General features: G+C 63.4%; 54 protein-coding genes (2 of these 54 running past the window's edge). 32 read left to right on the top strand and 22 right to left on the bottom strand.

All coding sequences use genetic code 11. From position 1 onward, the window contains the following. Together M1D51_RS21475 and M1D51_RS21470 are read right to left on the bottom strand one after the other, a co-directional pair. Positions 1–1,115, bottom strand: partial view of an asparagine synthase-related protein gene (locus tag M1D51_RS21475; RefSeq protein WP_458107968.1) — the 5' portion only. Its footprint begins 547 nt before the window's first position; the window shows 1,115 of its 1,662 coding nt (coding positions 1–1,115); it begins with the start codon at positions 1,113–1,115; its stop codon lies off the left edge, out of view. Positions 1,116–1,217: 102 nt separating this feature from the next. Continuing rightward, entirely contained in the window at positions 1,218–1,349 is a 132-nt protein-coding gene (locus tag M1D51_RS21470; RefSeq protein WP_235036171.1) for a lasso RiPP family leader peptide-containing protein, read from the bottom strand. Between the two features lie 301 nt (positions 1,350–1,650). On the opposite strand from M1D51_RS21470, the gene M1D51_RS21465 reads away from it, so the two are divergent. After that, positions 1,651–2,238: a recombinase family protein gene (locus tag M1D51_RS21465; protein ID WP_458107967.1), complete on the top strand. Its 588-nt coding sequence runs from the start codon at positions 1,651–1,653 to the stop codon at positions 2,236–2,238. A gap of 19 nt (positions 2,239–2,257) precedes the next feature. Here M1D51_RS21465 and M1D51_RS21460 read toward each other — a convergent pair whose 3' ends face one another. Then, positions 2,258–3,106 (bottom strand): MurR/RpiR family transcriptional regulator, encoded by an 849-nt coding sequence (locus M1D51_RS21460; RefSeq protein WP_458107966.1) that lies wholly within the window; start codon positions 3,104–3,106, stop codon positions 2,258–2,260. Between the two features lie 149 nt (positions 3,107–3,255). On the opposite strand from M1D51_RS21460, the gene M1D51_RS21455 reads away from it, so the two are divergent. The 6 genes from M1D51_RS21455 to M1D51_RS21430 are packed head-to-tail and all read left to right on the top strand — an operon-like array spanning position 3,256 to position 9,542. Beyond that, positions 3,256–4,443, top strand: a complete 1,188-nt coding sequence (locus tag M1D51_RS21455) for a C45 family autoproteolytic acyltransferase/hydolase (protein ID WP_458107965.1) — start codon at positions 3,256–3,258, stop codon at positions 4,441–4,443. Continuing rightward, positions 4,440–6,092, top strand: a complete 1,653-nt coding sequence (locus M1D51_RS21450; RefSeq protein WP_458107964.1) for an ABC transporter substrate-binding protein — start codon at positions 4,440–4,442, stop codon at positions 6,090–6,092. Before M1D51_RS21455 ends, M1D51_RS21450 begins: the two co-directional genes overlap by 4 nt. 4 nt (positions 6,093–6,096) lie before the next feature. Further along, entirely contained in the window at positions 6,097–7,047 is a 951-nt protein-coding gene (locus M1D51_RS21445) for an ABC transporter permease (RefSeq protein WP_458107963.1), read from the top strand. Next, positions 7,044–7,907 (top strand): ABC transporter permease, encoded by an 864-nt coding sequence (locus tag M1D51_RS21440; RefSeq protein ID WP_458107962.1) that lies wholly within the window; start codon positions 7,044–7,046, stop codon positions 7,905–7,907. The genes M1D51_RS21445 and M1D51_RS21440 overlap by 4 nt, the downstream gene beginning before the upstream one ends. Before the next feature lie 4 nt (positions 7,908–7,911). Next, on the top strand, positions 7,912–8,721 hold the full coding sequence (locus M1D51_RS21435; protein WP_458107961.1) for an ABC transporter ATP-binding protein: 810 nt from the start codon (positions 7,912–7,914) through the stop codon (positions 8,719–8,721). After that, positions 8,718–9,542 (top strand): ABC transporter ATP-binding protein, encoded by an 825-nt coding sequence (locus M1D51_RS21430; protein WP_458107960.1) that lies wholly within the window; start codon positions 8,718–8,720, stop codon positions 9,540–9,542. The genes M1D51_RS21435 and M1D51_RS21430 overlap by 4 nt, the downstream gene beginning before the upstream one ends. Before the next feature lie 380 nt (positions 9,543–9,922). On the opposite strand, the gene M1D51_RS21425 is transcribed toward M1D51_RS21430, so the two are convergent. Continuing rightward, the gene (locus tag M1D51_RS21425; RefSeq protein ID WP_458107959.1) at positions 9,923–11,203 is read right to left on the bottom strand and encodes a pentapeptide repeat-containing protein; all 1,281 of its coding nucleotides are present in this window, start codon (positions 11,201–11,203) and stop codon (positions 9,923–9,925) included. Between the two features lie 375 nt (positions 11,204–11,578). Continuing rightward, the gene (locus M1D51_RS21420; protein WP_311212601.1) at positions 11,579–12,934 is read right to left on the bottom strand and encodes a uracil-xanthine permease family protein; all 1,356 of its coding nucleotides are present in this window, start codon (positions 12,932–12,934) and stop codon (positions 11,579–11,581) included. Positions 12,935–13,188: 254 nt separating this feature from the next. Between M1D51_RS21420 and M1D51_RS21415 the strand changes: the two genes are divergently transcribed. From M1D51_RS21415 to M1D51_RS21405, 3 genes are all read left to right on the top strand, one after another. Then, positions 13,189–13,794: a malonic semialdehyde reductase gene (locus M1D51_RS21415; protein ID WP_458107958.1), complete on the top strand. Its 606-nt coding sequence runs from the start codon at positions 13,189–13,191 to the stop codon at positions 13,792–13,794. A gap of 534 nt (positions 13,795–14,328) precedes the next feature. After that, positions 14,329–14,727, top strand: coding sequence for a helix-turn-helix domain-containing protein (locus M1D51_RS21410; protein ID WP_458107041.1), 399 nt, complete (start codon positions 14,329–14,331; stop codon positions 14,725–14,727). Then, a complete protein-coding gene (locus tag M1D51_RS21405; RefSeq protein ID WP_458107040.1) occupies positions 14,724–15,578 on the top strand; it encodes an IS3 family transposase in 855 nt (284 codons plus the stop codon). The genes M1D51_RS21410 and M1D51_RS21405 overlap by 4 nt, the downstream gene beginning before the upstream one ends. A 122-nt stretch (positions 15,579–15,700) precedes the next feature. Here M1D51_RS21405 and pgm read toward each other — a convergent pair whose 3' ends face one another. After that, on the bottom strand, positions 15,701–17,374 hold the full coding sequence (gene pgm / locus M1D51_RS21400) for a phosphoglucomutase (alpha-D-glucose-1,6-bisphosphate-dependent) (RefSeq protein WP_458107957.1): 1,674 nt from the start codon (positions 17,372–17,374) through the stop codon (positions 15,701–15,703). A 286-nt stretch (positions 17,375–17,660) separates the two neighbouring features. Continuing rightward, entirely contained in the window at positions 17,661–18,416 is a 756-nt protein-coding gene (locus tag M1D51_RS21395; RefSeq protein ID WP_458107956.1) for an SDR family NAD(P)-dependent oxidoreductase, read from the bottom strand. A 217-nt stretch (positions 18,417–18,633) separates the two neighbouring features. Here M1D51_RS21395 and M1D51_RS21390 point away from each other — a divergent pair, with 217 nt between their 5' ends. Further along, the gene (locus M1D51_RS21390) at positions 18,634–19,338 is read left to right on the top strand and encodes a DUF4190 domain-containing protein (RefSeq protein WP_458107955.1); all 705 of its coding nucleotides are present in this window, start codon (positions 18,634–18,636) and stop codon (positions 19,336–19,338) included. 94 nt (positions 19,339–19,432) lie between these two features. Here M1D51_RS21390 and M1D51_RS21385 read toward each other — a convergent pair whose 3' ends face one another. Genes M1D51_RS21385 through M1D51_RS21375 form a run of 3 tightly spaced genes read right to left on the bottom strand, consistent with a single transcriptional unit; the run spans position 19,433 to position 23,159 of the window. Next, positions 19,433–20,932, bottom strand: a complete 1,500-nt coding sequence (locus M1D51_RS21385) for a peptide MFS transporter (protein ID WP_216659729.1) — start codon at positions 20,930–20,932, stop codon at positions 19,433–19,435. 54 nt (positions 20,933–20,986) lie between these two features. Beyond that, complete coding sequence (locus M1D51_RS21380) at positions 20,987–22,408, bottom strand: amidase (RefSeq protein ID WP_458109631.1); 1,422 nt, start codon at positions 22,406–22,408, stop codon at positions 20,987–20,989. Between the two features lie 7 nt (positions 22,409–22,415). Further along, on the bottom strand, positions 22,416–23,159 hold the full coding sequence (locus M1D51_RS21375) for a Type 1 glutamine amidotransferase-like domain-containing protein (RefSeq protein WP_458107954.1): 744 nt from the start codon (positions 23,157–23,159) through the stop codon (positions 22,416–22,418). 157 nt (positions 23,160–23,316) lie between these two features. Between M1D51_RS21375 and M1D51_RS21370 the strand changes: the two genes are divergently transcribed. From M1D51_RS21370 to M1D51_RS21360, 3 genes are all read left to right on the top strand, one after another. Next, positions 23,317–23,643: a rhodanese-like domain-containing protein gene (locus M1D51_RS21370; protein ID WP_458107953.1), complete on the top strand. Its 327-nt coding sequence runs from the start codon at positions 23,317–23,319 to the stop codon at positions 23,641–23,643. Positions 23,644–23,675: 32 nt separating this feature from the next. Next, positions 23,676–24,608 (top strand): prephenate dehydratase, encoded by a 933-nt coding sequence (pheA, locus tag M1D51_RS21365; RefSeq protein WP_458107952.1) that lies wholly within the window; start codon positions 23,676–23,678, stop codon positions 24,606–24,608. A 105-nt stretch (positions 24,609–24,713) separates the two neighbouring features. Continuing rightward, entirely contained in the window at positions 24,714–24,944 is a 231-nt protein-coding gene (locus M1D51_RS21360) for a hypothetical protein (protein WP_172322698.1), read from the top strand. On the opposite strand, the gene M1D51_RS21355 is transcribed toward M1D51_RS21360, so the two are convergent. Then, complete coding sequence (locus M1D51_RS21355) at positions 24,941–26,002, bottom strand: diacylglycerol/lipid kinase family protein (RefSeq protein WP_458107951.1); 1,062 nt, start codon at positions 26,000–26,002, stop codon at positions 24,941–24,943. The two genes, M1D51_RS21360 and M1D51_RS21355, sit on opposite strands and share 4 nt — an antisense overlap. A 112-nt stretch (positions 26,003–26,114) precedes the next feature. On the opposite strand from M1D51_RS21355, the gene serS reads away from it, so the two are divergent. Beyond that, complete coding sequence (serS, locus tag M1D51_RS21350; protein ID WP_172322700.1) at positions 26,115–27,395, top strand: serine--tRNA ligase; 1,281 nt, start codon at positions 26,115–26,117, stop codon at positions 27,393–27,395. 164 nt (positions 27,396–27,559) lie between these two features. Next, entirely contained in the window at positions 27,560–28,609 is a 1,050-nt protein-coding gene (locus M1D51_RS21345) for a hypothetical protein (RefSeq protein WP_458107950.1), read from the top strand. A 68-nt stretch (positions 28,610–28,677) separates the two neighbouring features. On the opposite strand, the gene M1D51_RS21340 is transcribed toward M1D51_RS21345, so the two are convergent. Next, positions 28,678–29,418 (bottom strand): class I SAM-dependent methyltransferase, encoded by a 741-nt coding sequence (locus M1D51_RS21340; protein ID WP_458107949.1) that lies wholly within the window; start codon positions 29,416–29,418, stop codon positions 28,678–28,680. A 221-nt stretch (positions 29,419–29,639) separates the two neighbouring features. Between M1D51_RS21340 and helR the strand changes: the two genes are divergently transcribed. After that, positions 29,640–31,898, top strand: coding sequence for an RNA polymerase recycling motor ATPase HelR (helR, locus tag M1D51_RS21335; RefSeq protein WP_458107948.1), 2,259 nt, complete (start codon positions 29,640–29,642; stop codon positions 31,896–31,898). A 33-nt stretch (positions 31,899–31,931) separates the two neighbouring features. After that, positions 31,932–32,777 carry an HAD family hydrolase gene (locus M1D51_RS21330; protein ID WP_172322702.1) on the top strand — a complete coding sequence of 282 codons (846 nt, stop codon included), beginning with the start codon at positions 31,932–31,934 and terminating at the stop codon, positions 32,775–32,777. Positions 32,778–32,897: 120 nt separating this feature from the next. Here M1D51_RS21330 and M1D51_RS21325 read toward each other — a convergent pair whose 3' ends face one another. Continuing rightward, on the bottom strand, positions 32,898–33,638 hold the full coding sequence (locus M1D51_RS21325) for a GAF and ANTAR domain-containing protein (protein WP_458107947.1): 741 nt from the start codon (positions 33,636–33,638) through the stop codon (positions 32,898–32,900). Positions 33,639–33,779: 141 nt separating this feature from the next. On the opposite strand from M1D51_RS21325, the gene M1D51_RS21320 reads away from it, so the two are divergent. Continuing rightward, positions 33,780–34,556 carry a sigma-70 family RNA polymerase sigma factor gene (locus tag M1D51_RS21320; RefSeq protein WP_172322704.1) on the top strand — a complete coding sequence of 259 codons (777 nt, stop codon included), beginning with the start codon at positions 33,780–33,782 and terminating at the stop codon, positions 34,554–34,556. A 6-nt stretch (positions 34,557–34,562) separates the two neighbouring features. Here the strand turns inward: M1D51_RS21320 and M1D51_RS21315 are convergent, their stop codons facing one another. Beyond that, positions 34,563–35,525, bottom strand: a complete 963-nt coding sequence (locus M1D51_RS21315) for a glycosyltransferase family 9 protein (RefSeq protein WP_458107946.1) — start codon at positions 35,523–35,525, stop codon at positions 34,563–34,565. A gap of 86 nt (positions 35,526–35,611) precedes the next feature. Between M1D51_RS21315 and M1D51_RS21310 the strand changes: the two genes are divergently transcribed. The 7 genes from M1D51_RS21310 (at position 35,612) to M1D51_RS21280 (ending at position 42,498) form a co-directional block, all read left to right on the top strand. Further along, positions 35,612–36,166: a D-glycero-alpha-D-manno-heptose-1,7-bisphosphate 7-phosphatase gene (locus M1D51_RS21310; protein WP_458107945.1), complete on the top strand. Its 555-nt coding sequence runs from the start codon at positions 35,612–35,614 to the stop codon at positions 36,164–36,166. Beyond that, on the top strand, positions 36,163–37,251 hold the full coding sequence (locus M1D51_RS21305) for a glycosyltransferase family 9 protein (RefSeq protein ID WP_458107944.1): 1,089 nt from the start codon (positions 36,163–36,165) through the stop codon (positions 37,249–37,251). Before M1D51_RS21310 ends, M1D51_RS21305 begins: the two co-directional genes overlap by 4 nt. After that, positions 37,248–38,351 carry a glycosyltransferase gene (locus M1D51_RS21300; protein ID WP_458107943.1) on the top strand — a complete coding sequence of 368 codons (1,104 nt, stop codon included), beginning with the start codon at positions 37,248–37,250 and terminating at the stop codon, positions 38,349–38,351. Before M1D51_RS21305 ends, M1D51_RS21300 begins: the two co-directional genes overlap by 4 nt. Continuing rightward, positions 38,348–39,613 (top strand): glycosyltransferase, encoded by a 1,266-nt coding sequence (locus M1D51_RS21295; protein WP_458107942.1) that lies wholly within the window; start codon positions 38,348–38,350, stop codon positions 39,611–39,613. Before M1D51_RS21300 ends, M1D51_RS21295 begins: the two co-directional genes overlap by 4 nt. 68 nt (positions 39,614–39,681) lie before the next feature. Further along, positions 39,682–40,329 carry a D-sedoheptulose-7-phosphate isomerase gene (locus tag M1D51_RS21290; protein ID WP_458109630.1) on the top strand — a complete coding sequence of 216 codons (648 nt, stop codon included), beginning with the start codon at positions 39,682–39,684 and terminating at the stop codon, positions 40,327–40,329. Then, positions 40,326–41,771, top strand: coding sequence for a PfkB family carbohydrate kinase (locus M1D51_RS21285; RefSeq protein WP_458107941.1), 1,446 nt, complete (start codon positions 40,326–40,328; stop codon positions 41,769–41,771). Before M1D51_RS21290 ends, M1D51_RS21285 begins: the two co-directional genes overlap by 4 nt. A gap of 31 nt (positions 41,772–41,802) precedes the next feature. After that, positions 41,803–42,498 (top strand): SDR family oxidoreductase, encoded by a 696-nt coding sequence (locus M1D51_RS21280; RefSeq protein ID WP_172322711.1) that lies wholly within the window; start codon positions 41,803–41,805, stop codon positions 42,496–42,498. Here the strand turns inward: M1D51_RS21280 and M1D51_RS21275 are convergent. Beyond that, a complete protein-coding gene (locus M1D51_RS21275) occupies positions 42,464–43,639 on the bottom strand; it encodes a glycosyltransferase family 9 protein (protein WP_458107940.1) in 1,176 nt (391 codons plus the stop codon). The genes M1D51_RS21280 and M1D51_RS21275 overlap by 35 nt on opposite strands. Positions 43,640–43,797: 158 nt before the next feature. On the opposite strand from M1D51_RS21275, the gene rfaE2 reads away from it, so the two are divergent. Both rfaE2 and M1D51_RS21265 read left to right on the top strand, forming a co-directional pair. Beyond that, positions 43,798–45,474 (top strand): D-glycero-beta-D-manno-heptose 1-phosphate adenylyltransferase, encoded by a 1,677-nt coding sequence (rfaE2, locus tag M1D51_RS21270; protein ID WP_458107939.1) that lies wholly within the window; start codon positions 43,798–43,800, stop codon positions 45,472–45,474. Positions 45,475–45,484: 10 nt separating this feature from the next. Continuing rightward, entirely contained in the window at positions 45,485–46,519 is a 1,035-nt protein-coding gene (locus M1D51_RS21265; protein WP_458107938.1) for an NAD-dependent epimerase/dehydratase family protein, read from the top strand. A gap of 3 nt (positions 46,520–46,522) precedes the next feature. Here the strand turns inward: M1D51_RS21265 and M1D51_RS21260 are convergent, their stop codons facing one another. Beyond that, positions 46,523–47,605 carry an FUSC family protein gene (locus M1D51_RS21260; protein ID WP_458107937.1) on the bottom strand — a complete coding sequence of 361 codons (1,083 nt, stop codon included), beginning with the start codon at positions 47,603–47,605 and terminating at the stop codon, positions 46,523–46,525. Positions 47,606–47,788: 183 nt separating this feature from the next. Here M1D51_RS21260 and M1D51_RS21255 point away from each other — a divergent pair, with 183 nt between their 5' ends. From M1D51_RS21255 to M1D51_RS21245, 3 genes are read left to right on the top strand one after another with little or no spacing between them, the layout of a single operon-like run. Continuing rightward, a complete protein-coding gene (locus tag M1D51_RS21255; RefSeq protein WP_458107936.1) occupies positions 47,789–48,769 on the top strand; it encodes a hypothetical protein in 981 nt (326 codons plus the stop codon). After that, a complete protein-coding gene (locus M1D51_RS21250) occupies positions 48,766–49,197 on the top strand; it encodes a phage holin family protein (protein ID WP_172326493.1) in 432 nt (143 codons plus the stop codon). Before M1D51_RS21255 ends, M1D51_RS21250 begins: the two co-directional genes overlap by 4 nt. Further along, positions 49,194–49,769 (top strand): DUF3618 domain-containing protein, encoded by a 576-nt coding sequence (locus tag M1D51_RS21245; protein ID WP_458107935.1) that lies wholly within the window; start codon positions 49,194–49,196, stop codon positions 49,767–49,769. Before M1D51_RS21250 ends, M1D51_RS21245 begins: the two co-directional genes overlap by 4 nt. Before the next feature lie 99 nt (positions 49,770–49,868). Here M1D51_RS21245 and M1D51_RS21240 read toward each other — a convergent pair whose 3' ends face one another. The 6 genes from M1D51_RS21240 to M1D51_RS21215 all read right to left on the bottom strand — a co-directional run bounded on the left by M1D51_RS21240 (position 49,869) and on the right by M1D51_RS21215 (position 54,295). After that, positions 49,869–50,468 (bottom strand): hypothetical protein, encoded by a 600-nt coding sequence (locus M1D51_RS21240; RefSeq protein WP_172326326.1) that lies wholly within the window; start codon positions 50,466–50,468, stop codon positions 49,869–49,871. Between the two features lie 72 nt (positions 50,469–50,540). Continuing rightward, positions 50,541–51,191 carry a hypothetical protein gene (locus M1D51_RS21235; protein ID WP_458107934.1) on the bottom strand — a complete coding sequence of 217 codons (651 nt, stop codon included), beginning with the start codon at positions 51,189–51,191 and terminating at the stop codon, positions 50,541–50,543. After that, the gene (locus tag M1D51_RS21230; RefSeq protein WP_458107933.1) at positions 51,163–51,798 is read right to left on the bottom strand and encodes a hypothetical protein; all 636 of its coding nucleotides are present in this window, start codon (positions 51,796–51,798) and stop codon (positions 51,163–51,165) included. Before M1D51_RS21230 ends, M1D51_RS21235 begins: the two co-directional genes overlap by 29 nt. Positions 51,799–51,853: 55 nt before the next feature. Further along, on the bottom strand, positions 51,854–52,657 hold the full coding sequence (locus M1D51_RS21225; protein WP_458107932.1) for a hypothetical protein: 804 nt from the start codon (positions 52,655–52,657) through the stop codon (positions 51,854–51,856). After that, a complete protein-coding gene (locus M1D51_RS21220) occupies positions 52,654–53,634 on the bottom strand; it encodes a hypothetical protein (RefSeq protein ID WP_458107931.1) in 981 nt (326 codons plus the stop codon). Before M1D51_RS21220 ends, M1D51_RS21225 begins: the two co-directional genes overlap by 4 nt. 172 nt (positions 53,635–53,806) lie before the next feature. Continuing rightward, positions 53,807–54,295 (bottom strand): inorganic diphosphatase, encoded by a 489-nt coding sequence (locus M1D51_RS21215; RefSeq protein WP_024818962.1) that lies wholly within the window; start codon positions 54,293–54,295, stop codon positions 53,807–53,809. Between the two features lie 212 nt (positions 54,296–54,507). Between M1D51_RS21215 and dacB the strand changes: the two genes are divergently transcribed. After that, positions 54,508–55,601: the 5' portion of a D-alanyl-D-alanine carboxypeptidase/D-alanyl-D-alanine endopeptidase gene (gene dacB, locus M1D51_RS21210; protein WP_458109629.1), read on the top strand. It continues 349 nt past the right edge of the window; the window shows 1,094 of its 1,443 coding nt (coding positions 1–1,094); it begins with the start codon at positions 54,508–54,510; its stop codon lies off the right edge, out of view.

Genomic DNA, 55,601 nt, shown 5'->3' with positions numbered 1-55,601 from the left:
AATCCGGGTGCCCACGAGAAAGCTTCAGCGGGCCCCACGATGTTCCCCGCCGGGGCCTCAACGCGCCTCAGCATTTCAGTTTCAAAGTTGACGTTGGACCCCACCGCTCGGGCTACAGCCAGCGTGGACCACCGCTGCATTTTCCTTAGCCGGCGAATTATACGAAGACCTGCTTTCCATGATGACGTCGTGAGGAGGTCGAGGGCCGTCACGGGAAGTGGATCAAACAATTCGTCGCCGCCAACGCCCGTCACGTGAGCCTTGACCCCACGTTGGGAGGCATCAATTAGCAGTAACCCAAGGTGCTTGGAATTCCCGGCCCATGCCAGCGGGCCGTCATCGATGCCCTGGATGTTCTGATCGAAGTCGCTGAACGCGCCTGCTGTGGCGGTCAGCGACTCTAACTCAGTGAAATCCCCGCGTAATTCCGATGCTGCTCGGCGTGCGTACTGGCTATCCCGGTTATGAGGATCGTCCGTACCCGCATGGTAGTAAATGCTGTCTTCCTGAAGTGAATTCAGTATGTAGGCCAGGCTGGTGGAGTCCATGCCGCCCGACACATCAGCGCTCAATGTCCCGTAGGACAGAATGCGGCGTTCCATAGACCGTGTCAGCTCAGCGAGCAGCAGTTCAGCCGCTTCGGGTAGATCTAGGTTGGGGTGGCCCGCCGCAACTGCCTGATCCAGCACCTGGGGACGCCCATTGCGGTAGGTGAGCGTGGAACCTGGTTTGACTGTATTGATTCCTTCCCAGAAGGGAAGGTGGCGCAGGAAGCCAGGCAAATTTGTGCACAGGGCCAGACGGACCCGGCTGTCATCTAGCTTGCTGTGGGCAATCCGCCGCAGTGCTCCCTGGGATGTCGAGGCAATGGGTGCTCCGCCGATGTCAGTCCAGTACAGAGTCTGTGCAGTTGAGATTGATCCGGTGGTGGCGCGGGCGAATCTCGGCGTTGCGCCATCGTCATCACGTGAATGATGGGGGACCGCGGAATCCCTCACTTGCCGCTCGCTGAGCTTGGAATCGAGGATGATGACATCGGCGCTGGGCGGCAAGGCCGTGGATTCGTCGATCAATCCCGCGGCACTGCGTCTGCTGGCTAAGAAGAGTTGTGGCATTGTGTCCTGGCACCTGACGTGTGATGGAGCGGATGAAAGCCTGATGCAGAACGGGAGCCTCGTCGCGATGACGAGGCTCCCGCTCGTACCTCTGTACTGCTATCAGCCGATGTCGACCTTAACGAATGCCCGACCGCCGAAGATGTCGCGCCAGCGTCCGAACCAAACACCGTTTGTCACTTCACGGAACGAACCCACCCGCGCTACACGCGGAGCAGAATAGTTGCTTTTCATCATCATCCCTCCTCCCTAGGTGATAATTACACGGCCACTTTGCCGGTTGTAACTCGAGTATCACTTCTGGTCGATAATGTGACAAGAGACATCAAGGACTTTCTTAAAATTGTTTTAGTTTCTAATTTTGCTGTGTCATACTGGCGAGGCAGATCCTGTGGTTCCAGTCATGGCAGGGCCGCGGATGCGCTTTCCAGAAGTCATTATCGGGCACTTGTGAGCGCCGCGTATCTCTTGGGCATATTTACGGATACGCATGTGTCAAAACTCAATACGGTATTCAAATAGTTTCAACTCAAAAATGGGGGTTTTTGGGAAATTGGAAAGACTCAATATTTCTATTGGTTACGCCAGGGAAAGCAACTTTGGTCCGTCCCTTGCGGATCAGGTCCAGGTGCTCAAAGCGGCCGGCGCCGTGGATGTCTATGAGGAGCGTGCAACCGGGGCAACTGAGCTCAGGGAGCAATGGAGGGCCTGCTTCGAGGCACTCAAGCCAGGGGACTCGCTGCTGGTGAGTGACCTGACGAGGCTGGGACGCAGTACCTCGGACTTGGTGGGCATCATTGCGCTGCTGGCCGAGCGGAGCGTGACTTTCCGGGTAGTGGCGGAACCTTGGTTGGATACCGGAGGCCAGCACGGTCGGGTGATCCTCGGGTTGTTCGAATCCATAGCGAACTATGAACGCAGCAGGTTGTCCGAGCGAACCACAGTGGGGCTCGCGGCCGCCCGGGCCCGCGGGCGCCTTGGTGGGCGGCCACCGGCGATGACCCCGCACAAATTGGAAGCGGCGCGGAACCTCAGGAGTAAGAAGATGACTCTCAGCGAGATTGCTGACACGTTGGGAGTCAGTACGTCCACAGTCGCAAGGGCCTTGAGTGGTCCACTGTAGGCCGTGGTGATCGGCGGGCTTAGTACCCCAGCTGCTCGCGCAATGCCGTGAGCTGGTGCGACGATTCCACGGCCTGCTCGTGATCCACGGAAACCAGCGCCTGAACCAGGACGTCACTCAGCACGATCGACGGCAACGCCTCCGTAGTCATGCCTGTCGGCGTGTGTGGGGCGAGGATTACGGCATCGGCCAGGTCATGCAAAGCCGACTCGGGCTCATCCGTCAGTAAGACGACGGACGCACCAACCGAGCGTGCCCGCTTAAGCAGCACTTCGACGTCGACCGTTACCCGTCCCGGCGCGAAGACGACCACCACATCCTGGCTTCCAAGCTGGAGCAAATCATCCGCGAGCCGGAATCCGTCGCTGGAAATGCATCGTGCGCGCCTGCCGATTCTGTTACAGCGCAGTGCCAGGTTCAGTGCTGCGATTCCGGACGCGCCCACGCCGTAACTGACAATCGTGGAACCTCTCATGAGAAGTTCGACGGCGGGAGCGATCGCCTCCGCCGGGTCGGCACTGGAGGCGAGTTCCAGCCTGTCCTTGGCCTCGGACCATACATTGTACCAGATGTCTTCGATGCTGGCACCCATGTGGTCGATGCGCTGTTGCATGCGGACTTCCGGCGCCACCGTTGAAGTGAAGGGCGTTGCGATGTCCCTTTTGAGTTCCTGCAATCCGGAGTATTCCAGGGACTGAACCGTGCGGACCACCGTGGCGCTGCTGGTCCCACTCTCGGCGCCGAGCTCCTGCGCGCTCGCGTAGAGAAGACGCTCGGGAGAGCTGTTGGTGAGGAATGTGCTCACTGTCCGCTCGGCCTTGGAGAGCTTGTCCCAATGCTCGCGGACACGACCACGCAGATTAATCATGCCCCGATTTTTCGTAACGTCTGTTACAGAAGTCACATTGGATGTATTGTTCATTCTAAAGAAGCCCTCACTTGTAACGGTTGTTCCAAAGATACCCCTTCCAACACCGGATCACAGTGAGACCCAACCGAATGAAAGGCCCTACGGATATGAACAACACATCCTTGAGGATCGTGGAGATCTCCGGACCTCCGCTGGAACGGGGGCGTCAGTACGGCAGTGCTGCTGCAGACCTGATTACGAAAGCCATCGATTTCTACACCGAGGCTTTCCAGCAGCAGACGGGACTCACTTGGGATCAGCTGCGCGGACGGGCCGGACGCTGGATGGGACTGTGCACGGAAACGGCCCCGGATCTGGTCACAGAAATGCGCGGCATCGCTGAAGGCAGCGGCAGGGACGTCCTGGACATCATGGTGCTGAACCTCCGCGGCGAAATCATCTACGACGCCGGTTTCGCGAAGGCGCCCGAGCCTGAAGAGCGCGACGACGTGGACGGGTGCACCTCGTTCGTTTTGACTGACGGGGCTTCCGGCGACGGCCACATGTACGTCGGCCAGAACTGGGACTGGCGTTTCGGCGCGCAGGAAACTGTGATGATCCTACGGGTGGTCCAAGACCCCAAGCCCACGCTGATCATGCAGGTTGAGGCTGGCCAGATCGGCCGCCACGGAGCAAACTCCGCAGGTATCGCCCTCAATGCCAACGGATTGGGAGGCAGGTTCAATGACGAACTCGGCATGCCGCAGACATTCATACGGCGCATGGTCCTGGATCAGGCTGAACTACCGGATGCGCTGAATACGCTCTTCCGCCAGAAACCGCACATCGCCAGCAACGCGGTGTTGTCCCACCGTTCCGGATTCTCCATTGACGTAGAGACCACACCGGGAAGCAACGGCTGGATGTACCCGGAGAAATCCGGAGTACTGGTCCACGGCAATCACTATGAAGCGTTTATGCCGGTACAACTGGCGGCCACCTACCGGCCGGTCTCCGTGGACTCCCTCTTCAGGGTTCCCCAAGCGAGGCGCGGGCTGGAACGGGTCAGCACTGCCACAAGCACAGGGCAATCCCGGGAACTCATCAAGTCAGCCATGTCAGACCACCTGGGTTACCCCGAATCCGTGTGCACCCACCCGGACGAGCGACGCCCGCGTGTCCGCCAGTGGGCCACATTGCTCTCCAGCTGCGTGGACCTCACAACCGGCGAATACCTGGTCACCAACGGACCACCGTGCGACCACCACTACGAACAAATGCCCTGGAACCTCTACGACGGGCCTGGTTCCGCCCACGACTCCTTCAACCCCACCATTGCAGAGGTATCACTGTGAAACTCAACGACAGATTCAAGCCCTTTGCCCGAACCGGCGTGATCGCCGGCGCGGCCGTCTTCACTCTGGCTCTCAGTGCCTGCAACGCAGCAGGTCCGCAGGCCCAGAGCACCCCCACCGATGTTTCCTTCGGTCCTACAACATCGGAAGCCGCCGGCAAGATCGACTCCTTCACTTGGATGATCACCCAGGAGCCCGCAACGTTCGACTTGGATATCGACAGCGCAACAGCTGAAAACACGGTCATGTCCAACGTCTGCGAACGGCTGATGCAGCTCCAGCCGGATCTCACCACCACGCCCCATTTGGCCGAGAAAGCTGAATGGACCTCGGACACCACAGTGGTCTTTACACTCCGCAACGACGTGACCTTCCACGACGGCACCCCAATGACCGCCGACGACGTGCTCTGGAGCATGCAACGCCACGCAGCCAAGGGCGCCGACGAGTCCGACGAATACGCCAACGTCACCGACATGGCAAAGACAGGTGACAACCAAATCACTGTCACCCTGAAGCAACGGGACGCTATTTTCCTCCAAGCCATGGCCGGCAACGGCGGAATCGTGCTGAACCGAAAAGTGGTGGAGGCACAAGGCGCAAACTACGGGTCGCCGTCGGCCCCTGATGCTTGTTCTGGTCCCCTCAAACTGGACAAGTGGTCAGCCGGTTCCAGCATCACGCTCACTAAGTCCGCCGATTACTGGGATGCCGACAACGCTTCCTTGGCGGACACCATCACCTTCCGCTGGGCTGATGACAACGCGATCGTGAACGCCCTGACCAGCGGTGAAGCCCAAGGCTCGTATCTGGACAGCCCGGCGACGGCGGGACCGCTGCAGAAGAGCGACAAAGTCCAGATCGCCCAGGGGCCTTCCACCAACGTCTGGTCTCTCATAGCTACAGAGCGCGGCACATTGAAGGATGAACGGATCCGTCAGGCACTGTCCCTGGCTTTGAACCGGCAAGGCGTGGCTCAGGCCGCATTCGGAGGACTGGCCAAACCTTGGAAGGCGCCTGTCGGGCCGGGTGCTTGGGGTTACGAAGAACCAACCTTCAGCGCAGCATACGAAGCCCTGGCAGGGGCGCCTGCCCAGCCGTCCAACGAGGATCTGGAAAAGGCAAAGAAGCTGGTGCAGGAAGCGGGCGTGCCTGCGGAACCGATCGTGGTGGCGAACAGCGGCGACTCCATCCGCAACGTCATCTCCAGCGCCCTGGTTGAAGCGGCGCACAAGATCGGCCTCAAGGCTGAAATCGTCACGATCCCGCGCCAGCAGTACGGGGACTTCTACTCGGACGCCTCCTTGCGAGCTCAAGCAGATCTCTTCTCCGACGAGTACTACATCTCCAAGAATGACCCCGTTGGCTTCTACAAGAACGGTGCCTCCATAGCGAAGGTGAACTTCGTGAAATTCGCCAGCGAGAGTTACGACAACACGGTCAAGGAAGCCCAGGCCACCACCGACGACGCGGCCCGGGCAAAGCTTGCCATCGATCTGGAGAAGCAGTGGACGGACGCCGTCGTCTGGATTCCTGTGGCTCACACACCAGCAACCATCGCGATGTCGAAGGACATCAGCGGGGCACCGTCGTCGGCGTCGTTCCTTTACTACCCGTGGGCCGCGGACGTCGGCAGCAGCAAGAAGTAATGCCATGATCCGTGCAGCAACCCGCATCGCGGGAATGATCCTGACCTTGGTGGTGAGCTCGATTGTCATCTTCGCCGCTATGTATGCGGCGCCGGGGGATCCGGTCACATTCCTGATTGGCAATCCGGAGAACATCACCCCCGAGCGGGTCGCTGAAGTGAAGGCACAGTACAACCTGGATCAGCCCCTGGTGGTCCAGTACTGGCTGTGGGCATCCCAGGCTTTCATCGGTGACCTCGGCACGTCTTTCCAGTATCATCAGCCGGTGGCCGAGCTGATGGCCACGCGACTTCCCGCAACCCTGGCGTTGGTAGCCATCGCATCAATGCTGTTCATCGTGGCCGGCGTCGGCCTGGGCATCCTGTCCGCGCTGCGCCAAGGCAAGCGGACCGACTCCACCATCACGGCAGCCACGACGCTGGCGGCCTCCGTTCCTTCGTTCGTCATTGGACTGCTGCTGGTGTCCGTCTTCTCCGTGCAACTGGGATGGTTCCCCGTTTCCGGTGCCGGCGAAGGATTCTTGGACCGGCTGCACCACCTTGCGCTGCCTGCAGTGGCCCTGGCCGTTGGCGCCGTCGCCATTGTCAGCAGGGTGACCCGGCAATCCATGGTGGAGCAGTTGTCCATGGATCACGTGGAAGCGGCCCGGAGTTTCGGGCTGGCTCCGTCCAAGCTGATCCGACGGCATGTCCTGCGCAACGCCTGGGGCCCGATCCTGACCATGGTGGCGCTTGTGGTGGCCAGCATGCTGGCCGGAACCGTCGTCGTCGAAAGCGTCTTTGGCATCAGCGGTGTGGGCAAGCTGCTGGTGGACGCCATCAACACCCACGACTTCCCCGTGGTGCAGGCCGTGCTCCTCTACATGGTGATCACGTACATGGTGGTCACCACGCTGGTGGACTTGGTGCACCCGCTGCTTGATCCGCGCATCAAGGCAAAGGACAAGAAATCATGAGCTCCCTTTCGACGTCCACGTTGGCGTCCACCCCGGTTATTGGCAGGAAGAAGCGCGACGTTGCGTATCTTCTGAGCCTTGGCTTCCTGATCGTTGTGGTTGCGGCCGCACTGCTGGCACCTTGGGTGGCCCCCTACGCCGCCAATGCGGTGGACTTCACCGCGATCTGGCAGGCGCCGGGTGGCGTCCACGTACTCGGCACCGACCAAGTGGGCCAGGACTTGTTCTCCCGGCTCGTCCACGGCGCCCGGGAGTCACTGCTCGGACCGCTCGCCTTGCTGGCGTTGGCCACGGTTTTCGGCGTGACGATTGGAACCGTTGCCGCGTGGAACGGCGGCTGGATAGACGTGGTGCTGGCCCGCATTACCGACGTCATGTTCGCCTTCCCGGGCCTCCTGTTCGTGGTGCTGGTGATCGCCGTGTTCGGCAAAGGACCGGCGACGGCGATCGTCGCCCTAGCGCTGGCTTACGCCCCCGTCATCGCCAAGTTCACCCGATCCCTGGCGCTCGCGGAGATGGCTCGTCCATATGTGGATGCGTATCGCGTTCAGGGCGTAGGCGGCTTCTTCCTCTGCGTCCGGTACATCATCCCCAACCTGACTCCGCCGCTCCTCGGGTACCTCGTGGTGCTGTTCGGTGAAGGACTCATGAGCCTCGCAACTCTCAGCTTCCTGGGCTTCGGCGCCCAACCGCCCAGCTCCGAATGGGGGCTCATGGTCCAGGAAGGCCAGTCCGGCATCATCCAGGGCCACATCTGGCCGACGCTGGTTCCCGGTGCCGCCATCGCCGCCGTCGTGGTGGCCGTCAACGTGGTGGGTGTGCGGCTGTCCGACCGCCTGAACTCACGGTTTGAGAGGTAGGAAAATGCTGCTCAATATAGAAAATCTCAGCCTGACCATCACTGCGAACGGCCTGGTGAACCCGATCCTCGACGACGTGAGTCTCTCCGTTGACGCCGGCGAAGTGGTGGGACTTGTAGGCGAGTCCGGGTCGGGGAAGTCCACCACAGCGCGAGCCGTGCTGAGGCTGTACCCGGAAACGGCCGCCGTCGACGGTTCCATAACGGTGGGCGGGACGGAGGTTCTTGCCGCAACCCGGGCGGAGCTCCACGGGGTTCGATCCTCGGAAGTTGCCATGATCCATCAGGATCCCCGCGCTGCGCTCAATCCGGTCCGAAGGATTGGTGACTCTCTGACGGAGCGGCTGGTTCATGTGCTGGGCGTTAGCCGCTCCGAGGCCGCGGCCACTGGGGTGGAGCTCCTTTCCGCTGTGGGCATCCGGCAGCCGGAAGAACGGATGCGCCAGTATCCTCACGAGCTTTCCGGCGGCATGCTCCAGCGTGTTGTAATAGCTGCCGCGCTCACCGGACAGCCGAAGCTGCTGCTGGCGGACGAGGCCACCAGTGCTCTGGACGTTACAACGCAGGCGGAAGTACTGGCAATTCTGCGTGACCTTCAGACGCAGCGCGGCTTGGGAGTTTTGCTCATTACCCATGATCTCCATCTGGCCGCCGCCTACTGCGACCGGGTGTACGTGATGTACCGGGGGCGGATCGTGGAAGAACTGCGTGGAGCTGACCTCTTCCACGGGGCCCAACACGAATACACCCGGCAACTGCTGGCGGCCGTCCCGGCCATCGGCCATCTTCCGAATTCAGAAAGCAGGGCATCATGAGCGGGCACGTCCTGGAGGTCGCGGGTCTGCAGAAGGCCTTCCGAGTGGGTGCGGGCAACGTTGTGGCCTGCAACAACGTCAGCTTCACCATCCCGCCGGGTGGTTCCATGGGGCTGGTGGGTGAGTCGGGCTCGGGTAAGAGCACTATCGCCCGTATGTTGGTGGGCCTTGAGACGCCCGACGCCGGCACTATCCACGTGCGGGGACGGCAGCTTGGGACTCGGGAACGAGGACGCGCGGCCCGCCTGCGGCGTGCCAAGGAGATCCAGATGGTGTTTCAGGATCCGTACGGTTCGCTGGATCGCCGGCTCACTGTGGCGCAGTGTTTGGATCAGGCGATGAAGCTGCATGGTCTTGATTCCGGTTCATCGCGGGTTGCTGCGCTTCTGGATCAGGTGGGTCTGTTGGTCAAGCACGGTGAGTCCAAGCCCCACCAGCTCAGTGGTGGTCAGCGGCAGCGGGTGGCGATCGCCCGGTGCTTGGCGATTGAGCCGTCCGTGATGGTGTTGGACGAGGCGGTGTCAGCTTTGGATGTGTCTGTCCAGGCGCAGATTCTTGCTTTGCTGAACGAGATCCGTTCTTCGTCCGGAATCGCTCTGTTGTTCGTCAGCCACGACCTTGCAGTGGTCTCCGAGGTCACCGACGATGTGCTGGTCATGTATCGGGGCTCGATCATGGAGCAGGGGCCAACGGGACGAGTGCTGAATGCGCCGGAGCACAGTTACACAAAGCTGCTGATCTCCTCGATGCCCGGGCCGGGATGGGACCCTGCGGATGTCCTGCAGCGGCGCGCGGCGTTCATGGCGGAGGTGGGGGTGTGAGGTTGGCGCCTTTGCCGGATCCGTGTCCGGAGTCGGGGGAGGCCTGACTGTCCGTAGTGCTCGGGCCGGAGACAGCTTGACGTTTCAGCACTGTGTTGGCTTTGACGCCGCCTGCGTCTTGACTGAAAATCTCGTCATCCGCCGCGGGAGAGTCCTTGAATGAACACCCCCAATTCGCAGTACTCAAGAATGAGTGGGCGAACGCCTCGCGGTTTACTGTGCGAGTCGGTGACTGTTGAGAGCATCGGCTCAACCATGGACATAGGGGACGGTCGCGGCGGCTGCAAGTGCCGGGCAACGCCGGAATGATGAATGCCTATATCATGTCCGTTCGGCAAGAACAGATGAGATTGGATCGCAACTGATCGTTGCTTTAGTGCTCAGTGCCGTGGTGATATCAAGGTTTGCGGCTGGCTCGCTAACTCTGTGGCGGCGTGCTCGTCCCCACACTCACAGATTACTGTGTAGCTGGGGTCTATCCATTCGAACCTCTCCCATAGCAGACGGTCGCCGGTGTCTGGACATGCCGAGATGAAGCCCTCCCCATCCTCCGACTCAGACGGCGATTCAGACTCGATGATCATCCCGTCGAATGTTGCGAAAGGTATTTCGTGGTCCGCGTCTGCCAATCCGAGGTAATTGTCATTGAAATAGGGAACAAGGCTGAAATTTGTGAAGCTGAACATCGTGCCAGATTGGAACTTTGTACCTCCGCACCGGACCTCTTTGAGGAATTCGGATGCACGAAACCAAGCATTTCCCTGAAAAGTAACCTTAGAAAGCCATGTTCGCCCCATGAAGAGACAACCATCGAACTGCGCATTGGCACCGAAAGTTGCTTCACGCAAATTGGTGTTCCCGTGGAAGATGCTTGCGTTAAAGTCAACTTTTTTTTGAAAAATGCAGTTGGAGAAGTCTAAAGCTTCAATGAAGCATCGACTCAAATCGAAGCTCATGTTGGACCAGGTGCGAGGGTCATCTAGGCTACGCCTTGTTCCTCGGGCAATTGAGGCAAGAATGGCTCTCCGGACCTCGACTTCGTCGGAGCGGGCGTGCAAATCATATTCATCACCAACCCTTTGCCGTTCAGCCCGGTACGACGCCCGGTCGTGCTTTGAAGGGTGAGCAACAATTTCGGGACGGCTCAGGAGTGATCGCTGAGCTAGTTTCGGCGCTGTTACGTATGGAGTCTTCTCAGTAGAATTCGTGGGAACGGGGCTCCGCATGTATCCGCACAGTAGGTCCACGCACTGTTGTCGATTCTCACTCCATTCATCACCCAATGCGGCAAGTGCGTAGACCCCTCCAAGTCTCGTTGCCGCATTCTCTGCCCCTAGCATCTCTGCAGCCTTTGCAAATCGCTCGTCATAGTGCTCGGTGGAACGTAATTTTGCTTCAGCCTTTTCCAAGTCTAGCTTTTGTTCGGACTGTGTGTGACTTCGATATTTGAGAACTGTGAAGGCGACGAACAAGAATCCGCCGAACAAGGTGATTGCAATTGTGATAGTTGGAACTCGAATTCCCTGCGAACCGCCTGACATGTTGCTCTCCATCGGAGTACCGCACTTTTGGCTTGGGGTTCCATAAAAAGTGGATTCTTGAAAGGCCAGCCCGTAGAAAAGCAGGAAAAGTGTTGAGCACGCCGCTGCAACGAAGATCATTAAGGGCAGCGTCGCGAATTGCGACAGGGGCCTCGTTCGCCATGCTCCGTTACGTCCTTTCGCCAAGAGCCTCGACCCTACGATGAAGGAAGCAGCTGTCACAGCAGCCGTGACGTAGGCCGACAACGCTACAGGCGACAGCAGGTCAAGGCGGCAGTCCATATTTGCGCTTCTCTCGGCAAGTGGGTTCTCAAACCTAATGAGCATACTCGCTGGGGTCTGGCAGTCGGGCCGTCGGTTGAGAATCTGAAACAAGGTGGACTTGAGTTCTGAGATGCGGTGGAGTTGTTGATTCGACCACCCCGCAGGGCATGGCGGTTTTGTGCCGGGCGGTTCGCCCAAGATGCCGGGTGGCTTGGCTCACAAGGCCAACCCCTACTTCCCCTTCTTCCCGCCCCGCTTAGCCGCAGCGTTCATCGCCGACTTCACCGCAGGCGGCAGCCCCGCCGTCTCGGTCTCCGGCTCAGCGACGGTCCCGCGCCAGCGAGCCAGCCCCTTCATGCCGTGGTATATCACCAGGGCAGCAGCGGAACCAAGGGCAATGCCCGTGAACTTCAGCTCGCCAATGGTCCAGGTGTAGTCCGCGATGCCGATAATCAGGGCAACAGCAGCCGTGGTCAGGTTGATCGGGTTGGAGAAGTTGACCTTGTTCTGCACCCAGATCTTCACGCCAAGCACGCCGATCATGCCGTACAGCATGGTCGCAGCACCACCCAGGACGCCGGCCGGGACGGTCGCGATCAGTTCGCCGAATTTCGGGGAGAAGCTCAGCAGGATGGCGAAGATACCGGCCACCCAGTAGGCCGCCGTCGAGTAAACCTTGGTGGCGGCCATGACGCCGATGTTCTCCGCGTATGTCGTGGTACCGGAGCCGCCGCCGAACCCGGCAAGTACGGTCGCGGCGCCGTCGGCCATCAGCGCGCGGCCGGAGACGCCGTCGAGGTTCTGGCCTGTCATCGCGGCCACCGACTTCACGTGCCCCACGTTCTCAGCAACCAGCACCAGCACCACCGGAACAAACAGGCCCACCACGCCGATGTGGAACTCGGGCGTTTGGAACAGCGGCAGGCCAATCCACGCGGCGGCGTCCATCTTTTCGTAGGACACCTCGCCCCGCATCATTGCCACGAGATAACCCACTACGACGCCCACCAGGATGCTCAGGCGACCCAGAATCCCGCGGAACAGAACAGAAACCAAGATGATCGTCACCAGTGTGATGAGCGCGGTAACGGGTGCGAGGTCGAAGTTCGCCTTTGCAGCCGGCGCCAGGTTGAGGCCGATCAGCGCCACAATGGCGCCCGTGACGATCGGCGGCATCAGCCGGTTGATCCATTCCGCGCCAAATTTCTGCACCACCGCACCAATAAGCGCCAGTACGACGCCGGCAAGCACCACGCCGCCCAAGGCGCCACTGACGCCGTACTGCTGCTGGGACGCCATGATCGGGGCGATGAAAGCGAAGCTCGAACCCAGGTAACTGGGCACCCGGCCCTTGGTAATCACCAGGAACAGCAGGGTGCCGATACCGGAGAAGAGCAGGGTGGTGGCGGGCGGCATGCCCGTGATGATGGGGACCAGGAAGGTCGCGCCGAACATGGCCACCACGTGTTGCATGCCGATGCCGATGGTCAGGGGCCATGCGAGCCGCTCATCGGGTGCCACCACGTGGCCGGGGCGAATGGACTTGCCGTTGCCGTGGAGCTTCCATTTGATGCCGAGCATGCTCATGGCGGGCCTTCCTCAGAAGAGTGTTGGGATTCGGTGCAACATTACCGCCATTGCGGGGCCCGCTCTACGCGCCCCGCGCGCTGGGGAGCGCGCAAAGCGGGCCTCACAACGCAAGGAAACGACACGCGGAGTCACGCTGTGTGCCCAACGTCACGGGCCGTCATGGGAAGAGGACAACGGAACTTGAAGTTGCAACCATGGAAAGCAGAAGTGCCCGGCCGGCTCAGGGTCAGGCCCAGCGAAAGGTTCACGAAATGACGATCGCCCACGAAGAAGCAGTCATTGACGCCGCAGCAGTCGACGCCATTTTTGCCGAAGCCCGTACCGCCAACAGCTTCGCCGGTGAGGTCACCGAGGAGCAGGCCCGCGCCATCTACGAGCTCACCAAGTTTGGCCCCACAGCCTTCAACTCCCAGCCGCTCCGCGTGACATATGTCCGCTCCGATGAGGCCCGCGCCAAGCTGGTGGACACCCTTTCCAACGGCAACAAGGCCAAGACCGCCTCCGCTCCGCTGGTCGCCATCCTCTCTTACGACACCGACTGGCAGGGTCAGTGGGACAAGTTCCTGCCCGCCTACGGCGCGCCCAAGGCCATGTACGACGCCGATCCCGCTTTCGCCGCTGCTACGGGCAACAACAACGCTCATTTGCAGGCAGGCTACTTCATCCTGGCCGTGCGCTCGCTCGGTTTCGCTGCCGGCCCCATGACCGGTGCGGACTTCTCCGCGATCGACGCCGAATTCTTCCCGGCCGGCGACCAGAAGAGCTTCCTCGTGGTCAACATTGGCCAGCCCCGCCCGGATGCCTGGGGTGAAGCCAAGCCGAAGTTCGCTTACGAGGACGTTGTTCGCACCGTCTAAGTTTCGCGCCGTATAAGTTCCCACTGTCTAAGTGCGGACGGCCCAAGTTCTCCGCAGCAAAAACGCCCGCTCACTGTCCTGTGAGCGGGCGTTTTGCGTTGCCGGCACCCTCGACCCTCTACCAGATCCCTCGGGCTTAAGGTCGGCGCGCTCTCACATCCCTCGGGCTTGAGACCAACCCTCTATCACCCGCGTTCAGAACCGTGGGTTCGAACCTTCCCTCACGCCGCTCGGGTGCGCCCCCAGCTGTTCGAATCCGGCTTGGTCCGACCCGTGGGTTGTGGGAGAGGGTTCGCTTGAGGCCCGCGGGATGAACTGCTCCCCTGAAGTTGGACTGAGAATTTCAGTTCCGATTTGAGGGGAGCAGTTTTTATGTGTTCGCGTAGTTCTTTGTCTGTGGTGCAGCGGGTCTCGGCTGTAGCGTGTTTTGAAAGGGGTCTGGGGTATCGGGCGGCGGCCCGGTACTTGGATGCGCCGCCTGTGCCGGTCAGGGGACTGTATGGGTTATGGAGGATTCATGGGCGAGGAGTGTTGGTGACCAAGGCGCCGAAGTCATACTCTTTCGAGGTCAAGCTGGCGCTGGTGCAGCGGTTCCTGGCGGGCGAAACCGGGCCGGACTTGGCTGTTGAAGCGGGCCTGTCTTCACGTCAACTGCTGCAGAAATGGGTCAGGGCTTATCGATTGGCGGGTGAGGATGGGTTGCGGCCAAAACGCAACGGCACGCCAGCGAAGCCGAAGGTCGCACCTTCTCGGGAACCCGGGGCCGTGCCCTCGCGGAAGCCTGGTGCCGTGCCGTCCGTGAAGTCCGGGGCAGCTCCGCGGTCTGCGGAGGTTTCGGAGCTTGAGCAACTGCGTCGGGAGAACGAACTGTTGCGGGCTGAGGTGGCCTACTTGGGAAAATTGCGGGCCTTGAGGGCTCAGGAACGACGGTGAAGGTTCAAGCCCTCGTTGCTCTCAAGGCTGATTACCCGCTCCCGGTTCTGCTGCGGGTCGCGGGGCTGGCCCGCTCGACGTTCTTCTACCATCAGGCCCGGCTCCTGTCCCCGGACCCGAAGGAAGCTCTCAAGAGCGCCATCACAACGATCTTCACGACCAACCACGGCCGTTACGGACATCGCCGCATCCACACCGAGCTGGTGAAGCACGGCTGGACGGTGGCGAAGAAGACCGTGCTGAAACTGATGCGCGCCCTGGCCCTGCGCTGCAAGGTTCGGCAGCGGAAACGCTATAACTCCTACCAAGGCGAACAGGGCGTGATTGCACCGAACCTGCTGAACCGGGAATTCGACGCCGATGCTCCGAACCAGAAGTGGGTCACCGACGTCACCGAGTTCCGCGTCGGGGACCGGAAGCTCTACCTTTCACCCGTCATGGACCTTTTCGACCGGCAAATCATCTCCTATTCCATCGGTAACTCCCCGAACCTGGAACTGGCCAACACCTCGCTGCGTCAGGCCATCACCTGCCTGGAACCGGGTCAAAAACCGTTGGTGCACTCGGACCAAGGTTTCCAATACCAGCACGTGTTCTGGCGGCAACTGCTCAGCGAAGCCGGCGCCACCCAGTCAATGTCCCGCAAGGGCAACTGCTACGACAACGCGGTCATGGAGAACTTCTTCGGACATCTCAAGGAAGAACTCTTCCACCACGTCCGGTTTCTCAGCACCGACGCCCTGGCAACAGCACTGCACGAGTACATCCGCTGGTACAACAACGAAAGGATCTCCACCAAACTCGAAGGCCAGAGCCCGGTCCAATACCGGGCCCAGACCCTCGCAGCCTAAAATCCCAATAGCCAGTCCAACAATCGGGGACCAGTTCAGGAGGTGGGAGAGGGTTCGCTTGAGGCCGGCGGGAGGTGCGAGAGGGTTCACTTGTGACCCGCGGGAGGTGCGAGAGCGTGGAGCTAGGCGATGACCCCGTCCACCAGCGCCTTGGCCTCTTCCTGAACCTGCTTCAAGTGGTCTGCACCCTTAAAGGACTCGGCATAGATCTTGTAGACGTCCTCGGTGCCGGAGGGGCGGGCCGCGAACCAGGCGTTCTCGGTGACCACTTTCAGGCCGCCGATCGAGGCACCGTTGCCGGGGGCCTCGGTGAGCTTGGCCGTGATCTCCTCGCCCGCAAGGGACGTGGCGGTGACGTCGGAGGCGGACAGCTTGCCCAGCTTGGATTTCTGTTCGCGGGTAGCCGCGGCGTCAATGCGGGCGTAAACGGGTGCGCCGAACTGATCGGTGAGGCCCTTGTAGAGCTGTGACGGAGAGGACCCCGTGACGGCCGTGATTTCCGAGGCCAGAAGGGCCAGCAGGATGCCGTCCTTGTCCGTGGTCCACACGCTGCCGTCGAGTTTGTTGAAGGATGCGCCGGCCGATTCCTCGCCACCGAAGGCACCTTCGCCAGAGAGGAGCCCGGGCACGAACCACTTGAAGCCCACGGGGACCTCAACCAGCTTGCGGCCAAGTCCACCGGCAACGCGGTCGATGATCGAGGAGGAAACCAGGGTCTTGCCCACAACGGACTCCGGGTTCCAGCCGCTGCGGTTCCGGTACAGGTAATCGATGGCGACGGCGAGGTAGTGGTTCGGGTTCATCAGCCCGCCCACTCCATCAACAAGAGGTGTCACAATGCCGTGGCGGTCGGCGTCGGCGTCGTTACCTGTGGCGACATCGTAAGCGGCGGTGCCATCGGCACCAGCGGCCATGCGCTGAATAAGGGACGCCATGGCCGACGGCGACGAGCAGTCCATGCGGATCTTCTCGTCCCAGTCGAGGGTCATGAAGGCCCACTGCGGATCGACGGTGGGGTTCACCACTGTGAGGTTGAGCTGGTGGCGCTCGCCGATTTCACCCCAGTAGTCAACGGAGGCGCCGCCCATGGGATCGGCCCCGATCCGGACACCGGCGTTCCGGATCGCCTCGAGGTTCAGCACCGACGGGAGGTCATCCACGTAGCTGCTGAGGAAGTCGAACTTGCCCGTGGTGTCGGCAGCAAGGGCATCGTTCAGCGGCATGCGCTTGACGCCACGGAGGCCGTTCTCCAGGAGCTGGTTGGCTCGGTCGGCAATCCATCCGGTGGCATCAGTATCGGCCGGGCCGCCATGGGGAGGGTTGTATTTGAAGCCGCCGTCGCCGGGTGGGTTGTGGCTGGGGGTGACCACGATGCCGTCGGCCTGGGGGGTGCCCGGCGCGGCTTCGCGGTTGTACTTGAGGATGGCGTGGCTCAAGGCCGGTGTTGGAGTGTAGCCGTGGCGGGCGTCTACCAGGACGGTCACGCCGTTGGCGGCCAGTACTTCGAGAGCGGAATTCTGGGCCGGCTCACTGAGGGCGTGGGTGTCTCGGCCGATGAACAGCGGCCCGGTAATGCCCTGGCGGCCGCGGTATTCAACGATTGCCTGGGTGATCGCAAGAATATGGGGCTCGTTGAACGATGCCTTCAAACTGGATCCACGGTGTCCCGACGTTCCAAATGCCACGCGTTGCGTGGGATCGTCCAAGTCCGGAGCTACGTCGAAATACGCGTCCAGCAGGGCTGTGATGTCAACAAGGTCCTGGGGAAGGGCAACTGTGCCCGCTCGGCTAGCCATGGGGTCCAGCATGCCAGACCTTGGCGTCCGCTGACACGAAATGTCCGGGATCCGGCCCCTGTGACGCCGAAAGGCGGTGATACGTCAGGACAAAAACCGCCAAGCCGGCAAAGATTCATTCCCCGTTAAGACCGCACCGGGTGCACCTGTTCCCGCCTGGCGCGCCACCCGTAGCCCAAGGGCGCACCTGTTCGCGCGATTCGCTCCAGAGGTTACGGGTGCGATCGGGGGTAACGGTGGCGAGCAACCCACCCTTACCCCCGGCCGGCGCACCTTAAAAGCACTGCTAGACGGCGGTGTACCCGCCGTCGACCAGTACGTAGGAGCCGGTCATGAAACTCGCCTTGTCAGAGAGCAGGAACGTGGTGACGTTCGCGACTTCCTCGGCCGTGCCCAAGCGGCCAAGCGGGTGCTTCGCTTCAAGTCCGCTCACAACTTCCTTCGGAGCAGCAGCCAGCAACGGGGTGTCGATGTAGCCGGGGCCGATGGCGTTGACGCGGAGACCCTGCGCGCCGTATTCAGCTGCGGCGTTCTTGGTCAGGCCCACCACGGCGTGCTTGGCGGCGGTGTAGGCGGCGTTGCCCGGAGCAGCGACCGCGCCGTGAATGGAGGCCATGTTCACAATGGCACCTTCAGAGGCGCCGGCGGCAAGGATGACGGGGATCTGATAGCGCATGCCGTACAGGACGCCGCTCAGGTTGATGGCGATGACCCTGTCCCAGTCTTCGATGTCGACGTCGCCTACAGGGGCACTGGCGCCACCGATCCCGGCGTTGTTCACGGCATAGTTGAGGGCGCCGTAGGTTTCCACGGCGAAGTCGACTGCCTTTTTGCTGTCCTCGGCCACCGCGGTGTTGCCTTGGAACGGAGCTGCGGTGCCGCCGTCGGCCGTGATCTCGTTGGCCACCCGGGTGGCGGCGTCGAGGTTCACGTCAGCTACTACAACCTTGACGCCGTTCTTTGCGAGGTCTTTGCTGATCGCTTCCCCGAGCCCTGAACCGCCGCCGGTGACGAGTGCGGTCTTGCCTTCGAAGTTACCCATGATTCCTCCTTCGCGGGAATGATCCCGCCGATTTCCTTGGTGAGCGCTGCTTAAGTCGCTACTTCCATAAACCGAGTCGGACTCGAAAAAATTCCATGCTTTTGCATGAATTCTTTCCGATGGGCTGTTGTGCCCATGTCTAAGGTGCGCTTTTCCTTATGCGGGACCCCGGACGGCGGTAGTGTTGGGATCAAAGACCACTTTCAGGGGGATTCCTATGTCAGATCAGCCATCCAAGGGCAACGAAGACAAGCCGGCGGGATACGAACCGCCGCAGTACGTCCCGCCCGCACAGTTCAGCGCGCCCGAGTCCAGCGTTGCAGACCAGGGCGTTGCGGGCCAGGGTGCTGCAGAGCACGGCGTGCCGGGCGAGGGCGCCAACGCCACGCAGCCCCTCCCGCCCTACGAGCAGAGCGCGCACGGGCAGGGCGCATATACACAGAACGCCCAAGGCCAGGACGACTTCTACACCCAGCCGCAGCCGCCCGCCAGCGCCTACACGCCCGGTGAATACACGCCCGGTGACTACAGCCAGCAGCCGCCGTCACCGTATGGCCAGCCGCCCAGCCCGTACCAGCAGCAGCAGCCCTATGGACAGCAGCCCTATGGCCAGCAACCCTACGGCCAGCCGCAGTCACCGTACGGTCAGCCCGCGTACTATGCCATGCAGGCCGAGCCCAAGGGCCTGAGCATTGCCAGCATGTGCTGCGGTATCGCCATTTTTGTTGGCTTCGGGTTCTTCATCTTGCCGCAGATCGCCGCCGTGATCCTGGGCCACCTCGGCCTCAAGCGCGAGCCCGCCGGCAAGGGCATGGCGATCGCCGGCCTGGTGATGGGGTACATCGGCATTGCATTGACGGTGATCTTCGGCATCATCTTCTTTGCTGCGATCGGTGCCTCAACCAGCAGGTACGACTACTAAGCAAAAACGTACGACGGCGACCCTTGCCTCTGGTGGGAATCCCACCGGACGCGGGGGTCGCCGTCGTTGGTTGACGTCAGGCGAGGGCGGGCTGTTACCGCACGCCGCCCATCAGCTTCTTGATGGCAGGTGATGCGGCCGCCAGGCCCACGGCCAGCACTACTGCAACGCTTCCGATCCCCAGGAAGTACGGGAGTTCGTCCTCGGGGTTGTAGAGGCCCGCGAGGATGCCGGCCAAGGTGGTGCCGAGTGAGACGGACAGGAAGAACAGCGCCACCATCTGGGTGTGGAAGGCCTGCGGGGCGAGCTTGGTGCTCACGGACAGGCCGATGGGGGAGAGGAACAGTTCCGCCAGGGTGAACATGAACAGGATGCCCACCAGTGCCAGCAGCGGAGTCTTGCCTTCGCCGGCCAGCGGAATGAACGCCAGGAAAGCCAGGCCCATGATGAACAGGCCTGCGGAGAACTTCAGCGGCGAGCTCGGCTGCTTGGAGCCCAGTTTCGTCCACAGGGCAGCCATGACACCGGCGAAGATGATGATGAACACCGGGTTGATGGACTGGACCCAGGCGGCCGGCATTTCCCAGCCGAAGAGGTTGCGGTCCAGCTTCTCCTGCGAATACACAGCGATGAATGTGAACTGCTGCTGGAACAGTGCCCAGAACCCGGCCGATGCGATGAACAGGGGGATGAAGGCGATCACGCGCTTGCGCTCCACGCCGGTGACCAGCGGGCTGCGGAAGATCAGGAACAGGTAGACCACTGCGGCCCCGATGGCCGCGTAGGCCATACTGCTGGCCAGGTTGTTGGCGTTGACGAGTCCAGTGCCGAGCAGGACGCCAATGACAACCAGGATGGCCAGGAAGATCAGGCCGTACTTGGTGCGGTCCTTCGCCGGAAGGGGGTTGGGAACGCGGTGGGCTTCCTCAGGAAGGCGTTTGCGGCCCAGGGAGTAGATGACCAGGCCGATCGCCATGCCCACGGCCGCGGCGCCGAAGCCCACGTGGAAGCCGTAGCTCGTCTGCAGCCAACCGGTAACCAGCGGGCCAATGAGGCCGCCGATGTTGATGCCCATGTAGAAGATGGAGAAGCCGGCATCGCGGCGCTCGTCCTTCTCGCCGTACAAGCTGCCTACCAGGGCAGTGGCGTTGGCCTTCAGCCCGCCCGAGCCGATGCCTACCAACACCAAGCCCGCGATCAGGCCCGGAATGCCCGGCAGGAGTGCCAGCGCAATGTGGCCGGCCATGATCATGATGGCCGAGCCGAACAGGACCTTTTCGGAGCCGAAGAGACGGTCGGCGAGCCATGCACCGAGGATCGTCGACAGGTAAACGCCACCACCGTACGCGCCCACCAAACCAGCGGCGAGGCCCTGGTCGATGGAAAGACCGCCCTGCTCGGCGGTGAAGTACATGTAGTAGAGCAGGATTCCCTGCATGCCGTAGAAGGAGAATCGCTCCCACATTTCCACGGAGAAGAGGCTGGCCAACATCTTTGGGTGGCCGAAGAATGACGTATCGCCCGCTGGCTTTGCGGACTCAGCCGTGGTTTGAGGTGTGCTCATTTTCTTAATGCTGGCACTGACTGCGGGCATTGTCACATCGATATATGCCCGGGGCAACCACTTTCCATATGCTAGACGCCGATCTCAGCTGCTCTCGAGGGCGGCTGCCAGCTGGAGAAGCAGCAGCTCGGATCCCGGCCTGCCGATCAGCTGGATCCCCATCGGCAGGCCGCCCGGCGTCATGTGTACGGGAATGCTGATGGCCGGCAGTCCGCACACGTTCACCATGGAGGACCACGGCGCATATTGGCATTGCCGTTTGTAATCCTCATCGGCGTCGCCCGCCCACTCGCTCGGCCAAGGCTCACCACTGTGTCCGCCCCCGGTAAACCATCCGATCGGCCGCGGTGTCTGCGCCAAAGTGGGCATGAGGATCATGTCCCAGTCCGAGTACTGCGTGATGGTGTCGTGCTCGAACTGCCGCAGGAAACTCAGGGCTTCGTTGACCTTCGACGCGCTCCGCTGTTGCGCACGACGCCGGAATGTCCGGGTCAGCGGGGTCAGCAACGCCTCGCGCCGGGGTGCTATCCGGGCACTCCCGACGCCGGCAGTCCAGGCTGTTGTGAACGCTTCGGGATAGCGGTTGTCATAGCGGATTTCGGCTTCACCGACCCTGTGCCCGGCCTTTTCCAGCAGTTTGATCCCCAAAGCCAAGGCGTCCATCGCTTCTTCTTCGATCTGGAACGGGTAAATTCCAGCCCAGGGGCTGTCCAGGCTCAGGCCGATTTTCAGGGGCTCCGGCGCCCGCCCCACGTCGGCGAGGTATCCGCCGTCGGGCGCTTGGTCCCGGGGAACCAGCGCGTCCATCAGAAGCGCTGCATCCCCAGCCGTTCTTGCCAGCGGGCCGGCAACAACGAGCTTGGCAGCATCGCCCGCGCCGGCACCCGAGGGCACCACTCCGCGGCCAGGCTTCAATCCCACCAGCCCGCAGGCTCCTGCCGGGATCCGGATGGAGCCGCCGCCGTCGGTCCCGGGCGCAAAGGGAACAAATCCGGCAGCCACCGCAGCAGCGCTTCCGCCCGACGATCCGCCGGAACTGCGTCCCATGGCGTGTGGATTGCGCGACGGCGGTGCGACGCGATTTTCGCTGTAGGCCGTCAGTCCGAATTCCGGAACCTGGGTCTTGCCCAGTGAGATGACACCCCGCATCTTCAGGCCTGCCGCGAGGGCGCCGTCCTCCGGCGCCGCCTTGTGCTCCAGGGCTGCGCTGCCGTGCGTAGTGGGAACACCGGCAACATCGGTGAGGTCCTTGAATGCCGTGGGCATGCCGTGAAGGAGGGGGAGCTCATCCAAGCGTCCCTCCTTCACCAGCGCGGCGTGCAGCCGATCCGCAGCTGCGGCGTCGACCAGTGCCCGGTCAGCCGTGACGGTGACGAAGGCGCCCAGCTGCTTGTTCCGCGATTCAATGGCCCCGAGGTAATGCCCGGTGGCCTCCCGGGCGGAGACTTCACCCGAGGCCAGGGCATCGCGCAGCTCAACAGCGGACATTCGCGAAAGGTCACGCATGGAAGGATCAGCCAAGGAAACGCGACTCCAACCGTTCCTCCACAGCAACAGCATCCACGCTCTCGCCCGCCCCGGCGGTCACCCGGAAGGCAGCCTTGTTCTTCACCTCGGACACCACCTCCACAAGTTCGGTGCCCCGGTAAACCAGCCCCACGCCGTCGTCCGTGCAGTGCGTTTCACCCAACGTGCCGTTGGCCACCAGCTGGTGGATTGCCGGTGCGCGCCGCAGTTCCGAGTCATAGTGGACGCCGTTGCCGTAGGGGAGGAAGCCCAAAGCATTGGTGACGGGCTTGAGCTCGGGGCCAAAGGAATCGGTGACACCACCTTGGTACCAGCAGATGGACCCGGCTGAGACCCCGGCAAGCACAACTCCACTTTCCCAGGCCTTCCGGAGAGTGCCGTCCAGTCCGTGGGCACGCCAGACCGCCAGCAGATTCACTACTGAGCCGCCGTGGACCCACACCACATCCTGCTCCAGCAGATGGGCTTCGGGGTCCTCGATGTTGGGCATGGCGAAGAGGTTGAGGTGGCTGAAATTGAATCCAGCAATGCGTGCGGCCTGGTCCATCTCGGCAGCCCACCAGCGCTGGTCACCCGATGCCGTGCCGATATGTGTGACGCGCGGGGCCCGGCCGGTGACACCGGACAGCTCCACGGCGTAATGCATCAAGTGGTTGAACTCGATCCGGGTGCGCTCGCCGGGCTTGTACCCGCCGGACGTCGCCAAAATGGTCGGTTGCCCGGTAGCCATGGGTACTCCTAACGCGCCGGCGGTGGGGGAGAGCTTGGATCCCAGTCTTAGCGTCCGTGCGTCGGGAAGCAAGCGCGGGCCACCTGTGAAGTTACAGCGCCACGCGGCGGGGACTAGGCTGGATGCTGGACTTAATCGATGGGAAGGGACCACCGCCATGAGCGAATTCGATACCGTGCCTGTAGGCGACATTCCGGCCAACGCCAGCATTCTGGACGTCCGCGAAGACTACGAATGGGTGGCCGGCCATGCCGAAGGTGCCCGTCACATCCCCATGGACCAGCTGCCGGCACGCCTGGACGAACTCGATCCGGACGACGACCTCTTTGTCATCTGCCGCACCGGAGGACGCTCCTTCCGCGCAGTGCAGTGGCTGGTGGGCCAGGGCTACTCCGCGGTGAATGTTGCCGGTGGCATGGACATGTGGTTTGAGGCCGGCAAGCCGATGGTTTCGGACAACGGGCTGAAGCCGGTTGTCCTCTAAACCCCTTATATAACCAGCAAGGAATATCTCTAATGTCGGCACTGACCTACGCATTCCTCGGCCCCCAGGGCACCTTCACCGAGGCTGCCCTCCTGCAGGTACCGGGTGCTGCCGACGCTACGCGTATTCCATGCAGCAACGTCAATACGGCGTTGGGCCAGGTCCGTTCCGGCGAAGTTGATGCGGCCATGGTCCCCATCGAAAACTCGGTGGAGGGCGGGGTCACTGCCACCCTGGATGCGATTGCCACAGGCCAGGAGCTCCGGATCATTCGTGAGGCCCTGGTTCCCATCACCTTCGTGCTGGTGGCGAGGCCCGGCGTCGAACTTTCCGACGTCAAACGGATCTCGACGCACGGCCACGCCTGGGCGCAGTGCCGGCTATGGGTCGATGAGCACGTTCCTGACGCCGACTATGTTCCGGGATCGTCGACGGCGGCATCCGCCATGGGCCTGCTGGACGACGACGCACCCTACGACGCCGCCATTTGTGCGCCGTTGGTTGCTGCCGAACAACCCGGGCTCAACGTCCTGGCAGAGGACATCGGCGACAACCCCGAAGCAGTGACCCGGTTCATCCTGGTCAGCAAACCCGGTCTCCTTCCAGGCCGCACGGGCGCGGATAAGACCACGGTGGTGGTTCCGCTGCCCGAGGATCACCCCGGAGCGCTCATGGAGATCCTGGACCAGTTCGCTTCCCGCGGGGTAAACCTGAGCCGCATCGAATCCCGGCCAACCGGACAGTACCTGGGCCACTACTTCTTCAGCATCGACGCCGACGGCCATGCCACGGATTCACGGGTAGCCGACGCCCTCGCAGGCCTCCACCGCATCAGCCCGGCCACGCGGTTCCTGGGCTCCTACGCCCGTGCCGACAAACAACCCGCCGTGGTGGCTCCGCATACTTCGGACGCTGCTTTTGCCTCCGCGCACGCGTGGGTTGACTCGATCCTGAAGGGCTCCTAGCCACTGTTCACAAGCGGAGCGTCCGCCCTTTCGCAAGGATGCTTCTGTGCGTATGCTTGCTTGATCCATAAACGATGGATGAATGCACCAACGAAAGGAGCGGTCATGTCAGTCCACCGGGATGACAAAGAGGGCCAGGGCATGATCGTCAATCCGAAGCCCACAGGCGAAAACCAGGACGACTGGAATGGCGATGAAGCCGATCGTGCAGACCGGCTCCGCTTTGAAGAAGAACAAGCGATGATCAAGGAGCAAGCCGAGGCACGCGCTGCTGCCAAGGCAGCTACCGAGGAAGCCGACAGGAACGCTGCCCAGCCGGACGTTGGAGCAATCTAGTCCGTCTTGGCTTTCGGCACACGCACCAGCAGGGACCCTGGCTCCACTTGCACCGTGACCGTTGTCGCCTCACCTGAGGGATCGCCGTCGAGCTGTGTAGCCATGGGTTCCTGGCTGCGGATGATGACCTTGCCGGAACGGTAGAAGCTCATCATCGGCAGGTTCGCATTGTGCTTGAACAGGACCTTTGTGTACATGGCGAGCCAACCGAATGCGCTGCGGGGACTCATGACCACAATGTCCAACATGCCGTCGTCGATCATTGCCTGCGGGATGAAGTCGATGCCGCCGGGGATCAATCCGCAATTGGCGAACAGTACGCTGCGGATTTTCCTGGCCTGCTCGGGCTGGTCATCCATGGTGATGGTGACGCGTTTTCGCCGGCCGGGAAGGTGGCGGACGCCGGCTTCGGTATAGGCCAGCCAGCCCACGCTCTTCTTGAGGTTGTCCCTGGTATCGCCAACAACCTCGGCGTCCAGGCCCATGCCCGCGATGACCAGGAACGTGTGCTCGGCGGATTCGCCGGTGATGTCATTGTCTATGCCCATGGTGGCGGTATCGATGTAGCGCTGGTGGCCAAACAGGGCAACCTGAATGCAGTCCGCAATGTCAGTGACGTCCAGGTCCACGTTGCGCGCCAGCAGATTTCCGGTGCCCAGCGGGATGAGGCCCATCGCAACGTTCTTATGGGCCAGCGACTCTGCCACAACGCGCACTGTACCGTCGCCGCCGCACGCCAGGACGACGTCGGCCCCGTAAGCCAAAGCCTCCCGCGATTGGCTGTATCCGGGGTCTTCGATGGTGGTTTCGAAGAATTTGGGGGCATCCCATCCGGCGAGGTCGCACGCGTCGATGATGGCCTGCCGGGCGGCGGCGGCGTTGTTCTTCACCGGGTTGAGGATGACGGCAACCCGTTGGTCCCCTCCACCGGGCTTATGGGCGTCCTCCCGAACCGCGCTCCTGATGTGCCGGGCTTTCAATCGGCGCACACCCCACCAACTGGAGACGGCAAACGCCACGCCCCCAGCGAGAATCACGTACAGGATCCAGTCGCTCATGGTGCTCCAACACTATCCTCCTGGGCAGGTCCCCCTTGGCCTCGTGTCCGGGGCGTGCGGGGTTTGCCCGCTTCGGGCCGGAAATCCGCGGCGGATTCGATACTCTTGTTTGGTGATCGACGTAAAAGACCTCAGCGAAAATCCGGACAAGTTCCGTGCCAGCCAGCGCGCCCGTGGTGCCGACGAGTCCGTTGTGGACGCGATCATCTCCGCTGACTCCGATCGCCGTGCCGCGCTGATCCGCCACGAGACGCTCCGTGCAGAGCAGAACGCTTTCGGCAAGAAGGTGGCGCAGGCCAAGGGCGAGGAAAAGCAGGCATTGCTGGCCGAAGTCAAGGAACTGGCCAACTCGGTCAAGGCCGCTGCCGCTGAAGCCTCTGCCGCGCAAGCCAAGCAGGAAGAACTGCTCCGTGTCATCCCCAACCTCGTAGTGGACGGTGTCCCCGAGGGCGGCGAGGACGACTACGTTGTGGTCAAGACCGTTGGTACTCCGCGTGAATTCACGGACTTTGAGCCCAAGGACCACTTGGAAATCGGTGAACTGATCGGCGCGATCGACATGGAACGCGGCGCCAAGGTCTCGGGCTCACGCTTCTACTTCCTCCGTGGCGTTGGCGCCCGCTTGGAAATGGCACTGCTGCAGATGGCCATGGAGCAGGCCATCGACGCCGGGTTCGTTCCCATGATCACCCCCACGTTGGTGCGCCCCGAGACCATGCAGGGCACCGGTTTTGACGTCAAGCACGACGCCGAGATCTACCGTCTCGCTGAAGACGACCTTTACTTGGTGGGAACCTCGGAAGTGGCCCTCGCCGGCTACCACGCAGACGAGATCCTGGATCTCTCTGCCGGTCCCATCCGCTACGCGGGCCAGAGCTCCTGCTACCGCCGTGAGGCCGGTTCGCATGGCAAGGACACCCGCGGCATCATCCGTGTGCACCAGTTCAACAAGGTGGAGATGTTCATCTACACCACGGTTGAAGAAGCAGCCGCTGAGCACGAACGCCTGCTCGCCTGGGAAGAGGAAATGCTGGCCAAGTGCGAGCTTCCGTACCGCGTGATCGACACCGCCGCCGGTGACCTCGGCATGTCCGCAGCCCGCAAGTTCGACTGTGAAGCATGGGTACCCACCCAGAACGCCTACCGCGAGCTCACCTCGACGTCCAACTGCACCACGTTCCAGGCCCGCCGCCTGAACATCCGCGAACGCGTGATCAATGACGAAGGTATTGCCAAGGGAACCCGCGCCGTGGCCACGCTGAACGGCACGCTGGCCACCACGCGCTGGATCGTTGCCATCCTTGAGCACCACCAGAACCCGGATGGCTCAGTGAACGTTCCGAAGGCACTGCAGAAGTACCTTGGCGGGCTTGAGGTTCTGCCGGTTCTTTAATTCTTTGGCGGATCCCGCCCTCGTTCGCTTCCCCGGCCGTTGTACGGCTCGAGTGGCGGACAGGGGCGGGATTTTCTGTTGCCACTTGTCCTCCACATCCGGGGTTGTGCACATAGGGGTATTCTGCAGCTGAATGATGGCTTGCGCCGGGCCAAGGTGGAGTGATGGACATACCACCTGGTCTCATTGAAACCCCTGCCATTCTTCGCTCCGGGGGCCGGACAGATGCAGTCCACAGCAGCTTCATGGCGGGCAAACTGGTGAGAATTCGCCGCGGCTTCTACGTAGAGACATCCAAGTGGCGGGCGGCTCAGCCGTGGATTCGCTTCGCCTGGACAGTTGCTGCAGCTGCCCGCGCCATTCCAGGCCTTGTCCTCTGCCGTGAAACTGCTGCTTTCGCCATGGGCATACCCATCCTGCGGACCCCGTCCTATGTGGAATGCGTTGCAACGAGTCCAAGCCGCTCGGGACGACGCCGGCCTACGTTGTCCATTGCGAGTGCGGGCATCGACGCCCAGCACGTCCTGAGGGATCGAGGCTTCCCCTTGCGGTATCACCTGCATCCTGAGTCCACCCCCGTAAGCCTCGGAGAATTTGTGGGCACGGGACTTCTGCATACGGCCTTGGACGTGGCGTTCTCATCGACGCTAAGCCAGTCCTTGGTGGTGGCAGATGGAGTAGCACGAGAACTCGGGAAGGGGGGAATCCTTGTGCCGGGGTCCAATCTCATGGACATGGACCGGATTGCGGTGGCCGTCCGGGCGCACCCGCATGCTGCTGCCAGGCGCCGAGCAGAACTAGCGTTGTCACTTGCGTCTCCCCTGGCTGAATCTGCGGGAGAGTCCTTCAGCAGGGCAGCCTTTCAGTTTCTTGGCGTGGAACAGCCGGAGCTACAGCACGATTTCAGCGATATAGACGGATTCATTGGCCGAAGTGATTTTTGGTGGCCTGGAAGGGACGGCAGGAAAGGTGTTGTGGGGGAGTTCGACGGAAAGGCGAAATACACCACCCCGGAACTACGCAACGGCGCCACGGTTGAGGAAGCCGTGTACAACGAGAAGCTGCGGGAAGACCGGATTCGTGCCCTGGGTTTCGGATTCGCGCGCTGGGGATGGGCAGATGTTGAGAACCCGGAGAGGCTGCGCCGAAAGCTGCTCGGTGCCGGACTGCTCCCGGGCGTCCGGACAGGATTGCTGGCGGTGGGCCGTGGATAGCGTTCAAACCCCCATTTGTTCGTCACCCTCCACGTTGTGCGGCGGGGGATTCGAACTAGGGCGGGAATCTAGGCGGGCTTATGGGCAATCACTATCAGTTCGCCCTCCCCGGCACCCACATCTTCGCCGGACCATCCGCCGTAGATGTGGTCAATGGTGAAGCCGGCAGTCGCCAGATCCTGTCGCAGCTGATCTTCCGTGCGGAATGCGAGGACTGAGATCTCTGATTCAGGGACGCCGCCGTTGAAGACCCGGTGCTCGGTCAGGGCAACGCGCCCGTCCAATTCCACAGTGCTTTCGGCCCACGCATCCACCATGGATCCGTCGGGAAGAGTGTGCCGGCGCCTTGTCTCTGCCGGAGTCCAGTGCTCCCACGCCCTGGCGGCAGGGTCGCGGGAATCGAAAGCCAAGCTGCCTCCGGGGACTAATGCGCGGTGGACGTCGGCAAGCGTCCGGGACCAGACGTCGTCGTCGTTTATTGCTTGGGCCACATGCGCCGTCATGATGGCCACATCGAAAGCGTGCGCCACAGGGATCTGCGCCGATGTACCGTCAATCCACGTCACCTCATCAGCCCTTGGTTTCATGCGGGCAGCCGCAAGGGAGTCGGAACTGGGGTCGATGCCAACAACGGAATGGCCAGCCGCAGCAACCGCGAGGGTCATCCGCCCGGTGCCGCAGCCCAGATCCAAAACCCGGCTGTTCGGCCGCTCATTAACGAAGGCCAGAAAGAAGTCATCATCCGCGGCCCACACATTCCGGGCGTCGTAGAGGGCTGAAAGCTGAGCTCCGGTCATTCCTGAAGGCATCCGACTACCCTAGCCCGCGCCCCTCAAACTCGCTGCTGTTCGGCACGCCCGGCGTTATGCGGCGGGGATTTCGAACAATTGCGGAAAAGGGCACAAAAAAGGAAGGGAATGGTCCCTTCCATACTCAATTTATAACCCACATGGGGGCTTGCGGCAAGGCCCCCTACGTGCCGAACAATTGATCCACGAACCCCGCCAACCAAAGAAAAGGGAGTCGTGTGATGCCCAAAATCAGCCCATCAAAAACCAGTGCCTTCATGTTGCCGGAGCACCTCGCCCGGAAGGCCGATCCGCACCTGATCGGCAACGACGAGCAGCAGTTCGAAGCCGTTGAAACCAGCCTCACGGAACAAATTGAGGAGTTGACCGCACGTCTTGATGCCACGCGGAAGCAGCCCGGTGGTCGTGGACAGGCGGCCTTGGACCGGGATCAGGAAATCCACCGGATCACCGGAAGACTGCGTGCTCTGAGGCGCTTCGGCCTGGACCTTTGCTTGGGCAGGATGGTCACTGCGGAGAATCCGGAACCGGTGTATGTGGGCAGGCTCGGCCTGACCGACAGAGAGGGGCGCCGACTTTTGATCGACTGGCGTTCACCGGCCGCCGAGCCCTTTTTCGGAGCAACCCACGCCAACCCGATGGGATTGGTGAGCCGACGCAGGTATCGCTGGACTCGGGACCAAGGTAGAGATAGCCGGATCAGTGATTATTGGGACGAGGTGTTCACTGCCGACGGCCTCGAGGGCAACGCTGCCCTTGACGATCAATCTGCCTTCGTCGCCAGTTTGGGCAGCAGCCGCTCGCCTCGCATGCGTGATGTGCTGGGGACCATCCAAGCCGACCAGGACCGGATCATCCGTGCAGGCTCCCGCGGTGCTTTAGTGGTGGACGGCGGGCCCGGAACCGGAAAGACCGTGGTGGCGTTGCACCGGACGGCGTACCTGCTCTATTCGGATCCCCGCTTGAATCACCACGGCAGCCACCGAAAGAGCGAGGTCCTGTTTGTGGGCCCGCATCAGCCCTATCTTGCCTACGTGGCTGACGTCCTTCCGAGCTTGGGTGAGGAGGGAGTGCAGACATGCACGCTGAGGGACCTTGTCCCGGAAGGTGCCACGGCCGTCGTCGAGCCTGATCCCGAAGTGGCCCGGCTGAAGTCGACCGTGGAGATGGTGAAGGCGATTGAGTCCGCCGTGAAGTTCTACGAGGCACCGCCTGAGGAGGGCATGGAGGTGGAAACGCCCTACGCCGATATGTGGCTCAGCAGTGAGGACTGGGCCGAGGCGTTTGATGCCGCGGAACCCGGCACGCCGCACAATGAAGCCCGCGATGACGTGTGGGAGGCACTGCTCACCATCCTCGTGGACAAACTGGACGAGCATGACATTCCGGAGAGCCTGCTGCGCCGCGCGCTTACCCACAATGCGGAGTTGAGGACAGCCTTCACCAGGGCGTGGCCCCTCTTGGATTACCCGGCGTTGGTGGCGGACTTATGGCGGGTGCCGGCCTATCTGAGGTTGTGTGCGCCATGGCTGCAGCCCGGTGAAACAGCAACGCTTCAGCGGGATAACCCCGAGGCATGGACGACGGCGGACCTGCCCCTTTTGGACGCAGCCCGCCAACGCTTGGGCGACCCTGAGGCCTCACGGCGCAGAGGGGTCCGGAACGCATCGCTTGCGGCCGAGCGCGAGCTTATGGATCGGGTGGTGGAGGACCTGATAGCTGCTGATGACTCCGAAAATCTGGAGATGTACATGTTGCGCGGTGACGATATGCGGGAAAAGCTCGTGAACCAGGAGATGCTGCCTTCCACTGATCCTGACACCCTGGCTGGACCGTTCGCGCACATCGTGGTGGATGAAGCCCAGGAACTGACGGACGCCGAGTGGCGGATGTTGTTGCTGCGGTGCCCCTCGGGGAGTTTCACAGTGGTGGGGGACAGGGCCCAGGCCAGGCACGGTTTCACGGAATCATGGGAAGAACGGCTGGAACGTGTGGGCCTTGGCACCGTCACCGTTGCCGGTCTCAGCATCAACTACCGCACTCCCGAAGAGGTCATGGCTGCAGCTGAACCGGTGATCCGCGAGGCACTCCCGGACGCCAACGTACCTACCTCGGTCCGCAACAGTGGCATCCCGGTGGTCCACGGTGAAACCAAGCAGCTCAGCACGATTCTGGATGGCTGGAAGGATCGCAATCCTGAGGGAATTGCCTGTGTCATTAGCAGCTCGGACGCGATAGCCGGGACTCAAAGGGACCGCGTCAGCTGGCTCACCCCTGAGCTGGCAAAGGGCCTGGAGTACGACCTCGTGGTCCTCATCGATCCGGAAACGTTTGGCCAGGGCATTGAGGGTGCCGTGGACCGCTACGTGGCCATGACGCGGGCCACCCGGCAGCTGGTGATCCTCAGGAGCAGCAAGGAGCCGGCCAGTGACAGCCACTATTCACCGTCCGTTAATCCACAGCTGTGGCGCCGGTCCTAGTTCAGTGTCGGAGGTATCTGCTCTACTGTAAGCATGACTATTTTGACTGATACTCCAGTTGCTGGCATCGATGACCAGCCAAATAACAACAACAATCTCATGGTCGCTTTGGACGTTGACGGCACCTTGGTTGACCACGACGGCCACATGTCGCCGGCTGTCCGCTCCGCTGCGCAGGCAGTGGTTGCCAGCGGCCACGACGTCATGATCGCCACGGGCCGCTCACTGAATGCGACGCTGCCCATCATTGAGCAGATCGGCCTTGAGCGAGGCTATGCGGTGTGCTGCAACGGCGGCGTCACCCTTCGCCTGGATCCCTCATTGGATAAGGGTTATGAGATCATCCACAAGGCAACGTTCGATCCCGCTCCGGCGCTGAGGGCACTGCGCGAACGGCTGCCCAACGCCAAGTACGCGCTGGAGGACGAGGATGGCAACTTCCTCTCCACCGAGCGTTTCCAGGATGCAAGTTTCGGCGTGGAGTCCATCGGCGTCGATTTCCAAACCATGTTGGATGCCACCGCTGTCCGGGTGGTGGTCTTCAGCAGCGAGAACACCTCGGATGAATTCAACGAGGCCATCAAGCACATCGGATTGTCCGGCGTGACGTACTCGGTGGGCTGGACGGCTTGGCTGGACATTGCCGCTGAGGGCGTCACCAAGGCCAGCGCCCTGGAAGCACTGCGCCGGAAGCTTGGCACGGACCAGGCCAACACAGTAGCCGTGGGCGATGGCCGCAATGACATCGAGATGCTCACCTGGGCCGGTCGGGGCGTCGCCATGGGCCAGGCTCCCGATGAGGTCATCGCCGTTGCGGACGAGGTCACCGCGTCAGTGCTCGACGACGGCGCGGCGCACGTTCTGCGCAGCCTGCTGTAACTGCCGCGGGACTCAGCCCCAGCCTGCCTGGACTGGGGCTGTGTTCTACCAAGAGTGCCCCGCGCCGCCCGGATTGCAGCCGTTGTCGGTGCCATGCAGGGCTAGCGCCGGTCGCTGCGCCTACTTGAACACCGTTTGGACCGGACCTCCGCCTGCCGACTCAACAATGGCCTGGGCAACCACCCTGAGCTTGACGTTCCGGTTGCTGGAGGCTTTTTTGATGAGCTCGATTGCCTCCTCCTGGGTGCAGCGGTTTTGGGCAATGATGATGCCGGTGGCGATGTCGATCACCGTCCGCGATTCCATGGCTGCCCGGAGGTTGTTGGCGGTCTGGCTGTGCTCGGCGATCAGCACCGCCAGGCGCAGGCCCTTGGATGCCTGTTGTACGTAGTCGGTGGCTCGTTGCACGGCAGCTTGGTCGAAGGCGTTGGGGTGTTCGGAGTAGAGGTTGAGTCCGGCCCTGGCAGCGTCATCGCTGAGGGGGAACGGTACTGCGAGGACTGACCGGATGCCGTGTTCGGTGACGATCTTGTTGTACTCCGGCCAGGTGTTGTCCTTGGCGAAATCCGGAATGTGAACCTGTGTCACTTCGCGGCAGGCGCGAAGGCAGGGCCCGTCGGCGAAGTTGTACTGCAATTCGTCCAGCATCCGGGCCCGCTCGCCGCTGCTTGCCACGGTCCCGGCAGAACGACGCCGCATCAAGGTGATACCGCAGTACACCTCGTTCCCGGGGGTGCTGAATATGCCGGCTGAGTGCCTGGCCAGCTCCTCCAGGAACGCTTCAACGTCAGGGGTATCGAGCAGCAGGTCCTGGATATCGGCCACGACTGTTGCCGGCTCGGCGAGCTGCGGGTCTTCCATGGGGAACTCCGATCCCTGATTGTGGCTACCTTTCGAGACTAACCCCGGGGACCCGTTGAAAGCTAATAGTAAGTGTGCTTCTCTTTTTAAGGAGTCTTGCCGTGGGCTCACCCTCACCAGCTGGTTAAGGATTGAAGCCCCATGCGTCAAACCCGACCCCTCACAGTCCACACCAGGACCCCTGCCTGCAAACCGGAAGGCAGCATCCGGCAGAGTTTCCAGGACAGCCTGGTCCTTGACCACCTAAATTTGGCGAAGTCCATTGCCGCCAGATACTCCGCCCACACTCACGATCTGGACGACGTCAGGCAGGTTGCGTTCATGGGCCTCATCAAGGCCTCGCGTGGCTACGACGAGTCCAAAGGCGTCAGCTTCCCTGCCTACGCCGCCCCCACCATCGCAGGCGAAGTCAAGCGCTACCTCCGTGATCACTGTTGGGTTGTCCGTCCGCCGCGCACCATCCAGGACGTCCGCCGCCAGGTGTTGGCCCGGACGGAGGAAATGACCCAGACGCTGCAACGTACGCCCTCTCCGGAGGAGGTGGCCGAGGATCTGAACCTGGAACCATGCCAGGTACGTGAAGCCCTCATGGCCGGGACCAGCAAGCGCCCCGATTCCTTGGACGCGCCCGCGTCCGAAGGCCGCGACGGACTGCAAGGCTCCCTGTCGGCATTCGGCTGCCCCACGGACCGGCTCGAAGACGTGCTGGCCCTGCGCAACGCCATCCGCGGCCTGAGTGCCGAGGACCGGCACTTGCTGTACCGGCGCTATTACCGCGAGGAAACCCAGTCCACCATCGCAGAGGCCCTGGGCATGTCCCAGATGCAGGTATCCCGCAAGCTCTCCAAAATCCTTGTTTCCCTCCAGACGCAGCTGCTGGACGAAGAAGCCCACCTGAAGGACGGAACAGCTCCATAAGGTGCACTAGACAGCAAGCCGCTCCACTGCGTCCAGAACGTCGCGGACGCTCACGGCCAAAAGCGCCGGATCGGGATCGGCGGAGAACACATCACCGCGGCGGAGCTCGACGGCGGTGAGCACCACGTGCGGTCCGGGCGGCGGTCCCCACTCTTCCGCGGGGGCCGGACCGAACAGGACAACGGACGGGCGTTCATACGCGGATGCCAGATGAGCCGCGCCGGTGTCGGCTGAGATCACCAGGCGAGCTTCGGCGATAGTAGCGGCAAACTCTGCGAGCCCTTGCCGCCCGGCCAGGAGGCCGTCGTCGAGGTTTGCTCCTTTGAGCTTTGCCAAGGCGGCAGTCTCCTCGGCACGGGCACGCTCCGAAGTGCCGCCCGTGAGGACCACCTGGTGCCCGGCGGCAGCGAGCTCCACAGCAACGTCCGCGAAGCGCTCCACAGGCCAGAGCCTGCTGCCATACGCGGCACCCACATGGATCACCGTGGCTCCGGGACGCGGCGACGGAACGCTGGGACGGTTCAGCCGGTAATCCAAGGGATCAGCGTCGATTCCATGCCAGGTGAGCAGCCTGGTCCAGCGCTCGCGTTCCGGAATGCCGGTGGTCCACTCCGGGCCGTCAGTGCCGGCGGAAGCATGCGCCACTACCCGGTTGGCCTGCAATTCCTCAATCCGCAAACGGCTCTCAGCGCCGTTCCCGTGGAGGTTGACCGCGACATCCACCGCACCCCGGGGCACCGTCAAAGGGTCATCGAGACCAGGCGTAGGCAGGTGGTGAATGCCGCCCACAAGCTCCAACGCCTCGGCGATCCACGCCGGGGCGGCATACAAAATCCTGTGCTCGGGGAACGCCCGGCGCAACCCGCGGAGCGCCGGAACCGCGACCAGGAGGTCGCCGAGTTTCAAAGCGCGCAGGGCAAGCAGCAGGGGTTGATCGTTGCTCTGGTGACTGTTCGATGCTGTGTCCATAGTGGCCTCCCGGTAGGAGTCTAGCTGCACGAAACTTCTCACGGCCGCACTGTTTAGCGTCCGGAGAACTGGGGAACGTTGCGGGTATGGGAGGAACCGGAACGTTGAAGGCGGTCCTGTTTGACCGCGATGGAACACTCGTTGTTGACGTGCCATACAACGGCGATCCGCAGCTGGTGCGGCCCATGGACGGTGCCCTGCCCGCCCTCGAGAAAGTACGTCGGGCGGGACTGGCCACCGGTGTGGTGACCAACCAGTCGGGCGTGGCGCGTGGGCTGTTGACGCTGGACCAGGTCATGGCAGTGAACCAGCGCGTAGAGCAGCTGCTGGGTCCTTTTGACCTGTGGGAAATCTGCCCGCATGGACCCGCGGACGGCTGCGGCTGCCGCAAACCCGCTCCCGGCATGATCCTGGAAGCGTGCAGCACGTTGGGGATCGCCCCGGAGGAAGCCGCGTTCATTGGCGACATCGGTGCCGACATGGAGGCGGCAGCAGCGGCGGGTGCGAGGGCCGTCCTGGTGCCCACCACAGTGACCCGGCAGGAGGAAATCGAGGCCGCAGGCTTTGTTGCGGAGAACCTGGGGCAAGCTGTGGAGCTCATACTTTCCGGAGCGCTGGAAGAACAGGACGCCCCTGTATGAGCCGCGTCCTGGTAGCCCGCTTGGACAGCATGGGCGATGTACTCCTTTCGGGTCCCGCCCTGCGCGCCGTCGCCAACGGAAGCAGGCCCGACGGCAGCCGACCCAACGATGTGGTCCTGCTCTGCGGCCCGGAGGGTGCCAGCGCCGCGGAAATGCTGCCCGGAGTGACCCAAGTGCACACGTGGGCATGCCCATGGATTGTGAACCCCGCACCTCCGGTCACCGAAGAAATGACCAGCGGCCTGATTGAATTCGTCCGCAGCTCCCGGATTCAGGAAGCGGTCATTCTGACGTCCTTCCACCAGTCGCCGCTTCCGCTGGCCATGCTCCTGCGCCTGGCCGGCGTCAAAAAGATCACTGGAGCGTCAACGGACTACGCCGGCTCGCTCCTGGACGTCCGGCTCAAACCGGGCGAAGACTTCCCGGAAGATCAGCCTGAAGTGGTGCGGGCGCTCACCATTGCAGAGGCCGGCGGCTACGTGCTGCCGAACGGTGACGACGGCAAGCTGCGCATCACTTCCGGCCCGGACCCTGAAGGGGTGGCCGACGAGCTGGCTGATGAAGGACCGTACATCGTGGTCCACCCGGGAGCAGCCGCCCCTGCCAGGGCCTGGCCCGCGCTCCACCACGCGGCAACCGTGGAGCTGCTTGAAGCATACGGACACCGGGTGGTGGTCACAGGCGGCCCCGGGGAAACATCACTCACGGCAACGGTGGCCGGCCCATCCGCCAGGAACCTCGGCGGAGGAACCAACCTCCGGACGCTGGCAGCGGTACTGGCCGGAGCCGCCGTCGTGGTGACCGGCAACACCGGCCCCGCCCACCTGGCGGCCGCGGTGGGCACGCCGGTGGTTTGCCTGTTCGCCCCGGTGGTTCCTGCCATCCGGTGGGCGCCCTACGGCGTCCCGCTGGAACTCCTGGGAGACCAGGAAGCGGCCTGCAAGAACACCCGTGCCCGGGTATGTCCCGTCCCCGGGCACCCCTGTCTGAGCTCGGTAACCCCGGAGCAGGTTGTCGAGGCTGTTGAAAGGCTCCTGGGAGGCGTCTCCTCCCTGTCCACTCGACGAAAGGTTTGGAAACCATGAGGATCCTGGTGTGGCACGTCCACGGCGGATGGATGGAGGCATTTGTTCGCGGCCAGCATGAGTACTTGCTTCCGAAATCGTCCGACGGCGGCGCATGGGGTTTGGGGCGGGGCGGCCGTGACTGGCCTGCCGCCGCCCGGGAAGTGGACCTGGACACGTTGGACCCTGCGAGCGTTGACGCCGTGGTCCTGCAGCGGCCCGAGGAGATCGCAGCGGTGGCACGGACACTCGGCCGCCGCCCGGGAATTGACCTCCCCGCGGTGTACCTCGAACACAACACTCCCAAAGGCGACGTCCCTTTCACGCTCCACCCGCTGGCAGACCAGAGCACCATTCCGGTGGTTCACGTGACCCATTTCAACCAGCTCTTCTGGGATACCGGCACGGCAACCACCACGGTGATAGAGCACGGCATTCCGGACCCGGGACACCTGTACACCGGTGAACGGGAAGAAATGGGAGTGGTGGTCAACGAACCTGTCCGCCGTGGCCGCGTCACAGGAACGGACCTGCTCCCGGGCTTTGCCGGTGTTGGGCCATTGCGGGTTTTCGGCATGGGTACGGAGGCGTTGCCGGAAGCACTGAACCTCAAAGGGTTCGGGCTCAGCGAGGAACGGCTCCGGATCGCCGGTGACGTCCCCGCCCCGAAACTCCACCACGAACTGGCCCACTGCCGCCTGTACCTCCACCCGCTCCGCTGGACCTCGCTGGGGTTGGCCTTGCTCGAAGCCATGCACCTTGGCATGCCCGTCCTGGCGTTGGCCACCACCGAGGCCGGCCGCGCCATTCCGCACGGTGCAGGCTTGGTCTCCAACGACGTCGACGACCTCCAGAAGTTCGCCCGGCGGCTGCTGGATGATCCCGACGACGCCTACGCCATGGGCATGATCGCCCGCGAGTCCGCACTGCAGCGCTACGGGCTGAACAAGTTTCTGAGGGCCTGGGACGAACTCCTGGCCGAACTCCCCAAGGGCACGCGCCGGGGAAGCCGTCCGCAATCCGGTTCAGCTTTCACCAGCCATGACACTGACCCCAGCCATGACACTGACGCCCGCCATGACCCTGACGCCCGCCACCACACAGAGAGGACGCACCCATGAAAATCTCCATGGTCTCCGAACACGCCAGTCCGCTGGCCGCCCTGGGAGGCGTTGACGCCGGAGGGCAGAACGTCCATGTGGCAGCGCTTTCATCTGCGTTGGCAGATCGCGGCCATCAAGTCACGGTGTACACGCGGCGTGATGACCCTGAGCTACCAGTGCGGGTGAACGTGGGTGCGGGGCTCACAGTGGTTCACGTGGATGCCGGTCCGGCCCGCCGCATCCCCAAAGACGATCTCCTGCCGTACATGGGAGAGCTGGCGGACGGCATCTGCGCGGACTGGGCGGACGAGCTCCCGGACGTGGTGCACGCACATTTCTGGATGTCCGGCCTCGCTGCCATCCAGGCGTCCCGGCGGGCAGGCGCGGCTGATCCTGTTCCCGTGGTGCAGACATTCCATGCGCTCGGATCCGTAAAACGCAGGCACCAGGGCGCTGCGGACACCAGCCCGCCCGCCAGGGAATGGCTGGAGCCGTGGGTGGGCCGCACTGCCGATTGGGTCATCGCCACCTGCCCGGACGAGGTCTTTGAACTCAAGGCCCTGGGCATCAGCCGGTCCAAAATCTCCATTGCGCCCTGCGGCGTGGACCTCACGCTGTTTCCGGGAACGTCCGACGCCGAGCCCAGGACACGCACGCATCGGATCCTGAGCGTGGGACGCCTCGTGCAACGAAAGGGCGTGGACCTGATCATCCAGGCCCTGCCGCTTCTGGCGGAGGCGGGCTTCAACGACGTCGAGCTCTTGATCGTTGGCGGTTCCGGCGATGCCCTCAACCTCGAGGAGGATCCCGAAGCGCAGCGACTCAGGGCCATGGCAAAGGAACTCGGCGTCGAGGACAAAGTGACCATGCGGGGGCAGGTCCCCAGGGACGCGATGCCGGGTATCTTCCGCAGCGCAGATGCTGTGGTGTGCACGCCTTGGTATGAGCCGTTCGGCATCGTGCCCCTTGAGGCCATGGCATGCGGTGTCCCTGTAGTGGCCGCAGCCGTTGGCGGGCTTCGCGAGACGGTGGTTGACCAGAAGACAGGGCTGCACGTCCCGCCGCGTGATCCCGAAGCGCTCGCCGAGGCACTCGGGAAGCTGCTGGGAGACCCGGAACTCCGGGCCGACATGGGCCGCGCCGGTGCGCGTCGGGCCCGCTCCCGCTACTCCTGGGAACGGATCGCAGCAGACACCGAGAAAGCCTACCGATCCGTCCTGGCCGCCGGGTTGTCCCGGCAGCCCGAACGCTTGGAACCATTGGAAGGAACGGCACTGTGAACATCAACGGCACTGTGAACATCCAAACCACCACCAAGACCCCCGCCTCTACCACTGTTCCGGACACCGTGCCCAGCCGGTGGGCTCCCAACTTCACCGACACAACCCACACCGACGAGGTCACCAAACACCTGGACAACGTCCTTCCGGCGCTGGATTCACTGCGCTCGCAGTCGGGCCGTTTATCTGAGTGGGGCACCGAACTGGCCAAGCGGCTGCTGTCCGGGCAACGCCTGCTGGCAGCGGGCAACGGCGGTTCAGCGGCCGAGGCGCAGCACTTCACGGCCGAGCTGGTGGGGAGGTTCGACGAGGAACGCGCACCGTTCTCCGCTATCTCGCTCCACGCAGAATCCTCAGCCGTCACCGCACTCTCCAACGACTACGGCTATGAGGAAGTCTTCGCCCGCCAAGTCAGGGCACACGGACGTTCAGGTGACGTCCTCATTCTTCTGTCCACCAGCGGCCGCAGCCCCAACCTGCTCAAGGCCGCCCGTGCAGCCAAGGAACGCGGCATCACCACGTGGGCACTCACCGGCGCCGGCCCCAATCCGCTGGCCGACGCCTGCGATCAAGCCATCACCGTTGACGCCATCTCCGCGAACGCCCAGGAAGGCCACCTCATCGCCATCCACGCAGTGTGCCGGGCCTTCGATGCCGAGGTCGCCAGGCGGGCGGGATCATACGGCGCAGCTTCCTCCGGAGGGGGTCAGCCATGAGGATCACGGTGGTAGGTGATGTGCTTCTGGACGTCGATATCAACGGGGCCGCCACACGGCTCAGCCCCGACGCGCCGGTGCCGGTTGTGGACGTCGCCGATATCCGGCGTCGTGCAGGAGGTGCCGGACTGGTAGCCACCGTGCTCGCGCAGGACGGTCACGACGTCGCGCTGGTCACCGCGGTATCGGACGACGACGGCGCCAGCCACCTGCGGCGCGCATTGGCCGGTGTGTCGGTGCTGGCCGGAGCCCCGCTTGCCCCGACGCCCACCAAAACCCGTGTGCGGATCGGGACGCACCCGATGGTCCGGTTCGATGAAGGATGCGCCCCGGCTCCTGTCCCGGCCAGTACCGGGGAGATGCTCGCTGCGATTGCAGCGGCGGACACCATTGTTGTGGCTGACTACGGACGGGGAATCACCGCCAACACCGACATCCGCGCTGCGCTGGCCAGCGCGGCCCGGCGCGTCCCGGTGGTGTGGGATCCGCATCCTGCCGGTTCCGTGCCCGTGGAGGGGGTCGCCGTCGTGACGCCCAACCTTGCCGAGGCGCTGGCCTCCGCGAAGGCCGATGGGTTGGAACCGTCCCGCACAGGTGCCGAAGAAGCCGGCCGTTACCTGCTCGAGAAGTGGGGAAGCGGTGCAGTTCTGGTCACGAGGGGCGAAGACGGGGCGCTGCTGCTCTCAGCCGGTGCAGCGTCCCAGGGCATTCCCGCACCCAAAACCAACGTCAGTGATCCCTGCGGAGCCGGCGACCGACTGGCTGGAAGCCTTGCCGTGCACCTTGGGCGTGGGTTGGACCTCGCGCAGGCGGCCGCCAAAGCGGTGGAGGACGCATCAGCCTTCCTCGCTGCCGGTGGAGCGGCCGCGCTGGCGGTGGTGACCGAAGCGGCTGAGGCGAGCCCCGCGGCTGAGGCGAGCCCCGTCGTCGAACACAGCCCCGTCGTCGAGCTCAAGGGCCTGGAACTCGTTGACCCCGGCGACCTTCGCCCCGAAGGCGTCCACCTGGCGCAGGCCGTCCGGAGCAGGGGAGGCACGGTGGTGGCAACCGGCGGTTGCTTCGACCTCCTCCACGCCGGCCACGCCAGGACGTTGGCTGCCGCGCGCAGCATGGGTGATTGCCTCATCGTGTGCCTGAATTCCGACGAATCGGTCAGGCGGCTCAAGGGCGTACACCGGCCGATCGTCAGCGTGGAGGATCGCGCGGAATTGCTGCTGGCACTCGAATGCGTGGACGCCGTGGTGGTCTTCGGCGAGGACACTCCCGAAGCCTGCCTCACCGAAATACAACCCGACATCTGGGTCAAGGGTGGCGACTACACCCCCGAAGAATTGCCGGAAGCCCGCCTGGTGGCGGGTTGGGGAGGGCGCTGCGTCACCGTGCCCTTCCACCCGGCACGCTCCACCAGCGGCCTGGCTGCAGCATTGGCCAAGGTCAGCTGAAAACAAGCACCGATCAACCGAGAGGAACCGCATGAACACGCAAACACCCGGCCGCGTTATTGTCACTGGAGGCGGCTCCGGCCTTGGCGCTGCGATCGTGGAAGCCATCCGCGACGCCGGCGGCACACCCTTCGTTTTCGACCGTGACGTCAGCAACGTCGCCGGTGCCAAAGCTCTGGAAGTGGATGTCTCCAATCGTGAAGCCGTTGAAGCTGCCGTCAAAGAGGCCGCCGAAACCCTTGGCGGCCTGGACGGGGTGGTGACCGCTGCGGGCATCGATCGCTGCGGCAAGCTGGGTGACGTCCCGGCGGAAGAATGGGAAAAGGTCATCGGAGTGAACCTCCTTGGCACGGTCTCCGTGGTCCGGGCGGCACTGCCCTACCTCAAGGAATCCCGGGGACGGGCCATCACCATTGCCTCCACGCTCGGTCTCCGGGCACTGCCGGATGCCACGGCGTACTGCGCCTCAAAATTCGGCGTGATCGGCTTCAGCCGCGCACTTGCGGCGGAAACCGGCGGCGTCATCGGCGTGACCACCATCATCCCGGGCGGCATGAAGACCCACTTCTTCGACGACCGGGACGAGCAATACAAGCCGCAGGACGATTCCAAGCTCAACGACCCCGCCAACGTGGCGCAGGCCGTGGTGTTTGCGCTCTCGCAGCCGTTCGGCAGCGAAGTCCGTGAACTCCTTATTTGCCCCGCAGAAGAAGGCTCGTGGCCGTAAGGTCCAGCACGTCCTGAACAACGTCGGCCACGGCGATGCCGCTCACCACGGTGTCGTCGTGGCCGCAGTGCGGTGCCGTCCAGCCAACCTGGGTGACGTCTGCCCCGCAGCGCGGGCACCGGGTCACCCAGGACATATGGATGCGGTGCATGCTCCGGCCGCGGGGTCCGGCGTTGAACACGTTCCCCACCCAGAAGATGCCCACCGTGGGCGTTCCCATTGCTTGGGCGAGGTGCCGGGGTCCGCTGTCGCTGGCGAGCATCACTGTTGCATCGGCCAGGAGGGCAGCCAGGTCTCCGATGTCCAGCTCTCCGGCCACCGAGCGCACGGCGTTCTGCTCTGCTGCCGGCAACTGGCGGACAGCCAATTCCGCCACTTCCTGCGCCAAGGCCTTCTCAGACCGGTCGCCCACGATCAATACTTGGGCTCCCTCCAGCGCCAATCCTGCCGCAGCCCCGGCAAAGTTCGACGCCGGCCATCGCCTCCGCGGATCAGTGGCACCCGGGTGGACCACCACCAGCGAGCTCCGCCGCGGGTCCCTTAGCCCCGCAATGTTCTGCTGGTGCTCCGGCCGGGGAAGCAGGGGAGGGGAAATGATGGTGGGAGCTCCGGCCAGGCCAGCGACTTCCAACCAGCGGTCCGGTTCGTTCTGGTAGTAGATGTAGTCAAGGTTCCGTTCCAAAGGCTCCGCGTCCCTGGTCCGTGTGCCCACAGTGTGCCGGGCGCCCAAGCGAAGCAGGAACGGATTCGAGAAGCGGCCCCCGCCATGCATCTGGAACGCGACATCGAACGTCCTGGCCTGCATCGCCTCGAAGAACGACTCCTGCGCTGCCACATCCTCGGCATCATCCTCAAAGCGCTCGCCGTTGCGCGGACCGTCGTGGACGCCGCGCGCCACGGGCAACATCTCGACGTCGTCAACCGGACCTTCCGTGGCAGCGGCAACCGCCGCATGGATGGGGGTCCCAAGAAGCGTGATGGCGGCTTCGGGGTACGCGCTTTTCAGCGCATGCAGGGCGGGGTAGGTGTAGATCAGGTCGCCCAGTCCGCCGCCCCTCAGGACCGCGATCCGCCTGACGTCACTGAACTTTTCAAGCACGGGGCCAATTCCCGGGTTCGGATTCGTCAGCGGATTTTCCATGGATCATTCCTTTCGCCACCGTGCTGCGGGCCGGTTCTTCCGTAGCTCCCGTGGCCGTAGTGCTTCCGTGCGGAAACTCCCGGGCCCGGCGTGTGAAGACCGTGCCGCGGGGTACCTGAGGGGAACAGGAAACTGTAAGCCCAAACGGAAGGTACCCCATGGCACACCTATCCAATCAAGAGGGCCCGGACAACCAGGAAAGCCGGGCCCAGCATGAAGACCCGGCCCGTCGCGAGGGCCTGGATCCCGAAGGCTTGAATCGTGAAGCCCTGACCCAGCATGAAGCCCTGACCCATCAGGAAGGCTTGGCTGACTGGTTGCCGGGCCGCTTGGCCGAGGTACGCCCCGTAGTGACAGTCATCGGCGATTCCATCCTGGACGGCTGGTGGGATGGAACCATTGAACGGTTTTGCCGGGAAGCGCCGGCCCCGGTGGTTCAAGTCCAGCGCCGCGACTTTGCCCCGGGAGGTGCCGCCAATACTGCGATGAACCTTGCCGCGATGGGGGCCCGGGTTCGCTTTGTTTCGCTGGTAGGGCAGGACTCCGGAGGCCGCACCCTCCTTGAGGAGCTCACCTCGGCGGGGGTGGACGTATCCCACGTCGTATCCCATGCAGGCATGACCACCACCACCAAGTTCCGCGTGAGCAGCGGCGGGCAGGTGATGCTGCGCCTGGACGACGCCGCGGAAGAGGTCCCTGCCGATGGGCTCCTGCAGATGGCAGCAGCCATCCCCGAAGCACTGCCCGGCTCCGCAGCCGTGGTTTTGTGCGATTACGGAGCCGGCGCCCTGGAAGGTGCTGTGAGGGATGCTGTTTTCGCGAACCTGGGCCCTGGGAGCGACGGCCCGGACTCCGTGGAAGCCGGCCCGGCCAAGGCACGTCAGGACACCTTGGTGGTAGTGGACGCCCACTATCCAGGACGTTGGGCAGGCCTCCAGCCGGACTTGGCAACTCCCAATGCGCAGGAAGCGGGCAGGTTGCTGGGGACCGAGTTGCCGGGTGGCGCTGCCAGGTGCCCCTTCGTGGAAACCCACGCGGACCAGATTCTGCGCGCCTCAGGCGCGGCCGCCGTCGTCGTGACTTTGGACCGGGAGGGGACCATGACGCTCCGCCCCAACAGCGCCCATAAACCGGCAACCCACCGGACGTGGGCTCGGCCGCAGGCGGAGAAGCAGGCTTCAGGGGCCGGCGATACGTTTGTGGCGGCGTTGACCATTGCCCGGGCTGCCGGTTTGCCGCTCACCACCAGTGTGGATCTGGCCCAGGCGGCGGCCGATGTTGTGGTGCACCGTCCGGGTACCTCCGTCTGCACCACTGAGGAGTTGGCGAAGCACCTCAAAGGGTTCGCGGATACGGCACTGACCGACGCCGAGCTGGCGCGGCAGGTGGAAGAACACCGACGGGAAGGCAGGCGGATTGTCCTGACCAACGGGTGTTTCGACGTCCTTCATCGTGGCCATACCCGCTACCTCAATCAGGCCAAGCAGCTGGGCGATGTGTTGGTGGTGGCGCTGAACAGCGATTCTTCCGTGCGGAAGCTCAAAGGCCCGGACCGTCCGGTCAACCACGAGGCCGACCGCGCGGCAGTCATCGCCGCACTGAGCTGCGTGGACCATGTCACTGTGTTCGACACCCCTACTCCCATACCGCTCATAGATCTCCTGCAGCCCGATGTCTACGCCAAAGGCGGCGACTACACGCCGGAAATGCTGCAGGAAACCGCGGCGGTGGAACGGTATGGCGGCACCGTGACCATCCTCGATTACGTGCCGGAACATTCCACCACAGCGGTCCTGGAACGCATCCGTTCCACGGGCGAAACCCCGCAGACCTGAGGAAGCAGCCATGCGTATTGCCATCATCGGTGCCACAGGACACGGCGGCACGGAACTGCTCAAACGGCTCCACAAGGCACGGTCCGAGGAAGGCGCGGAGCTGGAACTGGTGGGCGTCGTCCGGCGGCAACCTGATCCGGAGGCCGCCCCGTACCACGGCGTGGAGTGGCACACCCTGGACATCAGCGCCCCCGAGGACCAACCCGCGCTGGAAGCAGCTTTGGCGGGCGCAGACGCGGTGGTCCATCTGGCGTGGCTCATCCAGCCCAACCACAATCGGGAGATGCTGCGCCGGACCAATGTGGCCGGAACATCCCACGTGCTGGCCGCTGCGCGCAAAGCCGGGGTGCGCCACGTCGTGTGCGCGTCCTCCGTGGGGGCTTACTCGCCGGCCCCGAAAGACCAGCGGACCACTGAAGATTGGCCTACCAGCGGCATTCGAAGCTCGCACTACAGCGTGGACAAGGCGGCACAGGAAAGGCTCCTGGACGGTTTCGCCAAAGAGAACCCGGACATTGTGGTGTCGCGGCTTCGCCCGGCGCTGATGTTCAGCGCCGGGGGCGGGAGCGAGGTTGGCCGCTACTTCCTGGGCCAGGTTCTGCCGCGGCTGGTTCCGCGCAAGCCTTGGCTGCCGTTCCTGGCCATTCCCAAGGAGCTGGTGTTCCAGGCCGCCCACACAGCTGACGTCGCAGATGCCTACTGGCGGGTGGTGGAACGCAAGGCCGAGGGTGCTTTCAACATTGCGGCCGAGCCGGTCATCGACCCCAACGCCATGGCGTGGATTCTCAACGCCCGGCGGCTGATGCCGTTCCCGCTCAAGGTGCTGCGCGCCGTCGTCGAGGTCAGTTGGCGACTCCGGCTGCAGGTAACCGACGGCGGATGGGTGGACATGGCGGCCAACGCCCCCATCATGGACACGGCCAAGGCGCACGCGCTGCTGGGCTGGTCGCCCAAGCATTCCTCGCTGGAGGCGTTGGCGGAAATGCTGGAGGGGATTGGCGCCGGGAAGGGACGGGAGGCCTCCCCGCCGTTGAAGCCGCGGTAGACCTTACTCGGAGGACAACACCACGGTGAGGATCCGGCGCAGGCTCATGGCCACCGAGGCCGGGGCATTGACCGGCGACTGGTCAGCAGCCGCTTCTGCCACTGCGTCGCTGAGGGAGCTGATGCTGTCCTTCGCCCGCGCCAATCGGTTGGCAAGTTCCCCGTTCTCGGCGTCCCGCCAATGATCCACCACGCCCGCCACCGATTCCAGGGCGTCCGCGAGCGGGGCCACCACCGCATCCGGGATGATCGTCCCGGCACCCTCCTCCCAGATGGCGCTGGCCAGGACGTCGGTGATGTCCTGGACATGGAAAGTGAGCCGTTCAAGGGTTTTCAGTCCTGCAAGGTCGGCGGGAAGGCGGGTGGCACGACGCCGGGACCTGGGGTTCGCTTTGGCGCTCAGTTCAGCTTGATGCACCGCAGTCCTTACGCCGGCCGCTGTCAGCGAAAGTTCGTCGCTGCGGCTGGCCCACGCCTCATGGTTGGGCGGCCAGGACTCTTCCATGGCCCGGGCCATGTCCTTGAGCTGGCGGGACAACGCGCCTTGATGTCCGGCGATGGCGGGGTCGATGTCGTCCAGGTGCAGGGGCGGGAAGATCAACCAGTTCACAGCAAATCCAACGGTGACGCCCAAGGCCATTTGGAGGACGTAGGCGAAAGAGAATCCTTCGGCGTTGGAGTCACCCAATACCAGCACGAACAACGCTGCCATGGGGATCCATTCGGAGGCAGTGCCCAGCCTGGGAAGCCCGCCGATGAGTACGCCAAGCCCCACCACCACGGCAACCGCCAGCGCAGTTGGTGCGGCAACGGTGGTGATGGCGAACGCCATGCCGATGCCTAACACCAGGCCCACCAGGCTTTGGAGCCCGTGCTTGGCGGAGTCGGCCACGGTGGGGTGCATGCTCACCAAGGCGCCGAGCGGCGCGTAGTACGGGTAGGCGGCTGCGGGGCCGGGCATGAAGGGTGCAAGGTACCAAGCCAGTCCTGCCGCCACCGCAGTTTTGGCGGCAAACAGGAGTCGGTGGCGGGTGACGGTTTTTCGAAGCGCGGGAATCAGCCGTCGCCTCGCGGGCAGTTGGCTCATTGGACCTACGTTGACAGGTATGTCCTCCCGTGTCGAGCGGAAAGTACTGAAAGTGGGGCACGCCATCTTTTGAAAATTGTGGTGATTAGAACCGGAGTAAGCGGGTACACACCCATTGATAGTAACGATACTTACTATCCCGGCTGCTGTCCGCAGCCTGCCAACTGTGGAAAGAGAGCGACAATGACTGAGAGCCAATCGCCGCAGGACGGAAGCTTCGCGGCGCCACGGACCGGAGCCCACTCAGGGACCGAGCCATTTTCCGGAAGCTACCTCGACTCGGACGTTGAGACGCAAACTGCAGGAACCACCGGCATCGGCGGAACCCCCACTGGTTCAGGAACCGGTTCTGCCCATTCCGGCAAGGTAGATACCGCCAAGGAGGAAGCTGCGGGAGTGGCTGGGGCAGTGTCGGACGCTGCCGGTGGCGTGGTTGACACCGCCAAGTCCGAGGCCGGCAACGTAGCCCACGAAGTCAAGGTGAACGCACGCCAACTGCTCACACAGACCAAGGGTGAACTGACAGACCAGGCCCAGGTCCAGCAGCAGCGCGTCGCCGAAGGCTTGCGTTCCATCTCCGACGAACTGTCCTCCATGGCCAATTCAAGCCAAAACGGTGGCGTCGCCACGGACCTGGTCCAGCAGGCAGCCCAGCGTTCTTCCTCCATCGCCCAGTGGTTGGAGGGCCGGGATCCCGGCTCACTGCTGGACGAAGTCAAGGGTTTCGCGCGCCGCAAGCCAGGAGCCTTCCTGCTGCTGGCCGCCGGAGCCGGTGTCCTTGCCGGCCGTCTCGGCCGGGGCATGGCCGATAACTCGCCCATGGGTGGCTCCGCTGGTGGAACCGGCAGCCCCACCACCGAGCAGGCGCCCCGTGCCGTCTACTACCCAACGCAGGGCGGCGCAGTGACTCCGCCGGCAGTGGACCTTCCTGGACCCACCACCACCACGGCCGGCTACGGCTCGGCCACCACCACCGGGGCAGCAACCGGCGGGGCGGCAACGGGATACGACGCCGGAACCACCGGCGGTTACGACGGTTCCACGCTCCCGTATCCGGAGACAACCGCCGGTGGAGTCAAGGCACAAGGGGATCCGCTTGCTGGCGCAATTGATCCTGAGAACCCGCTTGATCCGGATGACCCCCAGTACGGAGGTCCCCGATGAGCAGTCCCGCCGACCTGCCTCACACAACAGCCCATGAGAAGGCGGAAAACCTTCCCCTTGGTGAGCTGCTGAGCGACCTGACGCGTGACGTTTCAACGTTGATGCGCCAGGAAGTGGAGCTGGCCAAAGCGGAGATCAAGGATTCCGCCACCAAAGCCGGCAAGGGCGCGGGGATGCTGGGCGGTGCAGCGTATGCCGGCCACCTTACCGTGCTGTTTCTGTCCATCGCCCTGTGGTGGGCGCTGGGCCAGCTCATTGGCCTGGGATGGTCCGCCTTGGTTGTTGCGGTCATCTGGGGAATCGTCGCGGCTGTCCTGGCGGCCAGGGGCCGCAAGGAGCTGAACACGATCAAGGGCATGCCCCGGACCGCTGAGACGGTCAAGGAAATACCTCCCGCTTTGAAACCAAACACTGAGGAGACACGATGACGCAGAACCCCGACGCCCTGCGCGCCGATATTGAAGAAACCCGCCGGCGGCTGAGCACCAACGTGGATGCCGTGGCTGACAAGGTCACGCCTTCGCACATCGTCAACCGCCGGGTGGACAAGATCAAGACGGCCGTCTTCGGCGCCCGTGACGACGTGCATGACAGGGCCGGAAATGCAGCCCACCATGCACAGGATGCTGTTTCCGGCGTAGTGTCGGACATCGGCGACGCACCGCAGGCCATCACCCGTAAAGCCCAGGGCAGCCCCATCGCGGCCGGCCTGATCGCTTTCGGCGCAGGCTTGTTGGTCTCGGCCCTGATTCCGCCGTCGGACAAGGAGCGCGAGGCTGCCCAGGCCCTGAAGGAAGCGGCCCAGCCGCTCACTGATGAGCTCAGCCACGCTGCCCAGGAAGTTGCCGAGCACCTGCGCGAGCCCGCTCAGGATGCAATGCAGAACGTCAAGGACAGCGCCACGGATGCCGCAGCCAACGTCAAGGATGAAGGCCAGGCGGCCGCGGCCGATGTTCAGGACCGCGCACACACGGCCAAGGACAACGTCAGCAACCAGTAAACTCCCACGCTGACCCAACTGAGTCGCAGAAGACGCCGTTTGAAACCCTCAAAACGGCGTTAACTGCGACTCAGTTGGTTAAGCCTGAGTGGGGTCGGGTCAGCGCACTTCGAGGATGAGCTGCAGCAGGCGCGCGGCAGCCGGGCGGGCTGCGTGCTCCTCGGCCCATTGTGCGCGGGCCAACGCCTTGCTGACGGCCTGAGTGGTGATGCCAAGTTCCTGTGCCACAGCCCTTTGCTGGCCCCGGACTCCCGGTGTGAGCAAGTCCAGCACCCGCCATTCCGCTGCACTGCGGTGCTGAACAATGTGTCCCAGGAGACGCAACACCGCCTCCGCCTCCGAAGCCAGTGCGCCAAACGGTCCATCCACAGCAACCGGGACCCGCTCTTTGCCGTTACGCAGCCGGTCCACGGCCCGGCGGGCGTACACCAGGCCATGCCCTGAGGCATCCTTGACCAGGTTGGGCAGCGGCTCATTGATGGGTCCCACGCCGATTCCCACGTACCACTGCCCCGTCCGCAGTGCGATCAACGCAGTTTCCACCGCTTGGTGGCTGGAATCTACGATGCCCTGCACCTCATCCTCAACCGAGCGGTCAAAGTCGAGCCGCGCAGGAATGTGCCGCAGGTCCTTGAGCAGCTGCGGCACGAGGTCGCCGTCGCGGCGGCTGTCGCGTTGGTTGATGGTGAGAGTGAACATAGTGGATCACATGCTACCGGCTGGTAGCGGGTCTGCAAGGGCCGGATTTGCCCTTTGTTAAGGAAAAGCCGGTCAGTCGAGTGCCGTTCGCCCGGTCAGTACGACGGCGGGCAGCGCACCTGCCGCTGCCCGTGCGGCGCCGGGCGTTCCGGCATCTTCCATGGCGCCGTGGATGGCAAGGACCAGTGGGGCGGGATCCTGGTTGGAGGCGAAGACCCAGAATGTTTCCAGGGCTCGGAAAACTACGGCATTCCGGCCTCCGGCGCCCAGGGAGATCTTCCTGCGTGCCACCAAGCGCCGATCGGGGTTGGTGCCGTCGGCAGTGGTCACGGCTTTGATAGTCCCGGGCATGATGTCGTCCCAGGGGATCACCACGAGCGTGTGTTTCTGCGAATATTTGGCGACCACCCCGCCGTCAAAAACCAACAACTTCCGGAAGCTGCCCAAGAGCGTCATGGACCAGAGGACCAAACCCGTCAGGATGCAGGTCAGCACAAAGAAGGCGGGATCGTTGAAGTGCCCGGCTTCCCGGGTGGAACGGATCGGGCTGACGAACTCCGCGATGGTCCCGAAAAGGAACCCCACCACCAGGCAGGGGATGAGGACTTTCCAGTAGATGCGCCGCGACGACGCTACAAAGCGGAGCCGGCCCAGCTCAGGGGCGAGCCTTCGCTCAACACGGCGAACCAGCCAGTTACGGCCGTGCATCCGGGCGCTGGCCATAGAGATTGGGCAAGTTCTGCCGTTCGGCCGCAGCGGCTTGATCGGCGGCTGTCGCTTTGGGGTCCGGAACCGGCGCCTGCCCCTGGGCAATGCCGGAGCGCCGATCGATGGCCGCAAACTTCGGATCCCAGGTGTCGTCCCCGCCGCCGCTGATGGCGGAGGCAATGAGCATCACCACGAAGAACGGAAAGAAAGACCAGCAGATGGCCCGCCAACCGCCCAACCAGGCGCCCGCCGTCGTGCCGTTCTTGATCCGCACGGAGCGCATGCCGGCGGCAGCGTCGCCCACACTGCCCACGGATCCCCAGATCATGCCATAGACGAACAGCCCCACAAACCACAGGACCACGTAGAGGGTCAGCCACAAACCGTCGTTGTACCCGAGCGCAGAGCCGCTGTTCATCATGGATTCCCGGACCACTGCAAGGATCACGGCGAGGACCACATAGCCAACCAGGAACACCATGGCATCCAGCACCCGGCCCCAGAAATGGGCACCCCCGGACGCCTTGACGAAGTACGCGCCGGTGTCAGGGTGGCGGCGAACCGGGCGGCCGTTGACAGGGTCAAGCAGGCCGGTGAGGGTGATGGACTTCGAAGTACTCATGAGGGACTTTCAGCTCGACGGCGGTGTGCGGCTTGGGTACGGAAGGTCAGGCCAGTCAGGCCAGTCCGGCCAGCCCGCCCAGGACGCGGGCCAACGATGCCGCGGAGGTTTCCTGCAGCTCGAACGCCACGGATGCTGTGTCCCCCGGGCCGGATTCAGGCGAACCTTCCACCCGCGGGGTCAGCACGTGAACACCGGACGGGCCTGTGTAAACAGTGACAGTGGGGAACTCGTTGGTGGTGGAGTTGAAGGCCACCACGTTGCTGGCTGCCTGGGTGTCGGCCAGTGCCGTGGCCGCGTGTGCCTCGAACTGCGCTTCGGTGTAGAGGGTGGCTTCGGTGTCGCGGGCGGCCGCCTGTTGGGGGTCCACGAATTCGGCCAGGCGGGGAACCAGTTGATCGCGGGTAACCACGGTGAAGCCGTGCAGGCCGCTTTCGTCCACTTCCTCGAGCAGGACGCCCTCATCATGAAGGTAGCCGTAGAGCCAGCGCTTGCCGGTGGAGACGGTCCTTTCCACGGAGACCACGCTGCTGCCACTGCGGCGCAGGGTGAGGGCGCCGGTGATTTCTTCAGTAGCGTGCAGGCGCGAAGGCTCGGTTTCGCCCTCGAAGACCACGGGGTACACGAGTTCCTTGGCGAGCAGGCCGCGCAAAGCGATGGCGCACATCAGTTCCTTGCTCGCATCCTGGGCAGAAAGCCACGGAAGGGCAACCAGCTGTTCGTGCTGAACGCCGTCCAAGGCCACAACTTCTTCATCGGTCAACGTGGGCAAAGGCGCGCCGACGGCGCTGGCCGAGGCAAGGACTTTGGCTGCGGCCTCAATGTCCCGCTGGGTCCATTTCATGGTGCTGGTGGTCATCCGAATATCCCTCCGACAAAGTTTCCGACTGACTTGGCGGCGTCACTGACCCCGTCTGCCACCTTACTGCCTGCGTCCTTGACGAAGCCCGCCACCTCCTTTGCACCGTCGGCGATGTAGCTGCCGGGGTTGCGGGCAAAGTTGCTGATGGAGTCCCAGTTGTCAGCTACGAGGTTGCCCAACGCCCATGCGCCGGCCACGATTCCCGCGCCGATCACAATGGGAGCGCCGATCGGCCCCAGCAAGGCTGCACCGCCGGCCGTCATGAGCATGATGCTTCCAACACCGCCCACCACCGAAAGGCCGCCGGCAATGCGGTCGCCGGTACCGCGCCAGCCGTCGTGCTGCGGGTTGATCATGTCGCTGATGCCGCCCACAATGTTCAGCGGTGCCGCCAGCGCCCCGGCCACGCGGAGGCCCTTGGAGAACTTGCTGGCATCCTGGAACGCCTGGCTGTAGGGGATGTTGGCCTTGAGGTCCGTGAGGACGTCGGTGACCTTCTCACCGTTGCGCAGCGCGGTCATGGCGTCGCGGACCACAGTCCCGCCTGCCCGCCAGTTGGTCAGGACTTCGCGGGTCTTTACCCACTCGGCGTTGCCGAGCTTGAGGTACTTGTAGGCCGTCCACAGCGGGGCAGCCAGTCCCTTGACACCCATCGCGGTGTCGTAGACGTCCTTGAGGACACCCACTGAAGAGCCCGAGCCATCATTGTGGCTGGCGAACTCCTGCTGGTTGGCGTGTTTTTTCAGCTGGCTGGCATTCTCGCGCAGCATGTTGGCGGCCTTGACCAGGCTCTGCCGGTGCTGGGAGTTCCAATCACCCTTGAACACCGTTGCGTCCTTGCCCTGCCACGCTGTTGTGGAATTGATGGCGTTGGACAACTGCGTGCTTTGCAGGCTGATGGCGTCGGCAGCTTTGCCCATCACGCCGGCCAGACTGCGAAGCTGCCCGATGTCCGCGCCGTAGAACCCAGCCATAAGAACCCCCTGTGTAAGCCATCTGTGTCAGCAGTCGAAAAGTCTCGTCCCAGCCTAGGCGGACCCGCGGGCTGCCGCGATGGGGAGACATGCCCATGCGGATAAACCGTTAAAGAACGACGGCGGCCGGTGGGGTTCGCAGGGAACCGCACCAGCCGCCGTCGGGGGAGGACTAGTGTGCTGCCGGAACGTAGCGCTTGATGGAAGCTTCCAGCTCGGCTTCGGCAGCGGCGCGGTCGCCCCAACCTTCGGCCTTGACCCACTTGCCGGGCTCCAGGTCCTTGTAGCGCGTGAAGAAGTGCTCGATTTCCTTGATCAGGAATTCGCTGACGTCGCTGACTTCCTGGATGTGGTCGAAGCGTGCGTCAACGGGGACGCAGAGGACCTTGGCGTCTCCGCCGCCGTCGTCGGTCATGTTGAAGACGCCGATGGGGCGGGATTCAACAATGACGCCCGGGTGGAGGTCGAAGTCCTGCAGGAGCACCAGTGCGTCCAGCGGGTCGCCGTCTTCGCCCAGGGTGTTCTCGAAGAAACCGTAGTGCGTGGGGTACTGCATGGAGGTGAACAGGACGCGGTCCAGGCGGACACGGCCGGTTTCGTGGTCAACTTCGTACTTGACGCGCGATCCCTTGGGGATCTCGATGGTCACGTCGTGCTTCATGGAATGCTCCTTGACGGGTGTGGGTGGGGCGTCGCTCCGCCGAAGCGGCCGTCACGGGTGACGGTGCCTCAGGCAGGGTGCTCAGCCCGGGGCTGGCGGCAGGCAAAAGGGCAGCCGGTGCCGCCGACTACTATTGAGGATATAGCGAGAGGCCCGGGTTTCTTGAACCGGCGGGGACATTTCAGGACTGACAGGACCAAGCAGCTTTCATGATGGGCGTTAAAAACGGGGGTGCCCGCTGGGTATCCGCGGCGTGGGGGCGCTTGAAATGGCCGGTGCTGTTGGCCGGAGTCCTGCTGTGCCTCGGTGCCGTGGTGGTGGCCGGCATGGTGCCGGGACTGTTCACCGCACCCAAGCCGTCCCCTTCCGTTCCGTCCTGGCAGCAGGTGCCGGACCACCTGAGCGACACGAGCGGTGTGCTTCCCTTGAACGCCGACGCCCCCGTTCCCCTGCCCGCAGAACTTGCCCGGCAACTTGATGCGACGCTGAAACCGGCCGGTCGCGGCAACATCAGTGGCGTGGTGATGGACGCTTCCACGGGCAAGGTGCTCTTTGACCGCGATGCCAACGCCAACCGGATCCCGGCCTCCACCATGAAGTTGCTGACTGCCGTGGCTGCGCTGAAGGCTCTCGGTCCTGAATCGCGTTTCACTACCCGGGTGCTCGCCGCCGAGGATCCTTCCACCGTGGTGTTGACCGGGGGAGGGGATGTGCTGCTGGGTGCCTCCGCGTCGGATCCGTCTGCGGTTCTTGGGCGTGCCGGTCTCGCGTCGCTGGCTACCGATACTGCTGCCGCATTGGCTGCAGCGGGCGTCAAGGGCCCGGTTACTGTCCGCGTGGACGATTCACTCTTCGCCGGCGCACCCCTTAACCCTGCCTGGAGCCTGGACGACGTTGCCGCCGGCGAGACAGCACCTTTGTTTTCCCTGGCTTTGAACTCCGGCCGCTACGCCCCGGACGTACTGACCGGTCCGCGCCCCCAGGATTCCGCCATCACCGCCGCCCAGGTGTTTGCCGAGCAATTGGCGGCTGCAGGCGTTGCGGTGAGTCCCGGCGTCGAACGCGGTAAAGGGCTTCCGGCCAAAGTGCTGGCGGCGGCGGAATCGGCCACGGTGGGCGATCAAGTGGACCTCATGCTTGAGTCCTCGGACAACTTCCTCGCCGAGGCGCTGGGGCGGATGACCGCCTCTGCAAGCGGTCAAAAAGCCACGTACGACGGCGCCACGGTGGCCGTGCGGCAACGGCTGGGGGAGTTGGGAATTACCACGGATTCGATGCAGTTGGCCGATGTCTCCGGTCTCGCCCT

Source organism: Arthrobacter sp. R3-55 (assembly GCF_054161505.1).
This window is presented reverse-complemented; position numbering and strand designations above follow the sequence as displayed.

Bases quoted from the DNA above. Each gene is read 5' to 3' on its own strand.
- M1D51_RS21445 (WP_458107963.1), top strand. From the start codon at position 6,097: ATGATCCGTGCAGCAACCCGCATCGCGGGAATGATCCTGACCTTGGTG.
- M1D51_RS21455 (WP_458107965.1), top strand. From the start codon at position 3,256: ATGAACAACACATCCTTGAGGATCGTGGAGATCTCCGGACCTCCGCTG.
- M1D51_RS21260 (WP_458107937.1), bottom strand. From the start codon at position 47,605: ATGAGCCAACTGCCCGCGAGGCGACGGCTGATTCCCGCGCTTCGAAAA.
- M1D51_RS21245 (WP_458107935.1), top strand. From the start codon at position 49,194: ATGACGCAGAACCCCGACGCCCTGCGCGCCGATATTGAAGAAACCCGC.
- M1D51_RS21255 (WP_458107936.1), top strand. From the start codon at position 47,789: ATGACTGAGAGCCAATCGCCGCAGGACGGAAGCTTCGCGGCGCCACGG.
- M1D51_RS21385 (WP_216659729.1), bottom strand. From the start codon at position 20,932: ATGCCCGCAGTCAGTGCCAGCATTAAGAAAATGAGCACACCTCAAACC.
- M1D51_RS21325 (WP_458107947.1), bottom strand. From the start codon at position 33,638: ATGGAAGACCCGCAGCTCGCCGAGCCGGCAACAGTCGTGGCCGATATC.
- M1D51_RS21415 (WP_458107958.1), top strand. From the start codon at position 13,189: ATGACGATCGCCCACGAAGAAGCAGTCATTGACGCCGCAGCAGTCGAC.
- M1D51_RS21240 (WP_172326326.1), bottom strand. From the start codon at position 50,468: ATGTTCACTCTCACCATCAACCAACGCGACAGCCGCCGCGACGGCGAC.
- M1D51_RS21280 (WP_172322711.1), top strand. From the start codon at position 41,803: ATGAACACGCAAACACCCGGCCGCGTTATTGTCACTGGAGGCGGCTCC.
- M1D51_RS21355 (WP_458107951.1), bottom strand. From the start codon at position 26,002: ATGAGCGACTGGATCCTGTACGTGATTCTCGCTGGGGGCGTGGCGTTT.
- M1D51_RS21295 (WP_458107942.1), top strand. From the start codon at position 38,348: ATGAAAATCTCCATGGTCTCCGAACACGCCAGTCCGCTGGCCGCCCTG.
- M1D51_RS21370 (WP_458107953.1), top strand. From the start codon at position 23,317: ATGAGCGAATTCGATACCGTGCCTGTAGGCGACATTCCGGCCAACGCC.
- M1D51_RS21340 (WP_458107949.1), bottom strand. From the start codon at position 29,418: ATGCCTTCAGGAATGACCGGAGCTCAGCTTTCAGCCCTCTACGACGCC.
- M1D51_RS21380 (WP_458109631.1), bottom strand. From the start codon at position 22,408: ATGCGTGACCTTTCGCGAATGTCCGCTGTTGAGCTGCGCGATGCCCTG.
- M1D51_RS21305 (WP_458107944.1), top strand. From the start codon at position 36,163: ATGAGCCGCGTCCTGGTAGCCCGCTTGGACAGCATGGGCGATGTACTC.
- M1D51_RS21275 (WP_458107940.1), bottom strand. From the start codon at position 43,639: ATGGAAAATCCGCTGACGAATCCGAACCCGGGAATTGGCCCCGTGCTT.
- M1D51_RS21465 (WP_458107967.1), top strand. From the start codon at position 1,651: ATGGGGGTTTTTGGGAAATTGGAAAGACTCAATATTTCTATTGGTTAC.
- M1D51_RS21375 (WP_458107954.1), bottom strand. From the start codon at position 23,159: ATGGCTACCGGGCAACCGACCATTTTGGCGACGTCCGGCGGGTACAAG.
- pgm (WP_458107957.1), bottom strand. From the start codon at position 17,374: ATGGCTAGCCGAGCGGGCACAGTTGCCCTTCCCCAGGACCTTGTTGAC.
- M1D51_RS21310 (WP_458107945.1), top strand. From the start codon at position 35,612: ATGGGAGGAACCGGAACGTTGAAGGCGGTCCTGTTTGACCGCGATGGA.
- M1D51_RS21430 (WP_458107960.1), top strand. From the start codon at position 8,718: ATGAGCGGGCACGTCCTGGAGGTCGCGGGTCTGCAGAAGGCCTTCCGA.
- M1D51_RS21345 (WP_458107950.1), top strand. From the start codon at position 27,560: ATGGACATACCACCTGGTCTCATTGAAACCCCTGCCATTCTTCGCTCC.
- M1D51_RS21470 (WP_235036171.1), bottom strand. From the start codon at position 1,349: ATGAAAAGCAACTATTCTGCTCCGCGTGTAGCGCGGGTGGGTTCGTTC.
- M1D51_RS21285 (WP_458107941.1), top strand. From the start codon at position 40,326: ATGAGGATCACGGTGGTAGGTGATGTGCTTCTGGACGTCGATATCAAC.
- M1D51_RS21250 (WP_172326493.1), top strand. From the start codon at position 48,766: ATGAGCAGTCCCGCCGACCTGCCTCACACAACAGCCCATGAGAAGGCG.
- M1D51_RS21300 (WP_458107943.1), top strand. From the start codon at position 37,248: ATGAGGATCCTGGTGTGGCACGTCCACGGCGGATGGATGGAGGCATTT.
- M1D51_RS21225 (WP_458107932.1), bottom strand. From the start codon at position 52,657: ATGACCACCAGCACCATGAAATGGACCCAGCGGGACATTGAGGCCGCA.
- M1D51_RS21395 (WP_458107956.1), bottom strand. From the start codon at position 18,416: ATGGGTAACTTCGAAGGCAAGACCGCACTCGTCACCGGCGGCGGTTCA.
- helR (WP_458107948.1), top strand. From the start codon at position 29,640: ATGCCCAAAATCAGCCCATCAAAAACCAGTGCCTTCATGTTGCCGGAG.
- M1D51_RS21265 (WP_458107938.1), top strand. From the start codon at position 45,485: ATGCGTATTGCCATCATCGGTGCCACAGGACACGGCGGCACGGAACTG.
- M1D51_RS21425 (WP_458107959.1), bottom strand. From the start codon at position 11,203: ATGATCTTCGTTGCAGCGGCGTGCTCAACACTTTTCCTGCTTTTCTAC.
- M1D51_RS21460 (WP_458107966.1), bottom strand. From the start codon at position 3,106: ATGATTAATCTGCGTGGTCGTGTCCGCGAGCATTGGGACAAGCTCTCC.
- M1D51_RS21360 (WP_172322698.1), top strand. From the start codon at position 24,714: ATGTCAGTCCACCGGGATGACAAAGAGGGCCAGGGCATGATCGTCAAT.
- M1D51_RS21220 (WP_458107931.1), bottom strand. From the start codon at position 53,634: ATGGCTGGGTTCTACGGCGCGGACATCGGGCAGCTTCGCAGTCTGGCC.
- rfaE2 (WP_458107939.1), top strand. From the start codon at position 43,798: ATGGCACACCTATCCAATCAAGAGGGCCCGGACAACCAGGAAAGCCGG.
- M1D51_RS21235 (WP_458107934.1), bottom strand. From the start codon at position 51,191: ATGGCCAGCGCCCGGATGCACGGCCGTAACTGGCTGGTTCGCCGTGTT.
- M1D51_RS21390 (WP_458107955.1), top strand. From the start codon at position 18,634: ATGTCAGATCAGCCATCCAAGGGCAACGAAGACAAGCCGGCGGGATAC.
- M1D51_RS21230 (WP_458107933.1), bottom strand. From the start codon at position 51,798: ATGAGTACTTCGAAGTCCATCACCCTCACCGGCCTGCTTGACCCTGTC.
- M1D51_RS21435 (WP_458107961.1), top strand. From the start codon at position 7,912: ATGCTGCTCAATATAGAAAATCTCAGCCTGACCATCACTGCGAACGGC.
- M1D51_RS21440 (WP_458107962.1), top strand. From the start codon at position 7,044: ATGAGCTCCCTTTCGACGTCCACGTTGGCGTCCACCCCGGTTATTGGC.
- M1D51_RS21420 (WP_311212601.1), bottom strand. From the start codon at position 12,934: ATGAGCATGCTCGGCATCAAATGGAAGCTCCACGGCAACGGCAAGTCC.
- M1D51_RS21215 (WP_024818962.1), bottom strand. From the start codon at position 54,295: ATGAAGCACGACGTGACCATCGAGATCCCCAAGGGATCGCGCGTCAAG.
- M1D51_RS21320 (WP_172322704.1), top strand. From the start codon at position 33,780: ATGCGTCAAACCCGACCCCTCACAGTCCACACCAGGACCCCTGCCTGC.
- M1D51_RS21330 (WP_172322702.1), top strand. From the start codon at position 31,932: ATGACTATTTTGACTGATACTCCAGTTGCTGGCATCGATGACCAGCCA.
- pheA (WP_458107952.1), top strand. From the start codon at position 23,676: ATGTCGGCACTGACCTACGCATTCCTCGGCCCCCAGGGCACCTTCACC.
- M1D51_RS21315 (WP_458107946.1), bottom strand. From the start codon at position 35,525: ATGGACACAGCATCGAACAGTCACCAGAGCAACGATCAACCCCTGCTG.